Here is a 57671-nt window from a genome sequence, read left to right on the forward strand (position 1 = left end):
GGCCAGCTCTAATAAAATAGCTTCTTTGTTGGCAAAGTACTCATATATGATAGGCGCTGTATATTCAATCACATCGGCAATTTTGCGCATGCTTAGTGCTTGCCATCCCTCCTCCTTAACGATATGAAGCGCAGCATCCAGGATGTTGATCCTGGTTTCATCTTTTAATCGTTGTATTCTCTCTTTGCTTGCCATTTTATTTTAAGTGATAAATCATTTAACAGCGTTAAGCAAATGTATAACTGTTAAACAAACATAGTACCATCCATTTGTAAAATTGAGATCATTTAATTGTCAGCTAAAGCTTAAAAACAGGCTATTTAGCATCAATAAATCAAAAAAATGAGATTTTCCTTGTCATTTAAACAAACAACCTGATCCCATATTGCATTTTTTTTATTTTATTTTTTCACCAGGTAGGTGATCTGCCCCATGTGATAGCCCTGGTGAACGGTTCTGTTTATAAGGATATTTAATTTATTACGATGCGGTTCATTAGTGAAATCTTCTGCAGAAATTGAAGCGTGTTTAGTGAACCAATCTGCCGGTTGCATGGCATCAAATTTTTGCTGCAGTATTGTGTTAACGTTATGCCAGTATTCTTTCAGTTCTCCTATTGATGGTTTTTCCAATTCTGCCGATTCAGGATTTTTAATAAAAGGCTGTTCTAATTGCGGATACAGCTTATCGCCAAGTTCAAACAGGGTAAGCATACCATCACTAACAGCCGTTAAGTGGCCCAACAGGTAAACACCTGTATTACGACCAGGTGCAGTTGGCGCCGATAATTCTTCGTCGGTAAGTTTATCTAAAATACTATTAAACCTTGTATTTTGTAATTGCCAGTTGGAAACGGCAATTTTTATAAATAATTCGGCTGTAGGCGCCGGGGTGATAGCTTGTTGGGTTTCCATGATATGGTTTTTTTTAATTAAAAAGAAGCATAATAAGGCTGCCAATTTATTATTTATAAACCAAACCCATCACTTATACTTGATATCCACACATGATTTTACAAACTCATGATCTGCGTAATGACATTCAAAGATGGAACGGACGGCTATCCTGTTCCTTTTAACCTTTACTGGTTTCGGTATTTTTAAGTTGTGCTACCATTAATATGATCAGCGCACCAAAACCCGCTACCACACCAAAGGCCCAGCGTAACCCAACTGCTTGTGCTATAAAGCCAACAGTTGGCGGTATAATTAAAAAGCCCAGGTAGCCCACTGTAGAAATAGCCGCCAGTGCCTGCCCGGTATTCATACTTTGCGATTTACCAGCCATGCTAAACACCAGCGGTACCACACACGATACACCCAGGCCTACCATAGCATATCCTATGTAAGTAGTAAAAGTATATGGCAGCAAAACCGAAACCAGTAAGCCAGCCAGTATGAGGACACCATTTAAGCTCAGTACCCGTTTTATCCCCACCAGTTCAACCAGTTTATCACCGGTAAAACGACCGATGGTCATGGCTACCATGTATACCACAAAGGCCGCTGTTGCTGCGGGTTTGGTTGCATGAACTGCCTTTTGAAAATAGATGCCGCTCCAATCATACATGGTGTTTTCGCAGGCCATAGATGCAAAACATATCAGCGCGAATTTAAGCAGGTGTTTATCGGGTAGCCTGAAACCTGATGTACTGGGCGTTACCACCGGCTTTTCGTGATAAGCCATCGGGTAAAAAACAAGCGAGAGTACGATCATGAAAATACCCACGATAAGCAGGTGCCAGGAGGTAGCTACATTGTGCGACACCATTAAATACCCCACCGCAGCACCCGCAAAACCAGCTAAACTCCAGATGCCATGAAACGTTACCATTATTGACCGCTCATAAAACGACTGAATACTCACCGCCTGGGCGTTGATAGACAAGTTGAATATATTACGTGCCGATCCGAAAAAGAACAGCATGATCACCAATTGCCATATATATGTTGTAAAACCCGGGATACATAGCAACAGGTTAAAAGCAACTGCGCCAACCAGCATAATATTCCTGCTGCTAAAGTGTTTTAACATTTTGGCAGTTAGCGGAATGGTAAGCATTAAGCCTATTGGTAAGGCAAATAATACCGCTCCTAACTGGGCCTCGTTTAAATGAAGCTGCTGCTGAATAGATGGTATACGTGACGCCCAGGACGAGTAGCCGAAGCCCGATATAAAGAAAAACATGCCGCAGGCAAACCTCAATTTAGATCTGCCGGCAACCTCCGTATTAACCATACGCGAAATTAAAAATAAATGGGTTTATGAAGTGCTTAATTTAAAAGTTGGTGCTGTAAACAGGCAGAGTAGTTGGCAAGGTATTTTAAAAAGGTATCAAACATTAGTGTAAATTAGCTATTGACTTTGCTACCGGCAAAAATAACTATATTACTTAATCGCTCAATCTGCAATTATCCGCCAATTGCAATTTTGAGGCATTTGTTTGGGTTGGCAATTAATAACGCTTATTTTTGAGATGACATATAAACATTTAAGGGTATAACACCCTGCATCACCCATAAATAATGAATACTAAGAGCTTAACCGCCGAACCAACATATAAAGCTGCGCGCGTTGTAGCCCCGTCAATAGAACGGCACTTTAAATATTTCCATTCAATGGTAAATGCCGAAAGTGATGCCGACTTTGCCCCTACACCCGATATCAGCATCATTGAAAATATTATTGATATAGCTTTCTGGGCCAGTTTGCGCCGCGAAGAAGGTTATTCGCCAAAATTTACCCTTGCTTTTTTGCCACCCGAAAGCGCCGGTCAGCCTTTATTATTCGGGCATAAAATACCGCTTGCACCAAATATCTTAACAAAGTTTGCATCGGCGGTGCAGCAACCCGGCATCCATCTTGGTGTTTGGATTGAGGACGGTGAATTATATCTATGGGGAACCACATTGGCTATCCCTGCCTATTGCTTTGTGCTTGAAGTTATTGAGCCTGGTTTACTGGTGATAAAACACCGCCGGGTTGACGGTTTTGGCAAATTTGTGAACATTGCCATACTAAAAGGCGACGATATAAAAGTAGTTGATGAGCAGGGTTCTACCCTGTCTGATTGTCCTACTATCCTTACATCCATGCTTGATTTTACCCTGCCATCTTCCTGGAACGATCCGGTGAATGTGCTGGTACAGTTGGCGGCATCTATGCAGGCGCACAAACGTGGCGGTATTTTGCTGGTTGTGCCTACAGGTGCCGACGAATGGCAGGAATCTATCATCACCCCTATCTCTTACCCCGTAAACCCGGCTTTTTCGGGCCTTACGGATCTGATGATCCACGAGGGAATTGAGAAATACCATACCTCATGGCAGGAGAAATTGCGCCGCGCGGTAGATACCATCGGGGGATTGACATCTATAGATGGCGCAACCATAATTAACGATAAACACGAGCTGTTGGCGTTTGGCGCCAAAATAGGCAGATCTGCAAAGAGCGCCCGTGTTGAAGAGATAATTGTCACCGAGCCTGTTGTTGGCTGCTCAACAAAAGTTATTCACCCGGCACAAAACGGTGGAACCCGGCATTTAGCGGCCGCACAATTTGTATTCGATCAAAAAGATGCTATTGCGTTGGTTGCTTCGCAGGATGGCCGGTTTACTGTTTTTGCATGGTCGCCGGTAGTTAATATGGTTCATGCACACCAGATAGATATTCTGCTGCTGTAAAGATGATACCAATCATCCTTTCCTATTGGAGAGGATGATTGATTAATTTGCTGCGGAAAGGTTTTTAACCTCCTCGTTATTATATAAGGCTGGAACTGGGGTGTAATTAACACCTACCCTTAATGCCTTTAATCCGGTTACGCCTTGTAACTCTTCCAGTTCCAGTTGTTCCAGATCGTCGTTAAGGATATTTTGTTCCCGCAGGTATTTAATGTATTCCAGGTATTCGGCGGCTTCAGCCTGGCTAAAATATACCATGGCTATCTTATCGGGCTGGGTAAGGCGTTCAACCGTGCCAGCAATCAATACTTTGTCTATACGTTTTTTAACTACTTCATACCTGATGTTATAAGCGCCTTCTACATCAAAACGGCGTTCATCATTCCTGAAACTGATATCTATTGGGTTTGAATGGATAAATATTAGTTGTGTGGTCAACAACGGGCGCGAGATCTGGTCTATCAGCCCATGCGTTAACCTTGTTACTTCGGCCATCGATCGTAATTGCCACAAACGAATATTCTTTAAGTACAACACATCAAATACCCGCGTTGGCGCTATGGATTGACCTATGTATATATCGTACTCTACACCATCAGTCCTGAATTTTTCAAAATAGCACGGGAAGGAGTTTTGCACATCATCCTGTACCTGCTCAAAATAATGGTTAATGGATGTATTTATCAGCTGCATACTCGCCTCCAGATTGCGACGGTTGGCAAATGAGAGTCCTGTTTCTTCTGATAGTGCATCAAAGTACTTGTCGATTACAGCCTTTTCGTTGGGGTAATTTCTTCGGAAATGGTTGAGGAATGGGTTTACTTCCTCCAGTAAAAAACCATCCAGCAATAATTCGTCGTTGGTTGTAATAAAGCCATTTACCTTTTTTAGCCACTCTTCGCATTTGTAAATGAGGCGGTCGGTAAGGTCAAGATGGATGTGTTGCTTTAAAACTATCAGCGTATCCATAATGGTAGATAGCAAGGCCTTTAGATCATCCTGCAGGGCTGTGTTACGCTCAATGGTGGAATTACGGATATCTATAGCGCCGAACAACGGATAAACATTATCAAAAACAACTGTTTGAATTTCCTGGTTCTTTTTCTTTTTGTTTGTCTTTTTAAGGTATTCCCAGGCAACTTCATTAAACTTCCATTGTACGGATGGCTGTAGTGATGTAAATTTATCCTTGATCACTGTTTCTATCCGCGAATCGAAATTATCGATGCTGTTTTGCAGCTGCTGGGCTATAAGCGGCATGGCAGCCTGTATTTTCGACAATAGCTTTTCGTAAAAGGTTATTTCCTCATATGAGTAAACTTCCATAATGCCGGCCATTTGCTTGTTGTAATACACCGGAAAAATACCATAGGACTTTATACCCGATTGCCTCAAAACATTCAGGAACGGATGTTTTGTGATCTTTTCATCAGTAAGCGAGCGGAAAAAGATGGGCTTGGGGTCCTTCTTATAATCGGCAGCAACCGAGTAAAATGTTTCCTCGGCCATACTAAATTGCTTTGCCGATGTAATAAGTACGCTTTGCGAACATTCATCGGTATCAAATATCAACTTATCATTAATGGTAAGGAAAGGCAATAAGCCAAACTCAATTGCCGGGTTTTCTGATAATGTTTTTAACGAATCAATGGTATGGCGGTATTGATCTGCTTCATTGTTGGAGTGGTTAACCAGCTCGTTCCTGATGTTCTCCAAAGCGTGCTGGAGCGTTACATCGGTTAAGGTGATTACAGAAAATCCTTCGAACCTGAAGTTTGACAGCGGCAGCATTTCTTCCAGCAGATCTATCCCTTCATAATCATTAAGATAAGGCTCAATATTTTCGAAGGTAAGCTTCGGCAGCTCGCCAAATACTTTTATGTTGATGAACTGGGTATTGGTTTGAATGTTATAATACCTGGACAGATGGGTTTCCGGATCGCTATAGGAATACAATAGTTCATTCTTCACCATTGGGGAAAAACCATAAAACCTTTCCAGTATCAAATTGTAAATAAAGCGCTTCTGCCGCTGATCAAATAATTCTGTATCAGTAACATCGGCTGCATGCAAACCGGAATGATGACTTGAATGGAAATCAAAAAAAGCTTCGGTACTAAAAAAAATCTTCTCGGGAACGGGGGTACTCAGCGCCCAAAAAAACTCTTTTTCGTTTAGGATAGGTGGCGTAAGTATACTGTATATGAGTTCCAGCATATCCCGGTATTTCTCGGCATTATCCGGATTCAGGTTAAGATCTATACAGGTATCGTGCTCAAACTTGTTGAGTACATATTTGTAAAATTCAGATTTAAGGGTCTTTTCGGTTAGTATACGTTCCTTTAAATGGTCTACAAAGGGATTAAATGACAGGCATGAGTCTACCTGGCATATAAAACAATTGTCTTTATTTATATTTAGTACTTCTGTATGCATTTCGCGTTTAACTATCCCCCTTTTTAAAACCTGAATGCTGTTGAAAGATAAGGGTACCATCCTTCTTCAGAGTGACCGGCCACTATTTTTATAACAGCCAGTTTTGCCGGTGCCACGTAAAAACCGCCGCCTGTGCCATTATGCCATTTATCAGAGTGCTCGCCCTTTTCCCAAACGCGACCAACATCATAAAAGCCTAAGATACCAATTTGGCCGGGTACAATATAACTTGCAAAATCTGTAAGCTTTATACGCAGTTCCAGGTTATTGTATAAACTGTACTGCCCGGCAAAACGATAAAGCCTGTAACCTAATAAATTATCCTGCCCTCCTAAAAATAAAGATTGATAGAAAGCGGTTTTGCCAGCAGTAACACCACCACCCACTCTATCGACAAGTACAATGGAGCCTTTGGTGTTCAGGCTTTGGTATAATGCAGCTTCAGGAATAAGTTGTGCAAATGTGTTTGAATTACTGTTTAATCCGGTATAACCCTGTAGTTTAACATTTATGTAAATTCCTGATGATGGCAGTATCTTATTGTTACGCTTGTCGGCTGTAAAATTCATAAGTATGCCGGCAAATACTTTTCGTTTGTCAAAGGTATAACTATCAGAGCCGTTTGTAAGTAATGGATTTGTAATTAAACGACCTTTATTATCCTCATCATCAAGACTATAATATTGAAATGACGGACCGATGTTAAATTTTGTGCCACCTTTTTTTGAAACCCAGCTCAAAGCCGGATCAAACTGTATGGTATTAAACCTTGCCCGGTAAAAGGTTTTGTAATCTCCGGTTTTATCAAACACGGTTTCATTACCACGGCCAAAGAAGTTAAGATTACCGGGTATATTGGCCTGAAACTGCATCAGGAAATTTGCTTTGCCAACGGCCTGTATCCATTCACCTTCGTATTTAAGCTTGAAAGCTTTGGTGCTAAATGAATGGCTTAAAAACACGGTTTGCACATCATTGTACGGCAGTTTACGGAAACCCTTTTGGTGAATATATTTAAATCCCAATCCAAGCAAAACGCCTTCATCGGGGTTTATCTCAATATTGGCCAGCGGCATAGTAGTGCTTAAGAGGTTAACCCTTAAGAATGATATATTAGCGCTATCGGCCGAGATATGTTTACGTACGTTTGAGCTATCGCCGGTTATGGTTAACTTTTTACCACGATCATACAGTTGCACTGTATTGCGCGATTTTATAATATTATAATTTTTAGTACCTGTACTATCAATAAAGCGAAGTTTGATTGGCGATGTGGCATTGTTTAAAACCACCTTATCATCGCCACCTGCTACATACAAGCGGATCTCCTTGGTGATATCGGCGCTGTAATTTATGTTCATCAGCGTGTCTTTAACCTCGCCGTTTTTATTGATCTTGTTAATGGTGATGTTAAGGCCATTATTGGGGATATCCTTAATATTTACCAATTCATTTTTATTACTTGTGTAGATATCTATAATTTCATTTGCAAACTTGTAATAGTAATCCATAGCGGCAGGAATGTTATCCCTGCGCTCCTTTAATTGTTTAAACAGCACATCATGCCGCAGTTTATATGATGAGGTGGGTAAACGCCTTAAACCGGCTTCTAAAACCTCATCAGTTTCGGCGGCTACAAATTCTTTAACTATCCTTGTCCACTGGTCATAATTGTACTGCATAGCCGGGAAACGGTTCATGAACATGGTTTTCCAGATAGAATACCTGATATCAAGTATCTTACCGCCAAATCCCTGTAAATTGGGTGCCAGCCATTCCCTTGCCGCAATATAAGGTAATACGCCCTGGTTAGTGTAAACAACCTGGTCACGATCCCGCGGAACACCGGTATAAAAAGCGCCCCTGTTGGTTTTATCATTTTTCCATCGCCATTGGTCACTGTGCCTGTCCCAGTCGCCTAAAAGCAGGTCAAGTAAGCGTGCGCGTAAAAATGCTTCGCCATCAACGGTATTGTCATTATCCTTTATCAGCTTTTCAATCATTTCTGTCGAATTATCTGATTTTCCGGTGGGTTCGCGTTCTTCCAGTAAAACCACCTTATTATCAAAGATCTGGTTAAACTCCCCTAATTTTTCATCGGGCGACATTACACCAATTATAGGGTTGGCATGAGGCACGCGGGCGGCATCAGCCAGCGGCGGAACAATAAGGGCCGAGAACGGGTGCTGCGCGCTCATGGCATCATTTACCCAATCTTTTGCAAACGTTTCCTGAAACTCTTCGGGCAATATTTTCTCCGGGCTTTTTTCTACGCTACGGATCACCCATTGCTTACCGTTTTTATCTTCCAGCCGGAGTGAATGCGTTTGAAAACCACCGCCTATTTTCAGCGGTGTTAAGCCACCATGTATCTCGGAGATCCTGATCACCGGTAATTTGGTATCTGCGGCCCACTCTTCGCGGTAGTTTTCGCCAAAAAGCCACCTGTGGAAGCCACTTTTATTATTGTATGAAGGATGTACCTTAACAACTACACTATCGCCAGTAATTGGTGTCAGCTTTTGAGCCGATACCGACAATCCTCCTAATAACAAGGTAACAAGCAGGGGTAATTTTTTAATCATGATATGTAGGTATTAGTAGAAGTATTGCTGATGCTACTTAATTTTATAATTGAATTTTAATACGTTACCGGGCGATACTTTGTCGCCCTCGTTTGATATATACAAGTTATGCTGATTATCAAAGGCTATCCCCTCCGGCTGATTAAATAAACCCGGATTAAGCGGGTAAACTGTTTTAACCTTCCAATCGGCATCGGCCACCACCAGCATTTTATTGGATGATGACAGTATATACCACTCGTTGGTAACCGTATTTTTTGTTAACGCCGATGGGTGGAACGAGATCCTTTTTTTATCGGTAATTTTTTCTATCTCCTTTACGTTGATGCTAAAACCGCCAGATTGTTTCACGGTACCATCGGCTTGTAACGCCAAAACATAAACACTGCTGGTTTTGGTGGTGCGATCATCTGCGCAGTGTTTACAAAGTACATAAAGTAACCCTGTTTTTTCATCGGCATAAAGGCCTTCGTATTCACCGGCTGGTAAAATGTCCTGCAGCTTTTTAACGTTTGCTATTTCTGGTTTCTTAACCTCGGTAAACGGAAAAGTAAACAATACGCCATCACTGCGCAGCAAAATTACTTGGTTACGGCAAATGGCAATATCCTCATAGTCGCCTTTTTTACCAAATTTGCTGGTGTTAACTTGTTTATCGCCCAATTTAAAGCTGTATACATTGCCATCTTCGTCTTGTTCGGCAAATATCATATCGGGTTTGCCCTGGTAAAAAGCAATGCCCGATATTTCTGTAAGGGCATCGGGCATGTTATATTTTACAGGCTTAGTGAGGTCATACCCTTTAGGACTAACATCTTCATTGCTTTCTACCTTTTGCGCGCATGAGATCACTGAAAGAATACCCACCGAAATAGATAATACCGTAATGCAGCGAATTGCCTGATACATAGCTTTATTTGTTTTAAACCGTTTCATAGGCTTTATGCTGTAAAAGTTTATAAATTTCGTTTTGTGACTGCACCAAGGGCTCCACAGGTTGAATGCTGATATTTTGCAGTTGTTCATTTAGCATTACTGCCTGTACATTATCTTTTAACAGGATATCGATAAGCTCCATAACTTCCGCTTTGATCTGCTGATCGTACACCGGGTAACATACTTCAACCCGACGGTAAATATTGCGGTTCATCCAGTCGGCCGAGCCCATGAAAACCTCTGGTTTACCATTGTTATGGAATATAAAAACACGCCCATGTTCCAGGTAGCGGTCTACAATACGTTTAACGGTGATATTCTCGCTCATGCCCTTTACGCCGGGGATGATGCAGCAAATACTACGTACGATAAGGGATATTTTTACACCGGCCTGTGATGCCTCGTATAGTTTCGCTATCAGGGTTCGTTCTTCAAGGTTATTCAGCTTTATGGTGATAGTTGCGGGTAAGCCTCGTTTTATGTTTGCTATTTCACGGTCTATCAGTTCAATAAACCTGTCCTGTAAGTTAAACTGTGCTACCAGCAGGTGTTTAAAATCAATAGGATACCCGGCAGATGATTTCACTCTTTTAGCCAGGAAAATGAACAGCAGTTCTACTTCGCGCAGCAATAAAGGGTTTGCCGTCATTAAAATATGATCGGTGTAAAATGCCGCGGTGCTTTCGTTAAAATTGCCGGTAGCCAACAACCCGGCATACTTGGCGCGGCCATCAATGTGTCTTTTTACGAGGGCTACTTTGGCGTGTACCTTTAAAGCTTTATCGCTGTAAATAACATCTACGCCGGCGGCCTTCATTTTCTTTGCCCATTTAACGTTGTTGGCCTCATCAAAGCGGGCTTTAAGCTCCACCATTACCCGCACTTTTTTACCATTATTGGCAGCGCTGATGAGCGCGTTAACAATGCGCGAGTCGCTGGCTACACGGTAAAGCGTAACAGATATTTCCTCTACTGTTACATCAATAGCAGCCTCATTAAAAAAACGAAGAATGGGATTATAGGATTGGTACGGTGCATGAAAAATGCAATCCTGTTTGGCAATGTAATCCAGCAGCGATTCATCAGCATTTAATTTACAGCTAATTATTGGCTGCCAGCGGGTATAACGTAAGCCGGGGCTATTAACGGGCAGCGCCATTAAATCTTTTAGGTTATGGTACACGCCACCCTCAACCACACTGGAATCCAGCAAACCAAACTTTTCCATTACGTAATGCAGTGTACGCAACGGGATGCCAGGCTGGTGTAAAAAACGGGTAGCTATACCCATATCACGCTTTAACAGCTGTTTTTCTATCTGTTCAGATAAGTCGCCATGAAATTCATCTTTAAGGTCAAGTTCGGCATCGCGGGTGATCTTAAAACTGTAACAGCCACTTATTTCTTCGCTTTTAAATACTTTGTTGAGATTATGCCGCAGGATATCATCCAGGAAAACAATGTATTGCTGTTCATCGGCGGTAACGCTGTAAAACCTCGGCAACTGGTTTGATGGGATATTGAGGATAACGTTACGCTCCTTGTTTTCTTTTGAAACTAAAGTGATCAAAAAATAGAGCCGGTTATTTTCCGGGAAAAACTTTTTAGCGGTTTCGGCTAAATCAACAGGCTGCAAAAATGCCATAACCTGGCTGTAAAAGTAATCGCTTACTTTATCGGCAACTGCTGCAGGTAACGGCGTATTAAACAGTAGCGTAACCCCGTTTTGTTTTAACAGGGGAATAAGCTTGCCTGTAAAGATCTGCCCGAATTTTTGTAAGTGGTGTGCTATCAGTTCCTGCGCTTCCAGTAAAACATCGGCTTTTTGATTATGTCCTTTATCGGCCAGGTTATGCAGTGCTAGCAAAACCGGCATCCGCACCCGGTAAAATTCATCAAGGTTGGATGAGTATATCGATAGGAAATTCACCCTTTCCATTTCAGGAATATCTTCTTTGGCGGCTTCTAACAAAATGCGCTCGTTAAAAAGCAGCCAGCTCAGGTCCCGGTCAAAAAATGAGTACTGATCCATAGTAGCAAATAATATATTGAGCGATTTTAACTGTCGCTTATAGTAAAGATGAAACAATAAAAGCCCCTACCGAAACAATAAGGCCGAACATAAAGATGTTGTACGATGCTCTCAGCAGGCGATATTTTTTACCCAGTACCACGCCTTGCGAATAGTTATCGCGAATTAAGCTGCCGTATAAAAATTCCTTATCGTCCATCATTTTTATCATCCCACCGGCATATTCATCGAAGGACATGCGGTAAAAATTACCAAAGAACAGTAGGTTAACCGTTTTCTTTTCAATATCCTCATGTGTAAACAAACCTTGCGGTATGGATGGCCGTGTAGCCAGTATAGAAAACGTCATGGTAAGCAAGCTTACCGTTAACAGCATAAACGTAGGGATGAGCAGGTTTGAATGTTCATCGAGCTTACGCAACACCAAACTAATAATGGCCGATAAGATAATAGAGTTCACGGTGATCATAATATGGGCTTTATTATCGGCCATATCACTTAAACGCTGATGATTGCTTGAGCTAATACGAAACATAGTTTCGATACCGCGTTCAGGCTTGTCGTTTTTATCGCTCTTGTGCTTTTTATCGTGCTTATCATGATCTTCGTTATCGTCATTTGCTTCGGCAGCCTTGGCTTCCGGAGATTCTGTTACTTCGGTTTCTTCTTTCACGTCGGCTTGTTTTTCGATGAGTTTATCCAGGTTTTTTTGCTGCTTATCATTTAGCAGCAAGCGGCAATAATCGGTAAAATACTGGTGCGACCGGAGCATTTCGATATTCATGGTACGCCATTCGTCCTTGTCGATTTCCTTGTGCTTCACGGCTTCAATTTCTTTCCGCAACAGTTTGCTCTTATCTTTAAAATCATCTGTGCCTAAATGGAAAAGATCGGCATCGCATAAAATTTGCTCCAATAAATTAGTGGGGTTCTGGGGCATTCTTGTTGCCAGTATGCAGGTACCCACTTTTGTTATAATAGCTTCATCAACCTTTTGTTGTTTCAAAAAGTGATCTGCAATGCCAACGCTTTTGTGTTCGTGGTCGGCCTTATCCGTATAGTAACCTGTGTCATGGAACCAGGCTGCGGCTATCACCACAAAAAAATCCTCGTCGCTTAGTTGATAATGGTTGGCTATCTGGGTGGTAGCGGCAACAACATCTTTAGTATGCTTAAGATTATGGTATACCAGCTCGGCATCATGATGCGAATCAAAATAGGATAACGTATATTTTTTAACCTTCTCTAATAGCTGTTGAAATTTCATTGGTGATTTTGTAATTATGTAACCAAATTTATTCTAAAATTCCCGATTTACCGCTTGTTTACAGTCAATTCATTAATAATTGCCTTAAATTTATCATAAGCAAGCTTGCAATAAGCTTTGATTGAATTATGGTATAATCCCATATTTGTAAGCTCTGGTCATTTGTTTGCCAATAAACAAACGCTATACCGATATGTAATAGTTTAATTATAAGTGAATTACGTAATGGTGATGCAAAGCCAAAAACGATATATCGCCATTAAACGGACTAATCACGAAATATCATAAACTTCAGTTACTGCTTATCTTCCTTATGCGCATCGGGTCCCTCGTAGCTGTAATTGTATGGTGGGTACGGAACTATGAAAGTGTGCTCTACGCGCGATGAACGTTTAAAATAAGGAATCCATATGGCAGAAACAATTATTGCTCTTATAAAAATTGGCAGACTGGTATTGGCAGCTACTTTATTATTAAAAGTTAAACCTGCAAAATAGTCTACAGCAAAAAACACGATGGCAAAAGCAAAATAAATAATGATTGTTTTGGGCAATATATCACGCTTCTTCAATAAAAGAATGAAACAAAATGTAGCGAAACACATTAAAATAGTGTAGCCTAAAGTTTCATATACTAACAGAAATTTCAAATTAAACTCATGCTTGCTTGAGGCGTACATATTCCACAACTTTATTGAAAAATAACCTTTTTCAATAAGCACCACTCCTGAATTTAGCGCAGTTAAACATAATCCAATAGCAACAAATATCAGCCACCCACCTATCGGCGTAAATGAAGTACCGTAACTAAAAACTATAGCTGGCGTTTCAATTTGGTAAATGTAAACACCCAGAAAAATAAATCCGATAACTATCAATAATGCAGATATTATTAAAATGCCATTTACATTGGTCGGTCCCGAATCTTCATTGCCAGCATTGGGATTGTAGGAAAAGCTATAAGCCAGGCCATCGTCATTCAATTTCTTGATATCGGCTTTAAACTCGGCCAGTTTATTTACAGGTACATTATCTTTTAAATACCTGAGGCTGTAAGCGAGCGACAATGTATCGCCGGATGCGGTATAATGCGATGCGAAGTGGTAGTAATCTCTATCCAGAGCATTGTTCTTTTCTGTAATATCCCAACCTCCCGGCAATAGCACCCGTATGGTATAATCTATATTAAGCGGATAGCTGATGGATACCGGCGCTTTTGTTCGCCAGCTTATTGATGGGAGTTGCTGCGATATGTAATTGGCATACAGATCAACCATGTATTTATTGGTGGCCGAGTCTTTTTTGAAGTAGCTGTTGATAATATAGGTTTCGGTAGTGGTTAGTACGTTTTTATCCTGATCATCAATTACGGTGATGGAATCTTTGGGCTCTATCTTTGAATAGATCTTACCGTAATATTCAAGATAGTTCTTCTCCGTTTCGGCCATCCCCGATGAAGCCAGCCTGCTGCGGATATCATCGGCCTCGTTAAGCGTGTAAGTGGTTTTTACTGTAAAGGTAACCGGCGATTTTTCATCTATTATTTTGTAAGTATCCTCATAAAATATTTTACCCGTTTTCGATGGCGGGATGGTTGTAAGCGCATTGTTTCCCGCTTTTAATATCAATCCCCTGCCGTAATCGGGGAAATAAATATCTGCACCTTTACCACCCTGGTAATCAATTGTAGCATCCACCCATACCTGTTTCCCGTTTACGTTGGCTGTTACAACCGCATGGTCAAAGGCGTGGTAAGTGGGAATATATTCGGCAATATGTGCCCTGATTGACGAGTTAACCAGCACCATCGAAGCATCTATCCCATCGGCTTTAAGCATTGATACCAGCAGTAATGATTTATCTTTACAATCGCCATAGCGTTGTTTAAATACCTTTTCGGGATTATTAGCCCTGTGCGAGTACGGCCCTATTTCAATCCCCATATACCGCACCTCGTCCTGAACGGTTTTTACGGCTTCCCTAAAGTATTTTTCCTTGTCTGCACCGGCTTTGGCTTTTAATTTAGCAATGCGTTCGCCAAGTTCGCCTTTAATATTTATGGCTGTTGGATTAATGTTTAGGGCCCAGTTAACAACCTCTGCCCAATCGTTATATTCGCTTATCTGGATGTAGGGTTTGGTATTATACCAATCTGGCTGGCCATCTTCATCGCGTGCAGGCGGTATTTGAAAACCTTCGTATTCGTACCTCTTTAAACCATTGGTGTCGGTTATGGTGGCTTTGGGTACGTTGTTATAGTTTTTGATATTCAGCTTTCGTTGCGATGAAGTAATAAGCACAGTATACTGATGTGCAATGGGGTAATACCATTGAAAATAAACCTCATCGCAATATTTGCCATTAAAGATGGGGTTGCGACCAGTCAGTGTGTACGAATACTCAATTTTATCGCCTTTGCGGATATCATCCAGGATGCAAAGCGCCGAATAACTGCCCTGGTAAATAAAGTTGGACAGATCCTGCTCATCGGCAATTACTTTAAATTTAGACGTGTTGAGTCTGTTTAGCGGTTTGCCATCGCGCCAGATGGTGATATCATGAAAATCGAGCCTTTCAAAACTTGGATCAAAACCAACGGAGATCTGCGAAGCGTTCTGGATGCCGGTTTCTGATACTATTTCTTTTATAACGTGGTGATAGTCTGCCTGCTTTTCAACCTGGATCTGTTCTTCTATAAGTGTATAAAAAAAGCCTTTTTCAATGGTGCGGGCAGATGGTCTTTTATCGTATACTTTGCAAACACTTAACCAGGTTGGCTTGGCCGATACATGAACTACCGGCGTCCCTCCTTTTGCACCTTGGCTATTGAATAATAACAGTAGACAAACAGATAACGAATAATATATTTTAAAAAGCTTTTGCATACCGGCTATGAAAATAAATAAAGAACATGAGTTTTTCTTATTTATTTAATATTCGCGTAAAAACAAAAAAAGCCACCTCAGTAATTGAAGTGGCTTTTGAAATGCAGAAAACTGCATTGAAGATTTATTGCTGTGCGCCCAATACAGGAGCAAACTTTTTCATATAATCTTTTAATTGTGCATCTACTTTGTTATAAATAGCTGTTTGGTTTGCGTTTTTGGTAAACTCGGCCAGACCATTTAATAGTTGGAAACCAATTTGCACATCGCGCATAGCTAAGCCGCCGCTGTTTGTGCTTAATAAATGATAGTTGTAATCAAGCTGATCGGTTACATAGCTGTCAATACTGTTGGCCAGTTTGGTGCCTAATACCACATCATGCAATTCAAAGGCAAGCTGTGCCATGAATAATTTACGACCTGCAACATCAATGTAAGGCGTTATATCCGGCATTTCCTGATCGTATTTATGTAAAACTTTCAGGGCTAAATCACTATGACCTTCATTCATTAAGCTTTGAGCCAAATCAATAAAAGTAGTGGTCATTACCGGGTAAAACATTGATGTAGATTCATGATCAAGGTATCGGGCATTTTTGAAATTGCCAAATTTAAACTTTGTCATAACGTTGTTGTACATCACCATTGTATTTGTTTTACTCAACTGATCGCGCAGCGAAGTATCTTTTTTCAATGGCATTAAATGATAAGTAAAACCTTCCTTGTACAAGTATGGCTGTAAGCCTATCAGGTTTTCGTTACCAATAGTGGTAGTAAAGCAGATAGGCCTTTTCCAGTTGTTATGGGCCAGCATATCTAAAATAGCCAGGTTTTCTTTAGTAACATAATTAGGCGGGAATCTCCAGTCCATAATATCAGCTATTTTAGCTTGCTGATCTGCAGGTACTACACCATTCTTAATTACATCATCGCGGTTAATGGTAATTTTAAGATTTTTGGTTGGCAGGTAGTTACCGTAGTCGCCGCTTTGGTATTGTACCATTGTTTGTTTATCATCTGATGAAATGAAGTCAAAAACCTCTTTAACTTCCTGCGGACCGGCCAATTTTTGGTCATTGTAGTAAATTACATCACGGGTACCTTCCTTATATTTATCATAAGGCATGGTGATAGGCAATGGTTGCGATTCGTTCATTTTACCCTGCATCTGGCGGATATACCAATCGCCGGTGAAAAGGCTAAGATTTACAATGCGTACATCTGGTCTTATACCTTCAACCTCCTGATCGTACCATAACGAGTAAGTATCGTTATCGCCATAAGTAAACAAAATGGCGTTTGGCGGGCACGATATAAGATAGTTGTAAGCCATGTCATGCGCAGTCCATTTTGTTGAACGGTCATGATTTTTCCACTCTTTGCTGGCTAACAATACCGGTGCAAGTAACAAGCAAATGGCTGTAGCGCCAAAGCCGGCAATTTTAGGACTTATGAATTTACGCGCGGTTTCGGCAATAGCGATAACGCTTAACCCAATCCAGATAGCGAAGGCGTAGAATGAGCCTACATAGGAATAATCCCGCTCCCTGGGTTGTATGGAGGGTTGGTTTACATAAAGTACAATGGCCAGGCCCGTAAAGAAAAATAACAGTAATACTATCAGTGCATCCCTGTCTTTACGGCTGAAATGATATACAGCACCTATTAATCCTAAAACCAAAGGGAGGAAATACAAAGGTGTATAAGTTGTACCATTTGTTACCGATTTTGGAATGTGTTTTGAACCATCAAAGATCCCTGATGTCCAGTTACCGTCGATACCTTCAGTGCTGGCCTGTCCGTCGGCGTCATTGTAGCGGCCAACAAAATTCCATAAAAAGTAGCGCCAGTACATCTGGTACATTTGCCAGCTTGCCATCCATTTCAGGTTATCGGCAAAAGTTGGTGCCTGCCCTTCGGGAATTTTTAGCCAATCTTTATAAAACTGAACATCCTGTGCATCTGTACTGTACATACGCGGCAAAATGGTTGTGTGATCGTACTTGGTTTCAATTTTACGACCGGCATTCTCATACTTGGTTTTTCCTTTACGATAGATGATACTGCCTTCGGTTTGGTCGATAGGTTTTGCATCATAATACTGACCGCTCAGTAACGGGTTTTCGCCATACTGAATACGGTTTAAGTAGCCGTAAAGTGTAAAAGCATTATCCGGGTGAGAATTATTCAGATCGGGATTAGCAGTAGCTCTGATAGGGATATATGCAAATGAGCCATAACCGAAATAAATAAAGGCAACACACAAAAGTATGAGGTTTAGCACCGGCTTTTTAGCGCGGATACTATATAATATACCGGCTACTAATGCTGCAATTATTATTACTATAAAGAAAAACGCCCCTGTCCCAAAACTAAGGCCAAGTGTGTTTACAAAGAAAAGATCAAAATAAGCGGCAAACTTTATAGTGTAGCCCCTAATACCGTATTGTACAAGACCCAGGATAACAATACCTGCCAGCACGGCAAGAATACCATTTTTAACAGTAATATTTTTGCTTCTGCGGAAGAAGTAAACCGTTGCTATAGCCGGTATGGTTAACAGGTTAAGCAGGTGTATACCTATTGATAAACCAATTACGTAGGCTATAAAAACCAGCCATTTGTCAGCTCCGGGTTCATCGGCATGGGCATCCCATTTTAATATGGCCCAAAAAACAATAGCAGTACATAATGACGATAATGCAAATACGATGGTTTCAACAGCCGAAAACCAAAAGGTATCGGTATAGGTAAACGCTAATGCACCAACCAATCCTGCACCCATTATAACAATGAGGTTTGATTGTTCAACAACATCATCGCGTTTGCTAAGCAACAACTTTTTGGCTAATGCGGTTATCGTCCAAAACAGGAACATAATAGTTGCACCACTGGCAATTGCCGAACCCATGTTGGTAAAATAAGGCACCTTTGTTTTGTCGCCTAAAGAAAGCAACGAAAACAGTTTACCCAGCATGGCAAATACGGGGTAACCGGGTTGGTGGGCCACCTGCAAACGGTAGGCACATGAAATAAATTCACCGCAATCCCAAAAACTTACGGATGGCTCTAAGGTTAAAATGTAGGTAACAGAAGCTATAACAAAGCAAAGCCAGCCTAAAAGGTTATTGATTTTTTTGTACTGCATTTATAATAGTAATAGATTTTTCGCGCGGGCAAATATCATGATTTTTATAACTTATTTAAAAAAAACCACTTCACGATTTCAAATTTAACAATAATTAACGCTTTTGAAGAAGATTAAGGTGCTTTGAATTAAGGGTTATTAAACGAAGCGGCCAATCCTTTTACAGATAAAAACCGTAATCTAATATCCTTACTCCAGCGACTGAACCTCAAAAGTAATTGAAAACGAAATTTTTATGTTACCATAAATAATACTTATTTTGTTGCGATGCAAAAACTCTACTCCTTGAATTTCGGAAAATCATTTTTGTTAGCAGGTGTACTCCTGTTTTCGGCACAATTAAGCAAGGCACAATCTGTTTATTTACCAAGCTCCTACCAGCTTTATCAAAAGTTTAATGGAGATATATATTCTGTAAAAAGCTCCTTCCACACATCATTACGCCCATTTTTAATTGATAGCCTTATCAGCCATACTTATGATTCGGTATTAAACGTAGGCGTAAGCACCGACCGTAAAAGCTGGCTTAACCGCAAAATATTTAACGAGCACCTGTTTGATGTACAAACCAAGGACTATACATTTTATGGCGATGTGCTTGTAGACCTGCAGGCCGGTAAAGATTTTAAGGCAAAAAGATCCACCAATTTAAATACCCGTGGTTTCCAGTTCGGCGGAACAGTTGGTACCAAATTCTCTTTTTATACCAGTGGTTTTGAGGATCAGGGAAAATTTGCAGATTACTATAACGATGTTGTTAATGCAAACGGATTTATACCCGGCCAGGCTTACGCAAGGCACTATAATGGTCAAAAACAACAAAGTCAGGATTGGTCATACGTTACAGCCATTTTATCTTACACGCCTATCAAGCAGTTGAATATTACTTTGGGTGAGGATAAGATGTTTGTGGGAGATGGTTACCGCTCATTGCTATTATCAGATTATGCGGCCAATATGCCCCTGCTAAGGGCAACTGTAAACCTGGGTGCTGTACAATACATGGCTACATGGGCTTACCTCGAAGATTTCAAAGAAACCAAGTTTGACGTATTTGGCAGCAATCGTCGTAAATGGGCTTTATTCCATTATTTGGATTGGAATGTGAGTAACCGGGTTTCTTTCGGTTTCTTTAACGCCGTTATAACTCCCGAAGCTGATGCGCAAGGTAACCGCCGTGGTTTCGATCTTAACTTTATTAATCCCGTGTTGTTTTCAAGCTCACAGGGCCCTTCTGCACAACCAAAGGATAATGTGCTTGTTGGTTTTACGGGTAAATACAAAATATTCGATAAAACAGCCATTTATGGCCAGTTACTGTTAGATAAGTTTAAAGGCAGTGATTTCTTTTCGGGTAACAATGCCGATAATACCAACGGTTTTCAGTTAGGGGTCCGCGGTGCCGATATTTTTAAAGTTGAACGCTTAAATTATCTTTTTGAGTTTAATACTGTTAAGCCATACACTTATTCAAATCAACAAAGCATCAGCAGCTACGCATTTTACGGCGATCCGCTGGCACACCCGCTGGGTGCAAATTTCAGGGAGTTTTTGGGGATAGTGAATTATTCTATTGGCAGGTTTGATTTTCAGGGTCAGTTGGATTACGCCAAATATGGCCTTGATGCACTGGCAACCGACAATAACGGAAAAGCGATCACTAAGCCATTTGAACCTACCGAAAACACAACTACAACCATTGGACAAGGCTTAAACACCCAATTGTATTATGCCGAAGGTACCGTGTCATTCTTAATCAATCCTAAATATAACCTGCGTTTCGAGTTAAGCGGCCTGTATCGCCAGGAAAAAAACAGCGTGGCAGATAACAAGACTACACTGGTTACTTTTGGCTTAAGAAGCTCATTCAGGAATTTATACCACGACTTTTAATAATATAATAATGCCGGTTATCTTAATTGATAACCGGTTCCATAATATTTGCCCTGCTCCAGGAGGCTAATGATTGCATAACATCGTTTAGCGATCTTCCTTTTTCGCTCAGGGAATACACCACCTTGGGCGGCACTTGCGGGAAGGCCTCGCGAATGATTATCCCATCGGCTTCCAACTCTTTTAATTGCCTTGATAATACTTTTAAGGCAATACCCGGAATTGTCTTATGCAACTCGCCAAACCGTTTTGGTTCGTCCATCAATATCCATATAATTATATGCTTCCATTTGCCGCCAATGATATCCATTGCAGCGGTTATGGGACAATCGCAGGCCGCAAAATATCTTTTTTCAATTTTCTTCATTTTTAATGCATTGATTTTCAATGATTATTACCTTTATGTTATTACTTGACAAAAAGGTAATTACTTGACAAATGTATAGCATTGGCATAGCTTTGACAATAAAACGGATGAAAACTGACATAGCAACCAATAATTAAACAACACATTTAAAATACAAAATCAGTAAATTTAACTATATGAAAATTATCATCATAGGTGCCACAGGCACAATTGGCAAGCACATTACAAAGGCCTTGCAACAAGATCACGAGGTTATAAAAGTTGGATCAACAAGCGGCGACTTACAGGTTGATATTTCATCGTCAGCATCAATCGAAAACCTTTTCAAGCAAGTTGGCTCCTTTGATGCGCTCATAAGCACAACCGGAAACGGGCACTTTGGCCCATTGAAAACAATGACTGAGAAGGATTTCAGGGTTGGGTTAGACAGTAAATTAATGGGCCAGATTAACCTCGTTTTAATTGGGCAGCATTACATCAATCCCAAAGGTTCGTTTACCCTAACTTCGGGTATATTAAGTGATGATCCGGTTTTACTTGGCGCTAACTTAAGCGCGGTTAACGGAGCTATAAATGGTTTTGTACGCGCAGCAGCAATTGAATTGGAAAACGGCATCCGTATCAATACCGTAAGCCCTGGTGTGGTTGAGGAATCGCCTGTTTATTTTCCCTATTTTCAGGGTCACATACCGGTAACTATGGATCGTGTAACGCAGGCTTATGTGAAAAGCGCGTTGGGTGCACTTACCGGGCAGGTTTTCCAGGTAGTTTAATTGAGTATAAAACAAGTTCGCCAGCCTTACGGGCTGGCGAACTTGTTAATACAGCTTGAATTAATTGATGCTTTCCAGCATTTTTATGTATAATTCAATACCCTCGCGAATTTCATCTACATAAACAAATTCATCGGCAGTATGGGAGCGTGCCGAATCGCCGGGGCCAACTTTAATAGACGGAATATCAAGCAATGATTGATCTGACGTTGTTGGCGAGCCATAAGTAGTTCGGCCTAAAGCAATACCCGCCTGTACAATAGGGTGCTCCCTTGGTATTGATGATGGCTTCAACCTTATGGAACGTGGATTAACATCGCAGCTTACATGCTGGCGAATGATCTCTAATACTTCCTCATTACGATAAGCATCTGTTACCCTTACATCAACCGTAAACGTGCAGCTTGCAGGTACTACGTTATGTTGCGAACCCGCGTTAATAATGGTTACCGACATTTTTATCGGTCCAAAAACTTCCGATTCGTTAGGGAACCTGAAATTGCGGAACCACTCAATATCAGTTAAAGCTTTATAAATGGCATTATCGCCCTCTTCACGAGCGGCATGACCTGCGCGACCATGGGCCACACAATCCAATACCATTAAACCACGCTCGGCAATGGCCAGTTGCATCAGCGTGGGCTCTCCTACTATGCCGAAATCAAGTTTTCCCAGATCAGGGATTATCAGCTCAAGACCATTCACGCCAGAAATTTCTTCTTCGGCGGTAGTGGCCAGGCAAAAGTTATATTTCAGGTTCTCTTTATCATGAAAATAAAGGAAAACCGCTATCAGCGATACTAAACATCCGCCGGCATCATTACTGCCCAACCCAAAGAGTTTGCCATCTTCAATTTTAGCATCATACGGGTCGCGCGTGTAGCCCGAATTTGGCTTAACGGTGTCATGATGAGAATTAAGCAGTATGGTTGGTTTGGCAGCATCATAATGCTTATTCCAGGCCCAGATGTTATTTAGCTTGCGATGTGTTGTTACGCCTTGCTGCTGTAAAAGCTCGTTAATGAGGTCGGCAGTACGGTCTTCTTCTTTGCTGAAGGATGGTATGGATATTAGTTGCTGCAGTAACGTTACTGCCAGTTGAAATAGATTGTTGCTATCGGCCATATAAATAGGGATCGTCCCCCGGTAGTTTGGTCACAAAATTAATACTTTTAATTGGAACCTTCCTGTTAAGTAATACGCGGTTTAATTTTTATAATTGTGTAAACATTACTAAAACCTTTTACCAAATATTATGAAAAAGCTATCCCTGCTATGTACATTGTTTGTATTACTGCTGATAAACGCCTCAAACGCCCAGCAAACCGATGTTTATAATAAAAATGGTTACAAGCTAACTTTTATTAATTACGATAGCACGCTTGATACCGCGCTGCATACCACTATGGTAAATACTTTTTATAAAGTGTACCCGGTATTGGTTAATGCTTACAACCCGGAGAGTATGAAAGAAGTTGTTTTTGTTATCGACACCACTTATAAAGGCGTAGCCGAAACTGGTCGTGGCCGGGTCAGGATCAGTTCGCATTGGATGCACCAGCACCCAGAGGATATCGACGTTATTACACACGAAGTAATGCATATTGTGCAGGGATACGGCGGCCGCAGCGGCGGACCGGGCTGGTTAACCGAGGGTATTGCTGATTACGCCCGCTATAAATACGGCATAAATAACGATGCAGCGCATTGGAGCTTAACGCCATTTAAATCTACCCAAAGCTATACTAACAGCTACCGCATTACCGCCCGTTTTTTGGCCTGGATAGAGAACAAGGTTAAGCCTGGTGTTGTTAAAGATTTCGACGGCCAGTTGCGTGCCCACGCTTTTACTGTTGATAGCTGGAAAACCGCGACAGGCAAAACTCTTGACGAACTTTGGGCCGATTACAGCGCCAATCCGGTTATCTGATTGCAATAAATCAAAACATATATTATTTTCAATATCTCAAATAAAAATTACGAGGTTTGCGATCTTTAATATCAAAGATGGGAAACTGTAAAATATGCGATGATAAATTAGGAGATGCCTTCCCCATTCGGGAAATGATGTTGGGCACGCGTGAAGAGTTTAATTACGCGCAGTGCACCGGATGCGGAACTATTCAGATATTGAATATCCCCGGTAATATTGGTAATTACTATCCTAATTATTATTATTCATTTCATCACAAGATCCCGGCACTTATACAGCTGCCGTTATTCAAACGTATATTTAAAGATATCAGGATTAAGAAAAAATATCGGCAAAAAGACACCGATATTTTTAATTACCTGCGGCCTATCCAAACACTTGCATCACACAAAATATTGGATATTGGCTGCGGCAGCGGTAAACTCATCTGCGAGATGTTTAACCTCGGGTTTCAAAACGTTCAGGGAACCGATAAATTTATTGAAGCCGGATATGATTATGGTTACGGGGTAAAAGTATTTAAAAAAGACCTCAGCGAACTGAAAAAGAAAAGCTATAACCTGCTTATGATGCACCATGTGTTTGAGCATATGGATAACCCTGCAGAAGAGCTCGTAAAATGCCATAGACTGCTAAAAGATGATGGGCACCTCATTATCAGGATTCCGGTAGTTGGTAAAGCATGGGACATTTATAAGACAGACTGGATTCAGTTAGATGCGCCCCGCCATTTCTTTTTACATACAGTGGCAAGTATGAAAATATTGGCCGGAAAAGCCGGTTTTGTAATTGATAATGTTATTTATGATTCTACCGCTTTTCAATTTTGGGGAAGCGAATTGTACAAGCGTGATATCCCTTTTGTGAATGAAAACAAGGAATATCGTTTACCTACAGATTATTATTCGACCGAAGAGCTTGACAATTATGAACAATTAGCCAGTGGGCTTAATAAAGAGCAACAAGGAGATAGCGCCATCTTTTATTTAACTAAAAGAAGGTAACAAGTCTATTCTTCATCCTCAATTTTTGAATGTTTGCGAGTGTCATTCATGGTAATATACAGCGTTAGCGATAGCGCGATACAAATGGTTACATACCAGTAAAACCATTGCTGATGGTGGGCATTTTTGAAAAGCAGTGCAATGTACTCGGCAGTACCCCCAAACATGGAAACTGCAATAGCATAAGGGAACCCAACACCCAAGGCCCTCACATTGGCCGGGAATAATTCGGCTTTTACTACTGCATTTATGGAGGTGTATCCGCTTACAATTATCAGCGCGCATAAAATAAGTGCGAAGGCCACCCAAACATCCTTGGTGTGGCTTAAAAGCGTCATAATGGGGATGGTGCTTACAGTGCCCAATATCCCAAAGCCTATCAGTAAGGGTTTACGGCCAATTTTATCAGACAGTAAACCAAATGCAGGTTGAACCAGCATAAAAACAACCAGTGTTAAGGTAGATATCAGCGTAGCACTGCTTTTGCTAAACCCGGACGTATTAACCAGGAACTTTTGCATGTAGGTGGTAAACGTATAAAAAGCCAGCGTTCCGCCTATGGTTAATCCTATTACGGTAAATACCGCCTTTGGATGTTTGGCCAATGCGCTTATGGTACCATGCATGGAGTTGGTTTTGTGCCCTTCTTTGGTGAATGATGCCGATTCCTGCAAACTTCGCCTCAAATACATGGTGATAATAGCTAAAAAAGCACCAATGCCGAACGGGATCCGCCACCCCCAGTCATGCAGTTGTTGCTCGGTTAAAAAGGCACGCTGCAATAGCACTAACACACCCAAGGCCAATAGCTGCCCCATAATTAGGGTTACATACTGAAAACTTGAATAAAAACCGCGGTGTTTTTTGCCCGCCATTTCGCTGAGGTAGGTGGCGCTGGTGCCATACTCCCCTCCTACACTTAAACCTTGTATTATACGGGCAATAACCAATATAACAGGTGCCGCCACACCTATGGATTTATAACCCGGGGTAATTGCTATGATCAGCGAACCAACGCTCATTAATAATACCGAGGCAGTCAATGCTTTTTTACGTCCATACTTATCGGCAAAAGTTCCCATGAGCCAGCCTCCAATTGGTCGCATTAAAAAACCGATGGCAAAGATACCGGCAGTATTTAAAAGCTGTACGGTTTGATTATCCGATGGAAAAAAGGCATCTGAAAAATAGAGGGAAAAAGCGGTGTACACATACCAATCGTACCATTCTACCAAATTACCTAATGAACCACCTATGATAGATCTTATGCGTCCGGTGGTGGTGTTTGGTGTAGAAGCTGGTGTTTTTAGCATAATTGAGGTTTTGATAATGGCAATCGTAAATGTAACAGATAATGGCGATTGATGGAAATTGACACAATCAAAAAAATCATTTAAAATCAACGGTCAAAATATTTACCTTGTCTGATGCTTTTTACCGAAGACTTTCTTCACTACGTATGGAAATTTCGCCTGTTCGACCGTAATGCGCTGCAAACGGAGGATGGCGAGGAAATAGAAATATTTTCTACCGGTACCCACAACACCGATTCGGGGCCGGATTTTCACAATGCCCGCTTGCGGATTGGCGACACCGTTTGGGCCGGCAACGTTGAAGTTCATTTATCAGCATCCGACTGGCAAAAACATGGGCACACCACCGACAATGCTTATGATAATACCATACTCCACGTAGTTTACAGGAACGATTTGCCATTGGTATTGGCAAATGGCCGCAAGGTACCAACGCTGCAACTTCAGGATCGTGTACCTGTTGAATTATATGCCCGCTACCATCAAATGGTGTTTGGCAACCAAGCCGTTATCCCGTGCGAAGCAAGTATTGGCGGTATAGATGGGTTAATTATGCACAACTGGCTGACCCGTGTTTTGGTAGAACGGTTAGAAAAAAAATCAACAGCGGTATTAGCGGCCTTAGCACTTAATCGCGGCGATTGGGAGGAAGTGTTTTACCAGTTTTTGGCTGCCAACTTTGGGTTTAAAACAAACGCGCTACCATTTGAACTATTGGCCAAATCATTGCCGCAGATCATCCTCGCCAAAAACAAGAACAATCCAATGCAAATTGAGGCATTGATATTTGGGCAGGCAGGTTTCCTTGAGGGCGAATTAAAGGATGAATACCCTCAGAAACTAAAAACGGAATACAACTATCTGCGTAAAAAATACAACCTCACTCCTATTGAAAATCATTTGTGGAAGTTTATGCGGTTACGACCTCAAAATTTTCCTACAGTACGGCTGGCGCAATTTGCAGCATTAATTGTGCAATCAAATCACCTGTTCTCTAAAATATTGGAAATTAAAAATATTGAAGCGCTGCGTGATTTATTTACCGATATAAAGACAAATAGCTATTGGGATGATCATTACAGGTTTGATGTATCTTCCAAGCCATCAGCAAAAAACTTGGGTGCCAAATCTATAGATATTATATTGATCAATACATTGGTTTTATTCCTGTTTAGCTATGGTAAGCACAACCAGCAAGAGTACTATATTAGTCGCGCCTTAAAATTATTGGAGAATTTACCAGCCGAAAAAAACAATATTACCGATGATTTTATTAACTTAGGGGTGAAAATAGATAATGCGTTTGAATCGCAGGCACTGCTGGAGTTAAAAAATAATTATTGTAATTATAAGAAATGCCTGCAATGCGGCGTTGGTAATAGAATACTAAAACTTGCCTGATATGCTACAGCGAATACTCACATTTTTTGAAAGGTACTCCTTTGGTGTATGCACCTATCTTGGCGAACGGTTTAATGTATCTATAGCAAAAATTCGTTTATTCTTTATCTATTCGTCTTTCCTGGCCGTAGGCTTCCCGCTTATATTTTACTTCTTCGCCGGTATAGTGCTCGATATTCGTAACTACGTTAAACGCAACCGCAGTAGAAGGGCAACTGATTTGTGGTAGTTGTTGATTTTTAATTGAAACCTTAGAGTCTGTCTAAGAACGAAAATTATTCATTGCCGTTGACTTTAGTCAACGGTAAAAAGGAAGTATTATCATGGGCTTTAGCCCAATTGTCCCAGTGGCTTTTGGGCTAAAGCCACTCATTTTCCAATTATTCCGTTGACTAAAGTCAACGGCAATGATCTTTACATGATACATAAATAATTTCAATCAAATTTATACAGCTTCTTATACCAACACCCCTTTTTTCACAGCCTCCTGCAGGTGATGTACTTTAAACTTGGGTTTATAGCAATAGTTTGCCAGGCGCTTTACCCAGGGTTTGTTGTAGCCAAATACTGTTTTTATTAATCGCACCCGTGTTGAACCTTTAGGATAACCATATTTATACCATGTAAATTTGGAGTTATCAATGCGGAAATGATCGGCAAAATCTGATAGAAAAAGATCTATTTCAATATCAAATATATCCAGGTCAAGATCAATACTCGTGTCAAGGCTTATCGTGCCCGGATCAACCCTGCGTATCTTGTACCTGTCGCAATAATCAACAATAAATTCTTTTAAAGGGGGCAGTATTTCTTCCATTAAACGAATATGTTTTTGATATTTCTGTCTATAGGACGTTGCTTTTAAATTAAAGGTTGCATCAAATTTAACTTATTTATAAAATAATACCTGTTAAATAAAGTTAAACACGTTATAATGTTGTGTTGAGCTTTTTTAGTCAATATTTAAAGGTTGATTGTTATAATTGCACAACGATATTTGAATACCCCATGAAACTAAAAGTAATAGCTTTTGACGCCGACGATACCTTATGGGTTAATGAACCGTATTTCCAAAATACTGAAAAACGCTTTTGCAGTTTGCTCGAGGATTTTTTACCGCAGCACACCACTTCAAGCGAACTTTTTAAGGTTGAGGTAGCTAATCTGACACTTTATGGTTACGGTATAAAGGGATATATCCTGAGTATGATTGAGGCGGCGCTAAAAATAACCGACAAAAAGATAGGGATTGAAGCTATTGACCTGATACTGGAGTATGGCAAAGAAATGCTGAACGAACCTATTGAACTGTTAAACGGCGTTGAAGATGTGCTTGCGGCTTTAAAAAATGATTTCCGGCTGGTGGTAGCAACCAAGGGCGATCTGCTTGACCAAGAACGCAAGCTAAAAAAATCGGGACTATCACATTATTTTCACCATATCGAGATCATGTCTGACAAGCAGGAGGATGATTATACCAAACTCCTGAAACACCTTGATATTAACGCAGATGAGTTCTTGATGGTGGGCAACTCCTTAAAATCAGATGTAATGCCGGTGCTGAACATTGGAGGGCATGCTATTCATGTACCCTTTCATACCACTTGGGCACACGAGCATGTAGAAACCAGCCTCACCCACAAAAACTTTAAACAGGCTGATACACTCAGCGATATTTTGCCGTACATAATTGCATGAAACACAAATTAAACCTGGATACCTGGGAACGTAAGGAGCATTTCAATTTTTTCAAAACATTTGAAGAACCTTATTACGGTGTTACGGTAAATATTGATTGCACCGCTGCATATAACTTTACAAAAACAAACGGACATTCCTTCTTTTTGTATTACATGCACAAATCATTGGCTGCAGCGCAGGCCATTGAACAGTTTAAATACCGCATAGAAGGCGACGAAGTATTTGTACATGACCAGATTGATGCCGGATCGACAATCGGTCGTAGTAATGGTACTTTTGGGTTTGGTCACATCATTTATTACCCCACATTTAAGGAGTTTGAAACCGAAGCAAAAAAGGAAATTGCCGATGTACAAAGCCGTACAGATTTAATACGAACTGATGTGGACAACATTATCCGTTTTTCTGCTTTACCCTGGATTAATTTTACCAGTATCTCGCACGCGCGGGCGTTTGCATTCCCGGATAGCTGCCCTAAAATATCATTTGGAAAGATGACCGATGTAGATGGCAAAAAATCAATGCCGGTATCAATCCATGTGCATCATGCGCTGGTAGATGGCCTGCATGTTGGGCAGTTTATTGATCGTTTCCAGCAATTGATGAATAGTGGTGCTTAAATTGATTTCTCCATTACTATCAGTTCTATGATTACGTCTTTAGGTTCGCCAAAGCGGCCATGTGCATGAAAAGGCTGAATTTCGCCGGTAAATGTATAACCCCGGCGTTCATACCAGCTAATAAGTTCCTTACGGCTGCGAATTACTGTCATGGTGATAGTATGCAAGCCTAATTGGCTTGCAACATCTTCTGCTGCTACAAGCAAGGCCCTGCCCACACCTTTGCCTTGCAACACTGGTGATACACTAAACATACCCAAATAAAGCTTATCATCCTTCACCTCAAGGTACACCGAACCAGTAATTTTATCATCATCATCGGTATGTTTTAGTAAAGTGATGTTATCGTCATTGAAATATTCGGTAAGCATAGGCTCATCAATGCGGATACCTCCAATAAGGTCGGCCTCAGATGTCCAGCCTTTTTTTGACTCTTCACCGCGATACGCGCTGTTTATTAATACATTAAGTTCGGCAACATCAGCAAGGGTAGCTTTTGTGATAGGCATATTGAAAATTTGGAAAGCAAACTTAATACTTAGCGCAAAGAAAAAAAAGCTTGCTGCTGCTATTTACATGTATCCGAGGTAGATTGCTGTAAGCATGAAGATATCGTAGGTGATATGGAAAAATATTACATACCACAGGTTACCTTTAAACAGTTTTAACAGCCAAATAGTAATTATTGCGAACAAAAATATGCTTATAACAGCGCCTAAGCCCTCTTGGTAATGGTACAAAGCAAATAAAACACTCGTGATTAAGCCACTTACTTTAAAGGCCTGCTTACCTGCCATTGCCTTGATACGGGAAAAAATGAACCCCCTGAACAGTATTTCTTCAAAGGGAATTACCAGGAAACAAGCTATTGCAAGCAAAAAAAGGTAATTAAAGAAATTGTGTCTTAGATAATTAAAATCGGATAAATTAGCTTCGCGAAAACCCAAGTGCGTCAATACAGGTGATATAATCCAATAGGTGAATACAGCGTAAACAATGCCAATTACACCGCCAACTGCAAGTGATTTGTAAGTAAAGGCATTGAATCGGAAACCGATGTTGCTGAAATTCTCTTTATAAGCCCTCAGGTATAACCATATCAATAAGAGCAATAATAAGGAAAAAGCATACATAGGCAATAAACCGGTATGCGGAAAAACGATCAGAAATACTATCATGAATAGATCTGTAACCGTTCGCTGCCATTTATTTACCCTCATAACAATTTGACTACGAAAGAGCTGTTCTGTTACAATCCCCTATAATCCTCGCGTACCGGGCTAAATATATCTATCAGCTTACAATCAGTAATTGCCTTACCGCCATGCCAAACATTTGAAGGAATTATAGCATAAGTACCACTATTTAAAACTTTAGCAACACCATCAACCGTCATTTCAAATTCGCCCTCAATAACAAATGAGCTTTGGTCATGTACGTGCTGGTGCAAAGGTACCGAGCATCCGGCTTTTACATCAATAAAGTTAATGGTATTGCTGGCGGTATGAATAAGCTTAGAAAAAAAGCCCGGCGCAATTTCTTTTACGTCAATATCGGCAAACTGATTAAATATTTGATTTTCCATTTAGAGGTGAAGCCTTTGTATTAGCTTAGGATAAAAATAAGCAATTTAAAAAGGCCGGCATACTGCTTGGAACAGACACCGGCTTTAACTTCACTATTTTAGGTTTAGTGGGGTATCAAAAAGTTTCGACCAGTTATTTGTATTCAAAAACGCAGTTAAATGTAACGTGTTTTTTACAATAAAGCTGGCGTTATTAAAAATGAACAAAATATAAATTTCATCAACAAAAGGGTAAAATGGATATGTTTATATTTACTAAAAAAACTTCGACTGTTGTTTTTGGTTATACAGTTAAACCACACTAATAATGGCTTTTATTGATTATTATAAAGTACTCGAACTAAATAAAACAGCATCTGATAAGGATATAAAAAATGCTTATCGTAAGCTGGCCCGAAAATATCATCCCGATCTGAACCCTAACGATGCTACGGCTAACAAAAAATTTCAGGAATTGAACGAAGCGAATGAGGTTTTAAGCGATCCCGAAAAGCGCAAAAAGTATGATAAGTACGGCGAAAACTGGCAACATGGCGAAGCGCAGGAACAACAAAATCGTCAGCAACAATACAGCAGGCAAAGTACTACAGGCGGGGCCGATAGCTTTGGAGGTGCAGATGCGTTTAGCGGCGGCGATTTTTCAGATTTCTTTCAATCTATGTTTGGTGGCGCGGGCGGTGGTGGCGGCAGGCGGACGGGTTATCGCGGTCAGGATTTAAATGCAGAGCTGCAATTAAGTTTGCAGGACGTTATGCAAACTCACAAACAAACACTTACCATTAATGGCAAAAACATTCGCATAACTATACCTGCGGGCATTGCAAACGGGCAAACCATTAAAATAGCCGGGCATGGCGGTGCCGGGATAAACGGTGGCCCCGCGGGCGATTTGTATATTAAATTCAACATCCCTGCCGATGCACGTTTTAAACGGGATGGCAGCAATTTGTATAATACCATTAAGCTTGATCTGTACACAGCAGTACTCGGCGGCGAAATAACTGCCGAAACACTATCGGGCAAAGTAAAAGTTAAGGTAAAACCCGAAACACAAAATGGCACAAAGGTAAAATTGAAAGGAAAGGGACTGCCGGTGTACAAGAAGGATACTGAGTTTGGCGACCTGTATTTAACTTATGATATCCAGGTGCCGGTTAACCTTAGCGAAAAGCAAAAACAATTGTTTGAAGAATTATCAAAGTCGTGATTTAAATAAAAACAACATGAAATCATCAAATTTATTAATGGTAAGTGAGATTTGTATTTACCACAATATTGAGCCCGATTTTGTAAACTCGTTATTGAACGCGGGCCTGGTTAAACCGGCCGAGCCCGAAAATACTTTGATACCCGTTACCGAGCTGCAAAAGCTTGAAAAACTTATAAACCTGCATCGCCTGGATATTAATTTAGCAGGTATTGAAGCTATAACCCATTTGCTGGAACGCGTTGAAATACTACACGAGGATTTACAGACTTTACGTAACAGGTTAAGCAGGTACGAAGGAGCGTAAATTATTACTCCATATACTTTAGCATCATTCGCTCGCTTACGATATTTGCATCGTCAATTACCGATTCTGGGTAACCCATTGAGGCTAATATGGCAATTCCGTTGGTGCTTTTCAAGAGGCCCTCTTTAAGGCGGTAATCAAATACCAGAGTTTTGCCAGATTTTGAATCTTCAAATGAATAAATAGCAAAATCTTCGTCCAGTAGCTCTGCCAGTTCCAGATCATGGGTAGATACAAAAACAAAATTCTCATTGGCTGTAATATGCGATAACACAGATTTTGCTGCCGCAATACGTTCAATGGTGTTTGTCCCCCTGAAAATTTCATCAATAATAACCAGGCTTTTTACTTCTTCAGATCTTTCGCTATTATCCATAATATTTAAAATAGCTGAGGCCTGGGCCTGGAAATAGCTTTGCTGCTCCTCAATACTATCTATGGTTTTAATGCTGGTTTGTATTTTCAGGAAGGGTGCTTTATAGGCCTTTGCGCAGCTGGTAAATATTGTTTGGGCCAATAAGGTATTAACGCCGATGGCTTTAATAAAGGTTGTTTTACCAGACATGTTTGAGCCAGTTATTAAAGCTCCCCTATCGGCACGGGTATATAATGAATTGGCTACACATTTGTCAATCAGCGGATGATACAGGTCGGTAATTTCCATTTTTGCATTGGCACCAATAAACTCGGGCTTGTTGTAAAATGGCAAACCCTCCCTTACAGATTGAATGGCTATCAGCATATCAAACTCAGCAACGTAATCATAAACAGCATGAATGTCTTCGCGATAGTTGCCTATATGCTTAATTGAATTTGAAAACACGTATGAATCAAGCAAGAAAATGGTTTTAAAGAATTGAAAAATAGCATATCCCGGTGTAGCGGATTCTGCCACCAGGTTACTTTCAATATTAACAATGCTAAGCGAGCGTTTAAGGCCAACAAGGTTAGTAAGGCTTTTTTTGATCGCATCGTTTTTATCGACCCCTAAATTTTTAACCAGCCATACTGCAACTTTGTGCATAATAAGTAATTGCGGCAAAGAGCTGGTATATGCGGCTATTTTCTTTTTATTACCAAAGTGTAAAATGGTATTATAACCTACAAACACAGCCAGCACTATTGCACTTATGGGGTTCGGTATAATCACTAATGATACAATTGCTGCAATAATTAAAAACGGAACTGCTTTTATGTAAAAGGTCAGTACTGGCGCAAATAAGGCTGGCTGTTCCTTTAAAAACAGGTTAGCAATGAAGTAGGCATCGGTATGGTTTAGCTTTGAAAGCTGAACCTCTATCAATTCGCGATTGGGTTTATCTTTATTTAGGACCTCAATTTTATCGTCAAGTGCTAATAGTTTCTCTAATGAAGTTTCGGGATTGTGCAGCTTTTTGTATAAATATTGCTTGCCGGGTTTTGAATTGGTACGATCTATAAAGTTGAAAACGCTATTGATATCCAAATCATTTGCCACTGCTGCAGACAATTTACCAGACCCCGCATCGGCCTCAAAATATACTTTGATCAGGTCGAAATTGCGCCTGGAGTTTACAGGTTTGGCCCATTTGCTTTTTATTTTGGTCAGTTTATTTTCATCTTCACGTAATTTACCAAAGTAAGTTACGATGTAAGAAATGGTTAGCACCACGGCTAAAAATAATAACGTAAATAAAAAGTAATACATGCTTTAAAATTATAAAAAAACTACTAAATCAGCGGTATATCGCCCACCAATATGCATAAATGTATAATTTGTTAATATAATAATTGCAATTAGGCCCTGGTTTTACGTAATGTGGGAGAAATTGTGCTATTCTCTGTAGCAACGCTTTAAGTTGTGAAGGTGTCTGCTTACCCGGAAAATTACTTAATCTTCATGGTGTGCTGCATCCTGGGCCATCTCCATAATAACGGTATCCAGGCGGTTTAATTCGGTAAGCATAAAGTTAAGTGCTTCCACATCTGCGGGATCATCTTTAAGCATATCGGCAAGGCCTTTTAAATTGGCTAAGGGGCTGCGTATAAAATGCGACTGCTTCCAGGCCATATTCTTGATGCTATCTATTTGTTCATGAATGCGTTCGTAGGCTATTTTTAAGTTGTTTTCAGTGCTCTTCCTTTCGGTGATATCATAAAGCGCCATCATTAACCCCAAAATTTGCTTATCGCTATCAATTATCGGAAACATTCGCACATAATACCAAAACGTAGCCCCATTGGGTTGCAGGTAATCTATTTCATAGTTCACATTATTGCCAGTGAGCACATGCCGCGCAAACTTTAAGAAATGAGGAAACCTCTCTTGCGACAAATATTTTGACAGGTTATCGCCCTTTTCAGGTTCCTGATGAAATTGTTCCCTTACAAATTTTTCGGCAGTTTGATTAAAAGCCAGCACGTTTAAATCACTATCAAACAAAGCATAAACCGTATCGGTAGTATTTAAAATAGTTTGCAGATGCGCTTCTGATTTTTGAAGTAACTTTTCTGATTGTATTTTTTCGGTAACATCGTTTCCTAAAGACAAGCATACCGGTTTCCCTTCAAAAATAATATCCTGAGCTATTGTTTGCACGTAAATTAATGAACCATCTTTTTTGTAATGATTACTTATGCTTGTATTGGTTGTTGGAGCTATTTCCCCCGTATATTTTGCTTTTAAATTCTCTCCTTTATAGGAAATCAACAGGTCCTCTGCTTTCATTGTTAAAAACTCTTCCTGCGAGTAGCCATATTTTAACACGGCTGCTGCATTAACTGCAATTATAGTAAGATCATTCTTATCTATCATCCACATTGGCAGCGGATTACTATCAAATAACAATTTGTATTTTTGTTCGGATAAACGCAATTGTTCTTCCGCCTTTTTTCGTTCGGTGATATCAATCATCGAACCGATAATGGTGGGTTCGCCATCGATTGTAACCCGGCTGCCATAAAATTCAACCCAGTTCAATGAACCATCGCTGCATTGCCCCCTGGCCTCGTAATGAATACTGTCTATCTCCCCGCTTAGCCTCGCACGGACGTTATCCATCGCCATTTTTTTATAATCAGTACTAATAACTATATCTACAGATTCGGCATCGATAAGTTCTTGTTGTGTGTACCCAAATACTTCGGCAAACCGTGGATTAACATAATTAAAGCGCCCCTTTTGAACAATATATACCCCAACCATTGATTTATCGGCCAGGGTCCTGAACTTTAACTCTGCATCTTTGAGCTCAGCTTCCATTATCTTGCGCGCGGTGATATCACGGGCAATTACCAGTACCCTATCTTCAGAAAACCGTTTAACATTGATCTCCACATCAAATACAATCCCATTCTTTTTAACAAACCGGCGCTCCTTTATAACGGCGGTATACAAGTGATTAAGGCCGATAACTATTGGATTTTCTTTAAGATGTTTGGGATCAATGATAGCTTCTACCCGCATTTGTAAGAGCTCTTCACGCGTGTAACCCGTCATTTGGCACATACGTGCATTTACTTCAGAAAAATTGCTGTCGAGATCGAGTACATAAATGGCATCCGAAGCATGTTCAATGAGCGACCGGTATTTACTTTCGCTTTTTTCTAATTTTTCGATAGCCTGCATCAAAGCTTGTGAGCGCTCCTCTACCCTTTTCTCCAGTGTATTGTTAAGGGCTATTACTTCATTTTCGGCATTGGTACGATGCTCATCTACCTGATTAAGCCACATGGCGCTAACGGCAATAACCACCAGGCAAACAAGCAGCAAAATCAACGATAGCAGGTACATACTAAGTTGAAGCGGTAATAAATGCGTGTACTGCATTTTAAACCTCAGGAAGCCTAAAACAATAAAAATAAACTCCAGGGGTAAAAAGAGTCGGCGCGCCATTAAGTTGCCTACCTTGTTACCTGTGAAAATATGTGCCACGCCAAGGCTGGGGTGTAAAAGTGTAGCAGCAATAGATAAGCCTAAAAAAATGATAGCTGTGTGCACCGGCATTGAACTTACATACTTAAGATCATAAAACAGCGACAAACCATATAAATACCCTATTAGGGCTACCCCGGAAACAATTGTTACCAGATGAAGCAGAAACTGCCCGATGTTATGAAGTGATTTACTTTTAGTACTGAACAGTAAAAAGGCGGCACCAAACAGTACGGTGCAGGCAGTGGTATTAATAGCGGTATAGCTTTTAAAAGTATAGGCAGAAGTATTGCCGGTATGGTCAAAGATCCTATCGAAAATACTATTGAAATGATAAAGATATTGTAACACGCCAAAAATTCCGATGCAGGTAACAGCAGCTGATAACATTAAAAAAGCCATGCGTGAGTATGGCTTAACAGGTTGTTGGGTTATGATTAGTGCTGTTCCTAAAAATGCGAAACACAAAGCTGTATTAAACCTTATGGCAACATATTGAATGAAAAGTGTTTGAAGGCTATTTATGTTAAATATCCAGCCGAGGGCAATAAATATTCCCGCCAATATGGCCAGCAAGCCAGTTACTCTTATGAATTTACTTTTTTGGGGATAGTACATTTAAAGGCAAATTATGCTTCAATTATACATTCTTTTTAATAATATATCGTTGTAAGTAATTTATTGGAAGATGATAATGAACCTAATAAAGTTATAACAAAAACATACAAAACAGAATTTTTTATATGAATTGATTTAAAGAAGAGCTATTAATTTCTACAACGAATGAAGTTTTAATATAAACCAACTTGCCTTATCTGTTACCACTAAGGAACGCCTGTAAAGTTTGCTGTGTAAAAGCTGATAGTACCAACTCACCGCTGACGGCTGCACGTTGGTTAAGCAGCGTATCCCAATCATCGGTGCCTTCCCATAAAATCTGCTTTAATCCTTTGAGCGCATCCGGATGGTATGATGCTAACTTATCTGCGAGGATATCAATGGCTGCATCAAGCGCGGCGATATCATCATAAACCTCATTATATAGCCCCTTATCCATAGCCCATTTAGCGGTCTGAAAATCGGTAGCCCGAATGGTAAGTTGAGAGAAGGCAGACAAGCCAACCTTGCGTGTAACCGCCGGAGAGATAACAAAAGGCCCGATACCTATAGCCAGCTCGCTTAGCTTAATTGATGCAAACTGGGTGGCGAGGCAATAATCGGCAGCAGCGGCAAGTCCTACACCACCGCCAACGGCTTTACCCTGCACCCGGGCAATAATTATTTTAGACGATTTACGGCAGGCATTGATAACATTAGCAAAGCCCGAAAAAAATAGCGCCCCGGCTTCTTTATCTTTTATTTGCACAAGCTCATCAAAACTGGCTCCGGCGCAAAATGTACGGTCGCCCCCACTTTTTAAAATAATTACCTTTATATCGGTGTTTTCACCAGCTTTAATAATAGCTGCAGTAAGTTCATTTAAAAGTGCCGCCGGAAGTGAATTTTGCGCGGGATGGTAAAAGCTGATGGTGGCAACACCGTTTTCGCTTTTTATATAAGATACGTTTCCGTTATCTGTAGCTGACATAATTTGCAGGTTAATAAAAAAGAGGGGCAGATAAGTAGTAAATCAAACACCTGCTCAATATCCGAAGTATTTAACTCACCTGCAATTTTCCTGAAAAATAAAACCTAATGCAGGTTAGTTATAACACTCTTGGTAATTCAAAATAAAAAGTAGCCCCTTTGCCAAGTTCACTTTCAACACCTATTTTTCCGTTATGGTTGTTAATGATCTCCGTGCTTATGTAAAGTCCCATTCCCAGGCCGCTCGCCATAAATTTTTTATCCTCAACCCGGTAAAAGCGCTCAAATATTTTTTCGCGCTGTGCATCAGATAAGCCAATTCCAAAATCCGTTACAGATACACGCACCGTATGGTCTTGCGTTTCTGTTTTAAGGATTATTTGTTTGTTTACCTGCGAATATTTAACAGCATTATTAATAAAGTTCATCAACACCTGCTCCAACCGTTCGGCATTGCCTTCCACCCGTAAACCTGGTTGTGCCTGGTTATCAAATTCATATTGCGGATAGATATGATTTGCATTTTCTATAGAGTTTTTAATGAGATTAGAAAGATCAACCTCGCCTATGGCATATTCCAATCTGCCCGCTTGTATTTTGCTTACATCAAGTAAATCATTTATTAAACGCTGCAATTTATTTATGGCTACACTTGCTTTCTCAATATATTGCTTTACAACGGGTGGTATTTCTTCTTTCTTGTAAGATGTAATGAGCTGCAAATAGCCTTTTAAACTGGTTAATGGCGTTTTAAGTTCATGACTGGCTATACCTATAAACTCATCCTTACGTTCCATTTCCTTTTTCTGGTCTTCAATATCTGTGGCTGTACCCACCCAAAAAATAATCTCGTTTTTTTCGTCTTTTAAAGGTACTGCCCTATTCAGGTGCCAGCGGTAAGTACCATCCCAGCGACGGTAACGATTTTCAACCTCAAAAATATTCCCCGTTTTTAGCGCTGTCATGTATTTATCCATAGTTAACGCCAAATCATCCGGGTGAACAATTTGCTGCCATCCCCAGCCTGCAGTTTCACCGTAACGGCGCCCGGTGTAATTAAACCATTGCTGGTTATAAAAATCCACTTCGCCGCCGGGTAAATTTGTCCAGCTCATTTGGGGAATGTTGTTTGACAGCAACTTAAAGTGTTCGCGACTGATCAAGAGGTCTTTCGTGCGTTCCCTTACGGTGTCTTCCAGCTCATAGTTTAACTTTTCGGCGGCATTTTGCGCTTCCAGCAACTGGTCGTTCTTAACTTTTAATTCCCACTCCGCTTCTTTTTGGTGAGTAAGATCTGTTAATATGAGGCTTAACGCAGTTCCTTCATCCAAATCAAGCGTAGTGCATGACATCAAACAAGGTGTTAACTGAAAATCTTTATTGGTAAGCAATATTTCGCCTTTGCAATCCTCATTCCAGCCGGTATCTATTAGCTCCTTAAATTTATTGGCCGATAATTCGGGAACAAATGTTTCAAATTTAAAACCTATTACTTTTTCAAGCGGCAGGTTCATCATTGCTGCAAAACGCGAATTACTATAAAGTATAACACAGTCGCGGTTAAGGGTAACCGCACCTTCATTCATTTTTTCAATAAAAACACGATAGGTTTGATCGGCTGTTTTAAGTGTATACAACTGGTGGCCGTCATCACCTTTAACAATAAGCGCATCAACCTGTCCATTGCGTATAGCATCAATGGTATCGTTGGCTTCTTCAAGCTGTATCTGCAGCTCTGTATTCTGCAGTACTATTTCCTCGTATGTATGTTTAACCGGCTCCATTTAATTTTACTCATTATTTAAACCAAGCCCTCTTAATACTTTATTCGTGTTAGACATGTCGCCGATCATCCGTCGTTCCATTCCCGGTGCTTTTTTAATAAGTAAGGGCAGGGCTATAATCTGTTCGCTCTCGGCAATCAACGGCTGTTGATATATGTCGATAATTTCCAATTCATAATTGCCGTGCAAATGGGTTTCACAAATCTCTTTGATATTTGTTATGGCCCGTGATGAATTGGGTGAAGCCCCTGTTACAAACAAGCGCAAATGGTAAACTTCTTTATCCCCATTATCGGTAGTTTCTTCAGAAAAAGGCAATTGATCTTGTTCGGTCATTTTATATTTGTTAGCGTGGGCGAATATTTAAACCCACTAAAACCTTTTCCTCGTTTGATAGATCGCCAATTATTTTGCGGATAGGCTCTGGTACTTTACGTACTAATGTAGGTATCGCAAATATCTGGTCGCCTTCTGCTAATTGTGGTTGTACCAACAAGTCAATTACCTCGATAACGTATTGCCCCTTTAAATGTTCTTCACAATATTTTTTTAGATTAGCTAAGGCAGTAACAGATTTTGCCGTTTTCCCGGCAACATATAACCTTAATTCATAATTTATTTCTTCCTCTTGCATTACTTTTTACTCCTTATTTTATTTTCATCATTTGTTCCTTTGCGCATATTGGTCATATCTTCTCTGTTCTTTTCCACTATTTGCAACTTCAACTCTTCTTCCATGTAAATTTTGTTCAGTTCCTCTTCTGTCGATTCAAATTCGGCCTGTAAATTAGAGATTTTAGCTTCCAGCATCCTTCGCTTGCGCATAACTTCCTTGTCTTTACGGGATACTGCGAAATCGCGCAGGGCAACGCCTGTTTTTTCTTTCAGCTTTTGCGCTTCGCGGGCCGACCCTGTAAGTACGCCTTCGGGCCCTAAGTAAACATCTACCAGATCAAGCCCCTTGTCGGTAATAATAAACTCACGTACCTGGTTTGAATGCTTCATTCCGCGCGATTTCATGATGTACATTCCGCGGTTACGCTCGCCGTTATGTTCAATATCGCGCACAAGCAGCCAGGCATCAACCAATGAGGATACCCCTTCATCGGTTTGTTCACTTACAATGGTATTTAATGAAAGCGCGGTGAACATTACCGTTATCTGTATTTCCTGTAAAAAATCTATCAGCCTTACCAGCATCGATTTTACTTCACTAACAGACCCAACGGTAATAAGGTTGGTTATTGGATCAAGTACAACTGCATCGGGCTTAAACTTGTGGATAAGCTTATACATAGATACCAGGTGCATTTCTAAACCGTACAAAGTTGGTCGTGAGGCATAAAATTTAAGGACCCCTTTATCCATGTGCTTTTGCAGATCAACGCCAATAGACTTCATGTTACGTACTATCTGCATGGGCGATTCTTCAAATGCAAAATACAGACACTTTTTACCGGCATTACATGTTTCGTTAGCAAAATAGGCTGCTATACTTGTTTTGCCGGTACCTGCAGTACCAGAAACCAACACGCTGCTTCCTTTAAAAAAACCTTTACCACCAAGCATTTCATCTAATGCCGGGATACCAGATGGCACCCTTTCTGACGAAACCTGCTTCTCCAATTTTAATGAAGTTACGGGTAGCACCGAAATACCTTCCTCATCAATTAAAAAAGGGTATTCGTTGGTGCCATGCTGAGAGCCACGGTATTTAACCACCCTTAACCTGCGGGTCGAGATCTGGTTAATAACCCGGTGATCAAGCAGGATCACACAATCAGATACATATTCTTCCAATCCCTGCCGGGTTAATGACGAACCATCGCCCTTTTCGCCGGTTATTATAGCCGTAACGCCTTTCTCCTTCAAAAAGTTAAAAAGCCTCCGAAGCTCGGCGCGTAAGATAGCAGTATCTGATAAACCAGAAAACAGGTTTTCAAGCGTATCCAGCACTACCCTTTTGGCGCCAATGGAATCAATAGCATAGCCTAATCTTATAAAAAGCCCTTCCAGGTCATATTCGCCTGTTTCTTCTATTTCGCTTCTGTCGATGTGAACATGGTCGAGCTTAACCTTACCCTCAGCCTGAAGTTTTAAAAGATCGAATCCAAGCGACGATACATTCATTGCCAGTTCTTCGGTTTTTTCTTCAAAGGCCATAAATACGCCAGGCTCGTTAAACTCAGTGGCGCCGCGGATAATAAACTCCAGCGACATCAGGGTTTTACCGCACCCGGCCTCACCGCATATCAGCGTTGGGCGGCCTTTTGGCAAACCGCCGGCTGTAATTTCATCTAAGCCCGTTATACCTGTTGGTGTTTTAGGTAACATAGTTATGTTATTATGTTGTTCTTTATGAATTTTAGTCATCGAAACACGTTTTACTTGTAACCGGAATATGGCGTACCAGTCCGATAATTTTTATTGGGTTAATAATGCAAATGGGCTTTAAATTGTTTTGTATGTATATAAATTTTTTACACCACCGGGCTATAATTCACCTATTTAAATGACGATTATTTTACACAATGTGTGTTTTTAAATATACCGTTATAGGTTAAAAATTCAGGAATAAAATAAAAAATATAGCACTGTTTTATTAATTATCTTAATGGTTAATAATTAATATATCGTGATGGAAAATAGTTATCAATAATTAAAAGCCCGACAAGTTAAAATGGCGCATTTTTTCCATGAATAACCTAAATTTAAAGAGCTATCTTTAGGCATTCACCATTTAAATGGATAACCAAACAGAACTTAGTTTTCAGCAGAACGAAAATATTTTTCGTACCCTAATTTCAGAATCGCCAAGCCCGGTTGGTTTGTATGTGGGCGAAGAAATGCGTATAAAGGTTGCCAACAAGGCTATCGTTAAAATATTTGGTAAAGGCGATGACATCATTGATAAATTATATTTTGATGTATTGCCCGAATTAAAAACGCAATCTGTTTACGGTATACTCAATAACGTTTATAAAACGGGCAACCTCTATGAAGCCAACGAAGCCCGGGTTGATTTGGTTGTTAATGGCCAATTAAAAATATATTACTTCAATTTTGTATTCACTCCACTTAAAAATGACGATGGCACCGTATGGGGTGTATTAAATACGGCGGCAGATGTTACAGAACTTGTGCTAACCCGCATACAGTTAAAAGAGAGCGAGGAACGGCAGAAATTTGCTTTACAGGCCGCCGAACTGGGTACCTGGGATCTTTATCCGCCGCAAAAAATAGTAATCTGGGACGAGCGGTGTAAAATATTATGTGGTTATAAGGCAACCGATATTATAGAATACGCAGGTTTACTTAGGTATGTACATCCGCTGGATGAAGTTCGTTTAAAACAAGCAGTGCAACAGGCTTACGACCCTAATGGCGATGGTAATTACGATATCACTTTCAGAACAGTGGATGATGAGGGCTTGCTTAAATACTGGATAAGGTGCAAGGGCAAAGCTTACTTTAATTACAATAATGAGCTTTGGCGCTTCGCCGGCACTGTACAGGATGTAACCCGCGAATTACATGACAGGCTTGAGCAGCAAAAACTTATTGCCCTTGTTGAAAATACTGCCGATGTGGTAGCAGTTGCCGATCTGGAGGCCAATGTAAGTTATTTGAACAAAGCCGGTTATGCCCTGTTTGGTGCTGCCAATGCAAAGGAAGCCTTGAAACCCGGCATTGAATATTACTGGGGCGATGATAAAGAAAAGGTTAAAGCCGAAGTTGTACCCGCTATACAGGAGCAAGGATGCTGGAACGGCGAACTCCATTATCGTAATTTCAAAACAGGTAATCCTATCCCAGTTTATCTGAACGCTTTCCGTATTGATGATCCCCTGACCGGAGAACATATTGGCATGGCATCAGTAGCCCGTGACCTACGACCCGATAAAGAGGCTCATAACGAACAATATAAACTGTTAACACTGATAGATCATAGTTCTGATTTTGTAAGTTTATCTGATCTGGATGGTAATGTAAGTTACGTGAATGCCGCGGGGCGCATTATGCTGGGCATAAAAAGTCAGCAGGAGTTGGAAAAGCATAATAGCGAATACATTATGCCCGATGAACTTTTGAAATTAAGCGGTAAAGTAAATAAAGCACTATTAAAGGATGGTAAATGGTCGGGCGAGATCAAGTATCGCCACTTTGAAACCGGGGAATCTATCCCGGTATATGGCACTACTATGCTGGTTTATGATTCTACTACAGGAAAGCCGCAGGGCCGTGCCTCCATTGCCCGCGATATGCGGCGTGAAATAGCTGATAAAAAGGCGTTAACGGATAGTGAGCTTTTATTAAAAAGCATTACCAATGCCTCGCCAACGGCACTATGGATGTCTGACGAGTTTGGCGCTATTACCTATTTAAATCAAACCTGGATTGATTGGACAGGTAGCCCCTATGAAGAACACCTGGGAGATGGCTGGACAACTGCAATTTTACCCGAAGACCGACAACGGGCGAGCGAAACGTTTTTAAGAGATCTGGAAAAACGGGTTAAATATGAGGTGGATTTCCGGATTTTACGCAAAGATGGCGAGATACGGTGGTGTATAGCTATCGGCAATCCGCAGTTTGATGCCAATGGCGTTTTTACCGGTTATATTGGCTCTTGTACTGATGTTACCGATAAAACCATTACCGATCAGCAGCTTAAGCAAACCAACCGCGATCTTAACGATCAAATAAAACAGTTTGAATTTGTTACCGACTTTATGCCGGTACAGCTTTGGACAGCACGTACAGACGGTCAGCTTGATTATGTGAACCAGCGGGCGGTTGAATATTTTGGATTACCGGCAGAAGAAGTTGCAGGTCCGGCCTGGCTAACCCGCGTTCATCCGGAAGATCAGCCAGGGTGCATTGATACCTGGACAAACGCTTTACAAACGGGCAATATATATCAGTACGAGTTTAGGCTTAAAGACAAAAATGGCGTTTACAAATGGCATCTTGCGCAGGCGCATCCATTTACGCTGGATGGTAATATTATTAAATGGTTTGGTACAAACACCGATATAGACGAACAAAAACAATTACAACGGCAAAAAGATGATTTCCTGGGCATAGCCAGTCATGAATTAAAAACGCCGGTAACAAGTATAAAGGCTTATGCACAGGTACTGGGTGCTATGCTTACCAAAGAGGGCGAACATAAAAAAGCCCAGATGGTGTTACGTATGGATGCCCAGGTAAACCGTCTCACAAACCTAATTGGCGATTTATTGGATGTTACTAAAATAAATTCGGGCAGGCTGCAGTTTAATAAAGTTTGGTTTGATTTTAACCAGGTGATAAAAGAAACGATGGATGATTTGAAGCATACCACGCAAAAACATACACTGATAGAAAAATTCACCGAAACCGGGAAAATCTATTCAGATAAGGATCGCATAAGTCAGGTGATAACCAACCTTATTACAAATGCTATTAAGTACTCGCCGCATACCGACAAGATAATTGTGAGCACACGTTTAGAAGGCCATGAAGCCATTGTTTGTGTGCAGGATTTTGGCATCGGTATACCCGAGGATAAGAAGGATAAAGTATTTGAACAGTTTTACCGTGTAAGCGGCAATAAGCAACATACTTTTCCTGGTTTGGGGTTAGGATTATACATATCATCAGAGATAGTTAAGCGTGAAGGTGGCAGAATGTGGGTTAACAGCATTGAAGGAAAAGGAGCTACTTTTTGCTTTGCATTGCCTGTTAATGATGGCACCAATTGATACGCAAAAATAAACCAATCAATTTTATAATCCGGGCAGCGCAAAGGCTCTTGATTTAACGAGCCACCTATTAAGCTTGGTTATTATTTTATACCAAGGCTCAATTCGTTTTTAAATTTAAAAACATTAACCCAACTGCTATGTTTATTAATTAATAAATAAGCATTACAATGGGAGTTTTACAACATATACAGCACCAGATCTCGGCGCTGAACGATCTGATAAAGATTAATAACGACCGCATAGCCGGTTATGAAAAAGCAAACGAAGCTACCGACGAAACCGGCCTTAACCTGCTTTTCAACGAGTATATTGATCAAAGCAAAAATTACGTATCAGAAATAAGGGAATATATTCATGTATTGGGCGGTAGCCCAACTGATGGCACTACCCTATCCGGTAAATTCTATCACACATGGATGGATGTTAAAGCCGCCTTTATCAATAAAGACAGGCATGGTATCCTGGCTGATTGTGAACATGGCGAAGACGTAGCTAAAAAAGCATACCGCAGCGCACTTGACGATAAAGAACTGATATGGGAAGATGATAAAGTAGTTAGCTTGCTTACGAACCAACTTGAAGGTTTAAGAATAGCGCATGACACGGTTAAAGGTTTACGTGATGCAGCCGTTGATGCCTGATAGGTAAAAAAACAATATTATGGATAGTCCCGATCAATCTTTTTTTGATGAATACAAACCGCTGCATGTACCACACGAATATAAAAGTGGTGCTTGCTCACGCGAGAATATAATTTTCGCACTTGCGCAGTTGGGGCAGGCTACCGCAGCTGAAGTGGCCACAAAGCTTAGCGCATTGGAACCGGGCACAAGCCCATCGGTTCATCAGAAAAATTCAGAGGATGTACTTAGTTACTTGTTTGATAAGGGGCTGATAAAAGCCATAAATAAAAATGGCGAGTTAAGTTATAATCTCAGCAAAATTGAAGTTCAAAATTCCGGCAAAGCCGATTCTTTGTTTTAGCTGTTATTGGTTTACCGGTTTTGCTGATATTACGCTATCTACAACAAAATTACTAAACCCTCTCCACGGCAGGGTGTGTACATATTCTTTATAATGCAATTCAAGATATGAACCAGCGTTGTTATTAAGTTGTTGCGCAACTTTCTCGTCGCTAACAGAAAATATGAACTCGTTTGATGCTATGTTACCCTGCGTTTGTGTACGGATGCCATTTTGAATAAGACGTCCCTCGTAGGTTTTAAACAGATAACCTTTTTTTACAAAATAATTCATGGTGCCGGCCTTGGCCCCTTCGCCAAAAACAAAATAATAACGATAATAAACAAAGCCTGTTATTATCAGCAGTAAAACCAAAATCACAATTGTTTTTATACGGATTTTCATAAACGGTATTTATTTATCTAAGCTACAAAAACTTAATATTTGTTGTGTATAAAATATCGTTTATTAGTTGGCTTTCTCTTGCACTTTACGCAAAGTGACGCTTTTATAAGACCTTATCATAAAACTAATGAGGTCGGTAACGTTCATGGGCGGTTTATTGGTAGTAATGCTAAGCTTCTTTTTAGTGTTGGTATATTCAATAGCAAAATAATAATTTGGCGCATCGGCAACAGTGCCGGTTTGTTCCCAGTCTGCCATTTTTTTAAGCTCACTGTGCTTCAATAAATAGTTAAGGGTATCTAATTGCGCTGCCGATAATTTACCTGTATAGGTTCCGCTGTAATTACCAACGTGTTCACCTGCTTTCAATTTATAATCGCCATTGGCCAAAATTTCTATTCCCAGCTGGGGGCAGTCGCCATAACAGGTAGATGATAAAAAACTAAGCTTCGAAAACTTGATATCTTTGTCGTAACTGTTTTTAAAGTTGGTAAACTCATAAGTTATATTGCCCGCAAGTTTAATGGCATTAGGGTCAATAGCTTTTAAGTAAAGCCTGCTCGGGGTAATATTCCGTATCAGGAATTTAAAATCATCGCGGTGCTTTTTGCTGAATTTATCGGCGCTTGATGTATAAATATCAGACATGATGAGGGTGTCTTTTACAATAGCGTATTTGCTTTTCGAGCCGTCTATACCGTCGAAATTGTAATTTATATGCCCTTGTGAAAAGTACAAATAGCCCAGTGATTTAGTTATCCACCGGATAGAATCTAACTGTACCTTTTGCGCGGATGACAGATTCCACATTAGTACGAACACCAATAGAACAGACCCGCGTTTACTCATTTGCATTTAAATTTTAATGATTTATGCTATAACGCATTACAGGCTCATATAATATGCGGTTAATGATTCAAAATCATCAAATCGCAATTGATAGTCGTCTGTTTTACCAAATCCATAGCTCACAAATATAAACGGCAGGCCAGCCATATGTGTCTGTTCAGCGTCACCTTGTGTATCGCCAACATAAACGGGGTTTTTCAATTCATGTTTATCAATAAGTATTTGCATATTATGGTGCTTGGGCATACCATTATAACCATACGCAATAGAATCTGTAATATCATTGCCAATGCCGGCCCAGCTAATAAACAGCGGGATAATACCAACTGCGCAATTACTCAATACAAATAATTTGTATTTGGTACTTAATTGCTTTATGCCCTCGGTAACGCCAGGATATACATTGCCGCCGCTTGTGGGGATAATTTGCCTGCGGGTTTCATTTACATCCATGTAAATTCCCATCGCCTTATCATCGTCAAGATCGGGTAGTAAAATTTTGGTGAGCTTTCTGCCTTCCATACCCATTAAGCCCATAAGTTCATCGCGGCCGATAATTCTTTTTATGGCCAGTTTTTCAAAAGTGAGATTCCATGAACTGGCATAGGTGTCAACGGCATCCCAAAGGGTTCCGTCCATGTCAAAAATCAGGCTATCGGGTTTCTGCATATAAACAATTGAGCTTTTTTGCTAAGATGTAAAATTAAGCTTAGCCATAAAAGTAATGTTCATCTTTTCTTCATTATTAATCTTCACCTTAGCAGTGTGATAAGGTTAATGTGGGTTGGCTTAGCAGGAGGCTAACCCCATATAGGCCTCTGCTTTAACAAGCGGGGGCCTTTTTTATTTTAAGCTAACCCGCTTTACAACAACGTTATGCCATCACCCACTTCATATACTTCATGAAACTTTATGCCTTGTTTATCAAAATGTTTTACATAGGCCGCATAGCGCTGTTTTATGAAGAATGTTTTAGCGTAGCCATCATGAACGGGGAGTATTTGTTTGGGCTGTAGTTTATCGGCAAAGCCCGATATGCGTAGTTCGTTGGCAAAAGGTGCCATTGTTACCATAAGTAACAGTTCTATACCTTTAAAATCCAATAGCTTATTTTCCATTGAATCAACGGGATGTAAAACCTTATCATTTATAATAAACCCCGTCATTTGAGGTGCTGGGTTATCCATTATGGGCTCATGAGTTACCGGGAATGCCTTAAGTTTGAAGGGGCCGTGTTGTTCAGTTGCATCTTCCAGGATATGATAGGGAATGTTTGCCTTATCAAGCTCCTTCCCTATTTGCGTATTGGTAATTACTGTAGCACCACTTAACGCGAGAATATTTTGCAGAATTTCTATATCGTAATGATCCGGGTGGATATGAGTTATCACTACAGCATTTACATCCTTAAACATTTGTGGGGTTACCAATCCCTCGGCAAAAGAAAACTTCCCGGGATCGAACAATAATTTATAGCCATTCAGCTCAAAAACAAGGCAAGAATGCAGGTATTTAGATATTTTCATTAGTGCTGATTTGTTAAATAAACCTTACAAGCAGCGTATGGTTTTTACTTTGGTAACGAAAAGTAGAACGTGGTACCATTTTCGGTGTCACTTTCAAACCAGATACGGCCATTATGCTTCTCAATGATCTGCTGACAAATGGAAAGTCCCAAACCGAACGATTTTTCGCCCTCGGTACCGGGGCGTTTGGCATCGGTAAACATATTAAATACCTGGTGTTTAAGTTTATCGGGGATACCTATGCCGTTATCCTTAACGGATACCTGTACCTCATTTTCCAGATCAATTACTTTAACAAATATATAACCCCCCACCGGGCTAAACTTTATTGCATTACTGATAAGGTTACCCACCACCCGCCAAATTTTTTCCCGGCTCATCATTATTTCCAGCGGATCACTTAACAAATCAAGACTTATCGATTGGTCTTTTTCTGCAGCTTTAAAACGGAGCAGCTCAACACTGTTATTTAACAAACCATTTATGTCTACCGGTTCCTTATTAAGCGTTGTTGTGGCGGTGTTGGCAGCTTCCAATATCTCGTTTATTAATTCCAGCGAATTAAATGAGGTTTCCCGGATAATGTTTAGCATTTCTTTTTGATCGTCGGTGTATTCATCATCGCCCATTGCGGTGGTTAGTGACGCTATGCCGCTTATTGGGTTGCGGAGGTCATGCGCCACGGTTCGCATAATTCTGTCCTTTTCCTGGCCATTTACTTTAAGTTCATCAAGTGCAAATTCAAGGTGGGTGTTTTGTTTGTTGATCTGGTCATTTAATCCACCCAATACTTTGATATTCTTTTTTGATTTTTGCCAGTTTAAAAAGATGAGCGAAATTATACTCAGCAGCATCACACCAAAAACGGCGGCAACCCGCAGGTAAATATTCTGCTGCTGATTATTTTTTTTGAGCTTGTCAAACTCGTTGTCTTTTTCCAGTCGCTTTATTTGCTCGGCTATATCTGCCTCTTTTAACGATCTGTTTTTCTGACTGATAGAATCCTTCAGCGCATCGTACTGCGTAAAATACTTCATAGCCAAAACAGGCTGGTTTATTTTATCGTAATAAACAGACATCAGGTTATTCCAGTCGGCCAATACCTGTACGTCTTTTATTATGTCAGATTGCTGATGCAGTTTATTTAAAGTGAGCAAAAGGGAATCGTTTTTGCCCTGGGCTGCATAACACTGGGCTAACTTAATTTCGGAATATAGGGCATCCTGGTTATCACTGCCCTTGCGTAAGTTAATTTCGATACTTTTCCGGAGCAGGACTTTGGCCAGTTCATAGTTTTTTAGCCATATATATATGTTTGCCTGGTTACCATAAATTACACCGCGGGCTACATCAAGTAATTGCGGCTTTAGTTTGCTTTGTACGGCATGGTCATCTATATATTTTAGGCCGAGGTTGTAAAAATAAAGTGCGCTATCGACATTGTTTATTTTACTATAACATAAACCAATATTATTTAATAACTCCTGCTTTCTGAAAAACGCGTTGTTATCGGGGCCGCAAGAGCCATTTTCTTTCGAACTGGTTTTAAAGCTGGTGGCAGCCTGCTGATAACGCTCCTGCTTGTACAGGATCATACCCATCCGGTAGCTGTAATCACTCAGTATGCAATTATCTAAATTATTAGTGCCTATTAACTTACCCTGGTAAAAATACTGGTATGATTCATTGAATTTATTCTCGGCAAATAACAGATCTCCCCTATAAAAAAAAGCCTGTGCATATTCGTTAGGATATTTGAGTTTTTTCTCGGGCGTATCAAAAAGGTTAAGTAAGCTGTCTGAATAAAGCTTGGCTTTGCCGACGTCGCCCTCGGTATGGGACGTATATATATAACTGAACTCGTAATAATTGTAGGCTTGAACCAGGTTAAGGTTTTTGGTACGCTTGTAAACCGAATCCAGGTAATGCCTGGCCTCATCCTCATTACCAATTTGAAACATCCGGTTGGCCGAATCAAGTACCACGTCAAATGCAGATGACGGTAATGAATTATCACTTGATCTGTTGCATGAAAAAGCAAAAGATAGGATACACAAAAAAATAACTATCACCGCCAAAGTGCCGTAATTGTATTTGCGGTAATAGTTTTTTGTAATCAACATTAATAATTAAGATCGGGGGTTTATTAAGGTTCTAAAATACAGTTTAAACTTAAATTGAGGCCTTGTATTTAGTATTATTTTAATGCTTCGGCAATGTTAATGTAACACCGCCCGTTCTGTTGCCAACAAGTTTAACGTTTCAGTTTCATATGGGAGGAAAACATAGAAAGTAGTACCCAAGCCGGTATTACTTTGCAGCCATATTTTACCGTTGTGTTTTTCAATTATCTGGCGACAAATGGAAAGACCGAGTCCAAATGATTTTTCGCCTGCCGTACCAAGTCGCTTGGCATCGGTAAACATGTTAAATACTTCTTTTTGCAATTTGTCGGGAATGCCGATACCCGCGTCGCTCACTGCAATTTCAACACCATTATTGCAATCTTTAACACCCACTGTTATAGTTTCTCCTTTGTTACTGAACTTTATAGCATTGCTTAAGAGATTGCCAATTACCCGCCATATTTTTTCCCGGTTGATATAAAGCCCGGGCAAATTTTCCTGGAGGTTGAGTACGATGTTTTGTTGTTTTTCAGCAGCTTTAAAGCGCAGCAATTCAACACAGCTGTTCAGCAGGGAACTGATATCCACCCAGTCTTTATTAAACTTTGCCGATGCGGTATTGGCGGCCTCTAAAATTTCATTGATTAATTCCAGCGAGTTATAGGAGGTATCTTTTATGAGGTTGATCATCTCCATTTGTTCGGCGGTATAATCATCGCTCGTCATGGCATCCGATAACGATGCTATTCCGCCCAGTGGATTCCGGAGATCGTGGGCCACTGCCCGTAATATTCTGTCTTTTTCGCGGCCTCCCCGGTTAAGTTCTTCCAGCGTGTTTTCGAGCACATTTTTTTGCTTGCGTATTTGGTCGTTAAGTGCTTTTACTGCCAGCACATCGCGTTTGGAGCGTTTTAAATTGCGGAACACGAGGAAAATGATAACCACCGCTAAAATGGAGAATGTAACAGCCAGGTAAATATATATCAGTTGTAATTTGTTGTGATCTTTTAAGCTGTCAATTTTACCCTGCTTATCAAAATTTGCCTGTTGCTGGTTAACGTCGGTACGTTTTAGTGAATTTGCTGCCTCGTTTATCGAATCTTTTAACGATGAATAGCTTTTCAGATACCTGAGCGCGTTTACTTCATCTTTCTTTAGCAGAAAATACCTGCTCATTAAATAATTCCAATTGGTTTCGGCATCCTCATTAGCCAAACTATCTAACTGCGAACGGAGGTTATTGAGCGTTTTATAAAGATCCTGTTGATTATTAACCGTTAAATAAAGACGTGAAAGTTTAATTTCCGTTAGCTGTGCATCCCTGTTGTCATTTCCCTTACGCAGATTAATATTAATACTTTTTTTGAGCAATTGTTCGGCCGTAGCATAATCATGGGTTTGCAGGGCTATATCGCCCTGGTTACCGTAAACTACGCCGCGTGCAATCTCCAGCATGTTGGTATTGTTACTAAACCGTACACTGCTGACGTTTATAAATTTCAAAGCCATTGTAAAATATAGCGAGGCGCTGTCAATCATACCTGCGTTTTTATAGCTTTCACCAACATTATCAAGCAATTCCTGTCGTTGATAAAATGATCTGAAATCATCTGGATAAGCCCAGCTTTGCTTGTAGCTGGTTTTAAAATAATTAGCGGCCTCTTTATAATGAGATTGTTTGAACAAAATCATCCCCATGCGATAGGTATACTCGGCCAAAATTTCGTTATTTATCTGACTTTTTCCTATATAATAACCTTGATAATAGCATCTGTAAGCCTCGGTATACTGATCAAGGCTGAAATAGGCATCACCGGCGGCAAAGTTTGCCTCGGCATAATCAACCATGTATTGTTTTTTGGTGACGCTCTTTTTGGCCATCATTAACATGCTATCGGCATATAGCAATGTTTTTTTGAGGTTATGTGTGTTTTTTTTCTCGTACAGGTAATGGAAGCCATAAAACCTGAACCTGTCATGAACAAAAGGATGTTTGAGCTTTCTGTAAGTTGAATCGAGGTATTGGGTACCTATCAGCGGCTTGTTCTTAAAACTGTAGTAGTTATTTACCGTATCGTAAATAACTTTAAATTCTTTGGAATAGTCGCCAGTGTCGATAGTGTTATTTGAACAGGATTGAAAAATTAGTGTAAAAGCGAAAAGCGCCCACAAAATATGGTCGCGAAAAATGAATTTAACGTAATTTAGGTTTGGCGGGGATAAAAACATTATGCAATACGTATACAAATATAGCTATACAACTTTAACGAATGTTATTTGTAATATGCCTTGCTACGTATTGCTCGCTTAATGGTTACAAAGAATTTTATTTAAATGCATCTTCACCGGTTATATCCATTCCGGTAATTAAAAGGTGAATATCGTGGGTACCCTCATAAGTAATAACAGATTCCAGGTTCATCATGTGCCGCATAATAGGATATTCGCCGGTAATGCCCATACCACCCAGTATTTGCCTGGCTTCGCGGGCTATATTAATGGCGGTTTCTACACTGTTACGTTTTGCCATAGAAATTTGCGCGGCTGTTGCCCTGTTCTCATTTTTAAGTACCCCTAAACGCCAAACCAACAACTGAGCTTTGGTGATTTCGGTAATCATTTCTGCCAGTTTTTTTTGCTGTAGCTGAAACGCTGCTATTGGTTTACCAAATTGTACCCGTTCTTTAGCATACCTTAAAGCGGTATCATAGCAATCCATAGCTGCACCAAGTGCCCCCCATGCAATACCGTAGCGGGCCTGGTTTAAACATCCCAGCGGGCCCTTTAAGCCTGATACGTTAGGCAGCAGATTTTCTTTTGGAACTTTAACATTATCAAACACCAACTCGCCGGTGGCAGATGCTCTTAACGACCACTTGTTATGTGTAGTTGGCGTTGTAAAGCCCTCCATCCCGCGTTCAACTATTAAACCACGGACCTTTCCGCTTTCGTCCCTGGCCCAAACAATGGCAATATCGGCAAACGGCGAATTGGAGATCCACATTTTGGCACCATTTAAAACGAAATGATCGCCCGCATCTTTAATATTGGTGGTCATGCCTCCCGGATTCGATCCATGATCGGGTTCGGTTAGGCCGAAACAGCCCATGATTTCGCCAGATGCAAGCCTTGGTAAATACTTTTTACGCTGTTCTTCAGAACCATAAGCATAAATAGGATACATTACCAATGAGCCCTGAACTGACGATGCCGAGCGGATGCCAGAATCCCCACGTTCAATTTCCTGCATAATAATGCCGTAGGCCATATAATCTAACCCTGCGCCGCCATATTCAACCGGGATGGTTGGGCCAAATGCGCCTATTTCGGCAAGGCCTTTGATCAGGTGCATTGGGAACTCGGCTTTTTGGGCATAGTCCTCAATTATAGGGCTCAATTCCTTTTTTACCCAATCACGTACCGACGAGCGGATTAGCTTGTGTTCCTCCGTTAGTAATTCATCTAATTGGTAATAATCGGGCGATTCGTACAGATCTGTTTTGGCCATAATATTATAGTTGGTAGGCAAATATATATGATTTAAAGTAGAGTTAAACAACATGAAATCGCTGTTTTTGAATACTACAGGGCACTTTATTCCAAAAACTATGTTTAGCTTGTTTAAACCTGCTTTTTGAGTTGAAAAAAAATATAAGCCCCCTCTAAATCTCCCCCGGCAAGGGCGACTTTTTAAGCCCTCTCTCCCGGGGAGGGTTTGGGAGGGGCTTGTTATGCCAACAAAATCAACTATTTTTGAACCATGATTAACATTGCCTTGCAGGGTGCGGAGTTTTTTGCGTACCACGGGTTTTATCCCGAAGAACAAAAATTAGGATGCCGCTATCTGGTGGATATTGAAGTTGGATTTGTACCTCAGGCAGCTATCATGGCCGATGAACTTGATAACACTGTTGACTATGAAAAATTGTACATCATAGCCTGCGAAGAGATGAAACATACCCGCAAGTTAATAGAAACCGTAGGCCAGGGAATATTGGATAAAATTATTGGCAAATACCCATTTGTTAAAACCATACATGTGGCTATTAAAAAGGTAAACCCACCATTAATGGGGAAGGTGGCACATTCAAGTGTTGTTATAAGCTATCCATCGGCAATATGAATTATAATAAAATAACCGCTCCTGTACTTGATAGCATTAAAACGATTGTTGGTGCCGATAATGTTATAGTTAACCACGACGAACTCCAAAAATACAGCCACGACGAAACTGAAGACCTGGTATATTACCCGGAAGTTGTGGCACGCCCGCAAACGCCCGAGCAGGTATCTGCTTTGATGATGTTGTGCAACGAGCACTTGATTTCTGTGACACCGCGTGGTGCCGGCACAGGCTTAAGCGGAGGTGCCTTGCCTATAGAGGGCGGGTTGCTTATTGCAATGGAGCGTTTTAATAAAGTGTTACAGATAGATGAGCAAAATCTGCAGGCAACTGTTGAACCTGGTGTGGTTACCGAAGAATTTATGAACCAGGCCGCCGCCAAAGGGCTACTGTATCCTGTCGACCCGGCCAGTAAGGGGAGTTGTTTTATAGGCGGCAATGTATCGCATGGTTCGGGCGGACCGAGGGTAGTAAAATACGGCACCATCCGTGAATATATTCTGAACCTGCAGGTGGTTTTGCCATCGGGTGATATTATTTGGACTGGTGCAAATACACTTAAATATGCATCGGGCTATAATTTAACCCAACTGATGATAGGTTCAGAAGGTACGCTGGGTATCATAACCAAAATTGTGGTGAAACTATTGCCATTGCCAACACTTGATGCTTTAATGCTTGCCTCCTTCCCTACTAATGAGGCGGCCTGTGCGGCAGTATCTGCCATTTTCAGGGCGGGGATAATCCCATCGGCGTTGGAATTCATGGAGCGCCGTGGTGTGGAGTGGGTAAAAGAGCATGATGATATTGCATTTGACCTGCAAGATGGCATTGAAGCATTTTTACTGATTGAAGTTGACGGAACCAACCAGGATGTAATATTTGCTGATTGTGAAAAGATCAACGGCGTTTTAGAAGCCTATTTTTGCAAGGATGTATTATTTGCAGATTCATCGGCACAAAAAGAAGAATTATGGCGCTTACGGCGAACCATGGCCGTATCTGTTAAGTCAAATTCAGTTTATAAGGAGGAAGATACCGTTGTTCCCCGCGCCGAACTGCCGCAGCTTATTAAAGGTATAAAAGAAATTGGCGGCAGGTATGGTTTTGAATCTGTTTGTTATGGTCATGCGGGCGATGGAAACCTGCACGTAAATATTATTAAGGCCAACATGAGCGATTACGACTGGAATAATAAACTAAAAGACGGTATCCGCGAAGTATTTGAACTTACAGTATCCTTAGGCGGTACCCTTTCCGGCGAACACGGCATCGGCTTAGTGCAAAAAGATTTTATGTCGATAAAATATTCCGAGGTTCATTTTGCCTTATGGCGCGGCATTAAAAACGTATTCGATCCAAAGGGGATTCTCAATCCGGGAAAGATATTTTAAAATGTGCAGATTTTAGATGTGCAAATATGCAGATTGAAAATATTTACCGTCTGCATATTTTGAGGATTTTACTGGCTATTTACTCGCTTTAATTCATCAATAATGCTTTGTATCTGCTTGTTATAGGTTTCTATCTGTTCTTTATATTTATCAGTATCTTCATCAATTGCTTTATA

Annotated in this window: 48 protein-coding genes (2 of these 48 only partly in view); 16 read left to right on the top strand and 32 right to left on the bottom strand. The window is 40.5% G+C overall.

The features are described 5' to 3' along the window. The 3 genes from BLS59_RS01120 to BLS59_RS01130 all read right to left on the bottom strand — a co-directional run. A protein-coding gene (locus BLS59_RS01120; protein ID WP_091142843.1) for a TetR/AcrR family transcriptional regulator crosses the window boundary here: on the bottom strand, window positions 1–195 show its start. Its footprint begins 411 nt before the window's first position; the window shows 195 of its 606 coding nt (coding positions 1–195); its start codon is at window positions 193–195; its stop codon lies off the left edge, out of view. Between the two features lie 206 nt (window positions 196–401). After that, entirely contained in the window at window positions 402–914 is a 513-nt protein-coding gene (locus BLS59_RS01125) for a DinB family protein (RefSeq protein ID WP_091142846.1), read from the bottom strand. Window positions 915–1074: 160 nt separating this feature from the next. Beyond that, window positions 1075–2238, bottom strand: a complete 1164-nt coding sequence (locus BLS59_RS01130; protein ID WP_091142848.1) for an MFS transporter — start codon at window positions 2236–2238, stop codon at window positions 1075–1077. 287 nt (window positions 2239–2525) lie between these two features. Between BLS59_RS01130 and BLS59_RS01135 the strand changes: the two genes are divergently transcribed. Next, a complete protein-coding gene (locus tag BLS59_RS01135; RefSeq protein WP_091142851.1) occupies window positions 2526–3683 on the top strand; it encodes a putative sensor domain DACNV-containing protein in 1158 nt (385 codons plus the stop codon). 42 nt (window positions 3684–3725) lie between these two features. Here BLS59_RS01135 and BLS59_RS01140 read toward each other — a convergent pair whose 3' ends face one another. The 7 genes from BLS59_RS01140 to BLS59_RS01170 all read right to left on the bottom strand — a co-directional run bounded on the left by BLS59_RS01140 (window position 3726) and on the right by BLS59_RS01170 (window position 18971). Beyond that, window positions 3726–6119, bottom strand: coding sequence for a GAF domain-containing protein (locus BLS59_RS01140; RefSeq protein WP_143014030.1), 2394 nt, complete (start codon window positions 6117–6119; stop codon window positions 3726–3728). A 23-nt stretch (window positions 6120–6142) separates the two neighbouring features. Further along, a complete protein-coding gene (locus BLS59_RS01145) occupies window positions 6143–8704 on the bottom strand; it encodes a BamA/TamA family outer membrane protein (protein ID WP_091142857.1) in 2562 nt (853 codons plus the stop codon). Window positions 8705–8737: 33 nt separating this feature from the next. Next, window positions 8738–9613 carry an SdiA-regulated domain-containing protein gene (locus tag BLS59_RS01150; RefSeq protein ID WP_091144961.1) on the bottom strand — a complete coding sequence of 292 codons (876 nt, stop codon included), beginning with the start codon at window positions 9611–9613 and terminating at the stop codon, window positions 8738–8740. Window positions 9614–9626: 13 nt separating this feature from the next. Beyond that, complete coding sequence (gene ppk1, locus BLS59_RS01155; RefSeq protein WP_091142861.1) at window positions 9627–11672, bottom strand: polyphosphate kinase 1; 2046 nt, start codon at window positions 11670–11672, stop codon at window positions 9627–9629. A 37-nt stretch (window positions 11673–11709) separates the two neighbouring features. Further along, window positions 11710–12939 carry a Pycsar system effector family protein gene (locus tag BLS59_RS01160; protein ID WP_091142865.1) on the bottom strand — a complete coding sequence of 410 codons (1230 nt, stop codon included), beginning with the start codon at window positions 12937–12939 and terminating at the stop codon, window positions 11710–11712. 295 nt (window positions 12940–13234) lie between these two features. Further along, complete coding sequence (locus BLS59_RS01165) at window positions 13235–15823, bottom strand: DUF3857 domain-containing protein (RefSeq protein ID WP_091142868.1); 2589 nt, start codon at window positions 15821–15823, stop codon at window positions 13235–13237. 124 nt (window positions 15824–15947) lie between these two features. Next, a complete protein-coding gene (locus tag BLS59_RS01170) occupies window positions 15948–18971 on the bottom strand; it encodes a glycosyltransferase family 117 protein (RefSeq protein ID WP_091142872.1) in 3024 nt (1007 codons plus the stop codon). 267 nt (window positions 18972–19238) lie between these two features. Here BLS59_RS01170 and BLS59_RS01175 point away from each other — a divergent pair, with 267 nt between their 5' ends. Then, on the top strand, window positions 19239–20864 hold the full coding sequence (locus BLS59_RS01175; protein WP_091142875.1) for a gliding motility protein RemB: 1626 nt from the start codon (window positions 19239–19241) through the stop codon (window positions 20862–20864). 22 nt (window positions 20865–20886) lie between these two features. On the opposite strand, the gene BLS59_RS01180 is transcribed toward BLS59_RS01175, so the two are convergent. Then, on the bottom strand, window positions 20887–21231 hold the full coding sequence (locus BLS59_RS01180; protein ID WP_091144964.1) for a winged helix-turn-helix transcriptional regulator: 345 nt from the start codon (window positions 21229–21231) through the stop codon (window positions 20887–20889). A 176-nt stretch (window positions 21232–21407) separates the two neighbouring features. Here BLS59_RS01180 and BLS59_RS01185 point away from each other — a divergent pair, with 176 nt between their 5' ends. Continuing rightward, window positions 21408–22004 carry a short chain dehydrogenase gene (locus BLS59_RS01185; RefSeq protein ID WP_091142878.1) on the top strand — a complete coding sequence of 199 codons (597 nt, stop codon included), beginning with the start codon at window positions 21408–21410 and terminating at the stop codon, window positions 22002–22004. Window positions 22005–22064: 60 nt separating this feature from the next. Here the strand turns inward: BLS59_RS01185 and BLS59_RS01190 are convergent, their stop codons facing one another. Beyond that, a complete protein-coding gene (locus BLS59_RS01190) occupies window positions 22065–23129 on the bottom strand; it encodes a M20 family metallo-hydrolase (protein ID WP_091142882.1) in 1065 nt (354 codons plus the stop codon). Between the two features lie 130 nt (window positions 23130–23259). Between BLS59_RS01190 and BLS59_RS01195 the strand changes: the two genes are divergently transcribed. Beyond that, window positions 23260–23934, top strand: coding sequence for a basic secretory protein-like protein (locus tag BLS59_RS01195; protein WP_091142887.1), 675 nt, complete (start codon window positions 23260–23262; stop codon window positions 23932–23934). Window positions 23935–24011: 77 nt separating this feature from the next. Next, window positions 24012–24941, top strand: a complete 930-nt coding sequence (locus BLS59_RS01200; protein ID WP_091142890.1) for a class I SAM-dependent methyltransferase — start codon at window positions 24012–24014, stop codon at window positions 24939–24941. 5 nt (window positions 24942–24946) lie between these two features. Here the strand turns inward: BLS59_RS01200 and BLS59_RS01205 are convergent, their stop codons facing one another. After that, window positions 24947–26254: an MFS transporter gene (locus BLS59_RS01205; protein ID WP_091144968.1), complete on the bottom strand. Its 1308-nt coding sequence runs from the start codon at window positions 26252–26254 to the stop codon at window positions 24947–24949. Window positions 26255–26368: 114 nt separating this feature from the next. Between BLS59_RS01205 and BLS59_RS01210 the strand changes: the two genes are divergently transcribed. After that, window positions 26369–27655, top strand: coding sequence for a DUF2851 family protein (locus tag BLS59_RS01210; RefSeq protein WP_091142895.1), 1287 nt, complete (start codon window positions 26369–26371; stop codon window positions 27653–27655). A 1-nt stretch (window position 27656) separates the two neighbouring features. Next, on the top strand, window positions 27657–27884 hold the full coding sequence (locus BLS59_RS01215) for a PspC domain-containing protein (protein ID WP_091142899.1): 228 nt from the start codon (window positions 27657–27659) through the stop codon (window positions 27882–27884). A 228-nt stretch (window positions 27885–28112) separates the two neighbouring features. Here BLS59_RS01215 and BLS59_RS01220 read toward each other — a convergent pair whose 3' ends face one another. Further along, entirely contained in the window at window positions 28113–28472 is a 360-nt protein-coding gene (locus BLS59_RS01220; protein WP_091142902.1) for a DUF1493 family protein, read from the bottom strand. Window positions 28473–28663: 191 nt separating this feature from the next. Here BLS59_RS01220 and BLS59_RS01225 point away from each other — a divergent pair, with 191 nt between their 5' ends. Together BLS59_RS01225 and BLS59_RS01230 are read left to right on the top strand one after the other, a co-directional pair. Next, window positions 28664–29353 carry an HAD family hydrolase gene (locus tag BLS59_RS01225; RefSeq protein ID WP_091142906.1) on the top strand — a complete coding sequence of 230 codons (690 nt, stop codon included), beginning with the start codon at window positions 28664–28666 and terminating at the stop codon, window positions 29351–29353. Next, on the top strand, window positions 29350–29976 hold the full coding sequence (locus tag BLS59_RS01230) for a chloramphenicol acetyltransferase (RefSeq protein ID WP_091142910.1): 627 nt from the start codon (window positions 29350–29352) through the stop codon (window positions 29974–29976). Before BLS59_RS01225 ends, BLS59_RS01230 begins: the two co-directional genes overlap by 4 nt. Here BLS59_RS01230 and BLS59_RS01235 read toward each other — a convergent pair. The 3 genes from BLS59_RS01235 to BLS59_RS01245 all read right to left on the bottom strand — a co-directional run bounded on the left by BLS59_RS01235 (window position 29973) and on the right by BLS59_RS01245 (window position 31561). Continuing rightward, window positions 29973–30485, bottom strand: coding sequence for a GNAT family N-acetyltransferase (locus BLS59_RS01235; RefSeq protein WP_091142914.1), 513 nt, complete (start codon window positions 30483–30485; stop codon window positions 29973–29975). The two genes, BLS59_RS01230 and BLS59_RS01235, sit on opposite strands and share 4 nt — an antisense overlap. 63 nt (window positions 30486–30548) lie before the next feature. Beyond that, the gene (locus BLS59_RS01240; RefSeq protein WP_091142917.1) at window positions 30549–31196 is read right to left on the bottom strand and encodes a CPBP family intramembrane glutamic endopeptidase; all 648 of its coding nucleotides are present in this window, start codon (window positions 31194–31196) and stop codon (window positions 30549–30551) included. Window positions 31197–31225: 29 nt separating this feature from the next. Continuing rightward, a complete protein-coding gene (locus BLS59_RS01245; RefSeq protein WP_091142921.1) occupies window positions 31226–31561 on the bottom strand; it encodes a cupin domain-containing protein in 336 nt (111 codons plus the stop codon). A gap of 307 nt (window positions 31562–31868) precedes the next feature. Between BLS59_RS01245 and BLS59_RS01250 the strand changes: the two genes are divergently transcribed. Then, window positions 31869–32768: a DnaJ C-terminal domain-containing protein gene (locus BLS59_RS01250; protein ID WP_091142924.1), complete on the top strand. Its 900-nt coding sequence runs from the start codon at window positions 31869–31871 to the stop codon at window positions 32766–32768. Between the two features lie 16 nt (window positions 32769–32784). Then, window positions 32785–33075, top strand: a complete 291-nt coding sequence (locus BLS59_RS01255) for a chaperone modulator CbpM (RefSeq protein WP_162842538.1) — start codon at window positions 32785–32787, stop codon at window positions 33073–33075. A gap of 4 nt (window positions 33076–33079) precedes the next feature. On the opposite strand, the gene BLS59_RS01260 is transcribed toward BLS59_RS01255, so the two are convergent. The 7 genes from BLS59_RS01260 to kaiC all read right to left on the bottom strand — a co-directional run bounded on the left by BLS59_RS01260 (window position 33080) and on the right by kaiC (window position 42693). Beyond that, entirely contained in the window at window positions 33080–34762 is a 1683-nt protein-coding gene (locus tag BLS59_RS01260) for a MutS-related protein (RefSeq protein ID WP_091142931.1), read from the bottom strand. A 183-nt stretch (window positions 34763–34945) separates the two neighbouring features. Continuing rightward, window positions 34946–37606, bottom strand: a complete 2661-nt coding sequence (locus BLS59_RS01265; RefSeq protein ID WP_091142934.1) for a PAS domain-containing protein — start codon at window positions 37604–37606, stop codon at window positions 34946–34948. 193 nt (window positions 37607–37799) lie between these two features. Next, entirely contained in the window at window positions 37800–38576 is a 777-nt protein-coding gene (locus BLS59_RS01270; protein ID WP_091142937.1) for an enoyl-CoA hydratase/isomerase family protein, read from the bottom strand. Between the two features lie 118 nt (window positions 38577–38694). Continuing rightward, complete coding sequence (locus tag BLS59_RS01275) at window positions 38695–40359, bottom strand: PAS domain-containing sensor histidine kinase (protein ID WP_091142939.1); 1665 nt, start codon at window positions 40357–40359, stop codon at window positions 38695–38697. Between the two features lie 6 nt (window positions 40360–40365). Beyond that, the gene (locus tag BLS59_RS01280; RefSeq protein WP_091142942.1) at window positions 40366–40695 is read right to left on the bottom strand and encodes a circadian clock KaiB family protein; all 330 of its coding nucleotides are present in this window, start codon (window positions 40693–40695) and stop codon (window positions 40366–40368) included. A gap of 10 nt (window positions 40696–40705) precedes the next feature. Next, window positions 40706–40993 carry a circadian clock KaiB family protein gene (locus tag BLS59_RS01285; RefSeq protein WP_091142946.1) on the bottom strand — a complete coding sequence of 96 codons (288 nt, stop codon included), beginning with the start codon at window positions 40991–40993 and terminating at the stop codon, window positions 40706–40708. After that, on the bottom strand, window positions 40993–42693 hold the full coding sequence (gene kaiC / locus BLS59_RS01290) for a circadian clock protein KaiC (protein ID WP_240315120.1): 1701 nt from the start codon (window positions 42691–42693) through the stop codon (window positions 40993–40995). The genes BLS59_RS01285 and kaiC overlap by 1 nt, the downstream gene beginning before the upstream one ends. A 410-nt stretch (window positions 42694–43103) precedes the next feature. On the opposite strand from kaiC, the gene BLS59_RS01295 reads away from it, so the two are divergent. The 3 genes from BLS59_RS01295 (at window position 43104) to BLS59_RS01305 (ending at window position 47093) form a co-directional block, all read left to right on the top strand. Then, window positions 43104–46106, top strand: a complete 3003-nt coding sequence (locus BLS59_RS01295) for a PAS domain-containing sensor histidine kinase (protein ID WP_091142954.1) — start codon at window positions 43104–43106, stop codon at window positions 46104–46106. A 170-nt stretch (window positions 46107–46276) separates the two neighbouring features. After that, complete coding sequence (locus tag BLS59_RS01300; RefSeq protein ID WP_091142957.1) at window positions 46277–46750, top strand: ferritin-like domain-containing protein; 474 nt, start codon at window positions 46277–46279, stop codon at window positions 46748–46750. 19 nt (window positions 46751–46769) lie between these two features. Beyond that, entirely contained in the window at window positions 46770–47093 is a 324-nt protein-coding gene (locus tag BLS59_RS01305) for a hypothetical protein (RefSeq protein WP_091142961.1), read from the top strand. Between the two features lie 3 nt (window positions 47094–47096). On the opposite strand, the gene BLS59_RS01310 is transcribed toward BLS59_RS01305, so the two are convergent. The 7 genes from BLS59_RS01310 to BLS59_RS01340 all read right to left on the bottom strand — a co-directional run bounded on the left by BLS59_RS01310 (window position 47097) and on the right by BLS59_RS01340 (window position 55486). Next, window positions 47097–47477 (bottom strand): hypothetical protein, encoded by a 381-nt coding sequence (locus BLS59_RS01310; protein ID WP_091142965.1) that lies wholly within the window; start codon window positions 47475–47477, stop codon window positions 47097–47099. A 63-nt stretch (window positions 47478–47540) separates the two neighbouring features. Further along, complete coding sequence (locus tag BLS59_RS01315; protein WP_143014031.1) at window positions 47541–48326, bottom strand: DUF6438 domain-containing protein; 786 nt, start codon at window positions 48324–48326, stop codon at window positions 47541–47543. A 36-nt stretch (window positions 48327–48362) separates the two neighbouring features. Beyond that, window positions 48363–48995: an HAD family hydrolase gene (locus tag BLS59_RS01320; RefSeq protein WP_091142972.1), complete on the bottom strand. Its 633-nt coding sequence runs from the start codon at window positions 48993–48995 to the stop codon at window positions 48363–48365. Window positions 48996–49189: 194 nt separating this feature from the next. Beyond that, a complete protein-coding gene (locus BLS59_RS01325) occupies window positions 49190–49852 on the bottom strand; it encodes an MBL fold metallo-hydrolase (protein WP_091142974.1) in 663 nt (220 codons plus the stop codon). A gap of 44 nt (window positions 49853–49896) precedes the next feature. After that, the gene (locus BLS59_RS01330) at window positions 49897–51975 is read right to left on the bottom strand and encodes a tetratricopeptide repeat-containing sensor histidine kinase (RefSeq protein WP_091142977.1); all 2079 of its coding nucleotides are present in this window, start codon (window positions 51973–51975) and stop codon (window positions 49897–49899) included. 96 nt (window positions 51976–52071) lie between these two features. Beyond that, window positions 52072–54207, bottom strand: a complete 2136-nt coding sequence (locus tag BLS59_RS01335; protein ID WP_091142981.1) for a tetratricopeptide repeat-containing sensor histidine kinase — start codon at window positions 54205–54207, stop codon at window positions 52072–52074. A gap of 97 nt (window positions 54208–54304) precedes the next feature. Then, window positions 54305–55486, bottom strand: a complete 1182-nt coding sequence (locus BLS59_RS01340; protein ID WP_091142985.1) for an acyl-CoA dehydrogenase family protein — start codon at window positions 55484–55486, stop codon at window positions 54305–54307. Window positions 55487–55738: 252 nt separating this feature from the next. On the opposite strand from BLS59_RS01340, the gene folB reads away from it, so the two are divergent. After that, a complete protein-coding gene (gene folB / locus BLS59_RS01345) occupies window positions 55739–56101 on the top strand; it encodes a dihydroneopterin aldolase (protein WP_091142988.1) in 363 nt (120 codons plus the stop codon). Further along, window positions 56098–57495 (top strand): FAD-binding oxidoreductase, encoded by a 1398-nt coding sequence (locus tag BLS59_RS01350; protein WP_091142992.1) that lies wholly within the window; start codon window positions 56098–56100, stop codon window positions 57493–57495. The genes folB and BLS59_RS01350 overlap by 4 nt, the downstream gene beginning before the upstream one ends. A 68-nt stretch (window positions 57496–57563) precedes the next feature. Here BLS59_RS01350 and BLS59_RS01355 read toward each other — a convergent pair whose 3' ends face one another. Continuing rightward, on the bottom strand, window positions 57564–57671 hold the end of the coding sequence (locus BLS59_RS01355; protein ID WP_091142996.1) for a rhomboid family intramembrane serine protease. The gene runs 1371 nt beyond the window's last position; only the last 108 of its 1479 coding nucleotides appear in the window; the start codon falls outside the window, past its right edge — the gene reads right to left on this strand; its stop codon occupies window positions 57564–57566.

Origin of the sequence: Mucilaginibacter pineti, from assembly GCF_900101875.1 — a bacterium.
Lineage (GTDB): Bacteria > Bacteroidota > Bacteroidia > Sphingobacteriales > Sphingobacteriaceae > Mucilaginibacter > Mucilaginibacter pineti.

Excerpts from the sequence above, each read along its gene's own strand:
- BLS59_RS01125 (WP_091142846.1), bottom strand. The coding sequence starts at position 914 with ATGGAAACCCAACAAGCTATCACCCCGGCGCCTACAGCCGAATTATTT.
- BLS59_RS01130 (WP_091142848.1), bottom strand. The coding sequence starts at position 2,238 with ATGGTTAATACGGAGGTTGCCGGCAGATCTAAATTGAGGTTTGCCTGC.
- BLS59_RS01135 (WP_091142851.1), top strand. The coding sequence starts at position 2,526 with ATGAATACTAAGAGCTTAACCGCCGAACCAACATATAAAGCTGCGCGC.
- BLS59_RS01140 (WP_143014030.1), bottom strand. The coding sequence starts at position 6,119 with ATGCATACAGAAGTACTAAATATAAATAAAGACAATTGTTTTATATGC.
- BLS59_RS01145 (WP_091142857.1), bottom strand. The coding sequence starts at position 8,704 with ATGATTAAAAAATTACCCCTGCTTGTTACCTTGTTATTAGGAGGATTG.
- BLS59_RS01150 (WP_091144961.1), bottom strand. The coding sequence starts at position 9,613 with ATGTATCAGGCAATTCGCTGCATTACGGTATTATCTATTTCGGTGGGT.
- ppk1 (WP_091142861.1), bottom strand. The coding sequence starts at position 11,672 with ATGGATCAGTACTCATTTTTTGACCGGGACCTGAGCTGGCTGCTTTTT.
- BLS59_RS01160 (WP_091142865.1), bottom strand. The coding sequence starts at position 12,939 with ATGAAATTTCAACAGCTATTAGAGAAGGTTAAAAAATATACGTTATCC.
- BLS59_RS01165 (WP_091142868.1), bottom strand. The coding sequence starts at position 15,823 with ATGCAAAAGCTTTTTAAAATATATTATTCGTTATCTGTTTGTCTACTG.
- BLS59_RS01170 (WP_091142872.1), bottom strand. The coding sequence starts at position 18,971 with ATGCAGTACAAAAAAATCAATAACCTTTTAGGCTGGCTTTGCTTTGTT.
- BLS59_RS01175 (WP_091142875.1), top strand. The coding sequence starts at position 19,239 with ATGCAAAAACTCTACTCCTTGAATTTCGGAAAATCATTTTTGTTAGCA.
- BLS59_RS01180 (WP_091144964.1), bottom strand. The coding sequence starts at position 21,231 with ATGAAGAAAATTGAAAAAAGATATTTTGCGGCCTGCGATTGTCCCATA.
- BLS59_RS01185 (WP_091142878.1), top strand. The coding sequence starts at position 21,408 with ATGAAAATTATCATCATAGGTGCCACAGGCACAATTGGCAAGCACATT.
- BLS59_RS01190 (WP_091142882.1), bottom strand. The coding sequence starts at position 23,129 with ATGGCCGATAGCAACAATCTATTTCAACTGGCAGTAACGTTACTGCAG.
- BLS59_RS01195 (WP_091142887.1), top strand. The coding sequence starts at position 23,260 with ATGAAAAAGCTATCCCTGCTATGTACATTGTTTGTATTACTGCTGATA.
- BLS59_RS01200 (WP_091142890.1), top strand. The coding sequence starts at position 24,012 with ATGGGAAACTGTAAAATATGCGATGATAAATTAGGAGATGCCTTCCCC.
- BLS59_RS01205 (WP_091144968.1), bottom strand. The coding sequence starts at position 26,254 with ATGCTAAAAACACCAGCTTCTACACCAAACACCACCACCGGACGCATA.
- BLS59_RS01210 (WP_091142895.1), top strand. The coding sequence starts at position 26,369 with ATGCTTTTTACCGAAGACTTTCTTCACTACGTATGGAAATTTCGCCTG.
- BLS59_RS01215 (WP_091142899.1), top strand. The coding sequence starts at position 27,657 with ATGCTACAGCGAATACTCACATTTTTTGAAAGGTACTCCTTTGGTGTA.
- BLS59_RS01220 (WP_091142902.1), bottom strand. The coding sequence starts at position 28,472 with ATGGAAGAAATACTGCCCCCTTTAAAAGAATTTATTGTTGATTATTGC.
- BLS59_RS01225 (WP_091142906.1), top strand. The coding sequence starts at position 28,664 with ATGAAACTAAAAGTAATAGCTTTTGACGCCGACGATACCTTATGGGTT.
- BLS59_RS01230 (WP_091142910.1), top strand. The coding sequence starts at position 29,350 with ATGAAACACAAATTAAACCTGGATACCTGGGAACGTAAGGAGCATTTC.
- BLS59_RS01235 (WP_091142914.1), bottom strand. The coding sequence starts at position 30,485 with ATGCCTATCACAAAAGCTACCCTTGCTGATGTTGCCGAACTTAATGTA.
- BLS59_RS01240 (WP_091142917.1), bottom strand. The coding sequence starts at position 31,196 with ATGAGGGTAAATAAATGGCAGCGAACGGTTACAGATCTATTCATGATA.
- BLS59_RS01245 (WP_091142921.1), bottom strand. The coding sequence starts at position 31,561 with ATGGAAAATCAAATATTTAATCAGTTTGCCGATATTGACGTAAAAGAA.
- BLS59_RS01250 (WP_091142924.1), top strand. The coding sequence starts at position 31,869 with ATGGCTTTTATTGATTATTATAAAGTACTCGAACTAAATAAAACAGCA.
- BLS59_RS01255 (WP_162842538.1), top strand. The coding sequence starts at position 32,785 with ATGAAATCATCAAATTTATTAATGGTAAGTGAGATTTGTATTTACCAC.
- BLS59_RS01260 (WP_091142931.1), bottom strand. The coding sequence starts at position 34,762 with ATGTATTACTTTTTATTTACGTTATTATTTTTAGCCGTGGTGCTAACC.
- BLS59_RS01265 (WP_091142934.1), bottom strand. The coding sequence starts at position 37,606 with ATGTACTATCCCCAAAAAAGTAAATTCATAAGAGTAACTGGCTTGCTG.
- BLS59_RS01270 (WP_091142937.1), bottom strand. The coding sequence starts at position 38,576 with ATGTCAGCTACAGATAACGGAAACGTATCTTATATAAAAAGCGAAAAC.
- BLS59_RS01275 (WP_091142939.1), bottom strand. The coding sequence starts at position 40,359 with ATGGAGCCGGTTAAACATACATACGAGGAAATAGTACTGCAGAATACA.
- BLS59_RS01280 (WP_091142942.1), bottom strand. The coding sequence starts at position 40,695 with ATGACCGAACAAGATCAATTGCCTTTTTCTGAAGAAACTACCGATAAT.
- BLS59_RS01285 (WP_091142946.1), bottom strand. The coding sequence starts at position 40,993 with ATGCAAGAGGAAGAAATAAATTATGAATTAAGGTTATATGTTGCCGGG.
- kaiC (WP_240315120.1), bottom strand. The coding sequence starts at position 42,693 with ATGTTACCTAAAACACCAACAGGTATAACGGGCTTAGATGAAATTACA.
- BLS59_RS01295 (WP_091142954.1), top strand. The coding sequence starts at position 43,104 with ATGGATAACCAAACAGAACTTAGTTTTCAGCAGAACGAAAATATTTTT.
- BLS59_RS01300 (WP_091142957.1), top strand. The coding sequence starts at position 46,277 with ATGGGAGTTTTACAACATATACAGCACCAGATCTCGGCGCTGAACGAT.
- BLS59_RS01305 (WP_091142961.1), top strand. The coding sequence starts at position 46,770 with ATGGATAGTCCCGATCAATCTTTTTTTGATGAATACAAACCGCTGCAT.
- BLS59_RS01310 (WP_091142965.1), bottom strand. The coding sequence starts at position 47,477 with ATGAAAATCCGTATAAAAACAATTGTGATTTTGGTTTTACTGCTGATA.
- BLS59_RS01315 (WP_143014031.1), bottom strand. The coding sequence starts at position 48,326 with ATGAGTAAACGCGGGTCTGTTCTATTGGTGTTCGTACTAATGTGGAAT.
- BLS59_RS01320 (WP_091142972.1), bottom strand. The coding sequence starts at position 48,995 with ATGCAGAAACCCGATAGCCTGATTTTTGACATGGACGGAACCCTTTGG.
- BLS59_RS01325 (WP_091142974.1), bottom strand. The coding sequence starts at position 49,852 with ATGAAAATATCTAAATACCTGCATTCTTGCCTTGTTTTTGAGCTGAAT.
- BLS59_RS01330 (WP_091142977.1), bottom strand. The coding sequence starts at position 51,975 with ATGTTGATTACAAAAAACTATTACCGCAAATACAATTACGGCACTTTG.
- BLS59_RS01335 (WP_091142981.1), bottom strand. The coding sequence starts at position 54,207 with ATGTTTTTATCCCCGCCAAACCTAAATTACGTTAAATTCATTTTTCGC.
- BLS59_RS01340 (WP_091142985.1), bottom strand. The coding sequence starts at position 55,486 with ATGGCCAAAACAGATCTGTACGAATCGCCCGATTATTACCAATTAGAT.
- folB (WP_091142988.1), top strand. The coding sequence starts at position 55,739 with ATGATTAACATTGCCTTGCAGGGTGCGGAGTTTTTTGCGTACCACGGG.
- BLS59_RS01350 (WP_091142992.1), top strand. The coding sequence starts at position 56,098 with ATGAATTATAATAAAATAACCGCTCCTGTACTTGATAGCATTAAAACG.